The 56,701-nt window shown below is 68.3% G+C and carries 52 protein-coding genes (1 of these 52 cut by a window edge); 31 read left to right on the top strand and 21 right to left on the bottom strand.

Going from position 1 to position 56,701, the window contains the following annotated elements; all coding sequences use genetic code 11:
• Positions 1–545 (top strand): tRNA (guanosine(46)-N7)-methyltransferase TrmB (gene trmB / locus V6D00_09800; GenBank protein ID HEY9899462.1); only part of this gene is annotated, 545 nt, incomplete at its 5' end.
• Between the two features lie 151 nt (positions 546–696).
• Here the strand turns inward: trmB and V6D00_09805 are convergent.
• The 4 genes from V6D00_09805 to V6D00_09820 all read right to left on the bottom strand — a co-directional run bounded on the left by V6D00_09805 (position 697) and on the right by V6D00_09820 (position 5,328).
• Complete coding sequence (locus V6D00_09805; GenBank protein ID HEY9899463.1) at positions 697–1,275, bottom strand: hypothetical protein; 579 nt, start codon at positions 1,273–1,275, stop codon at positions 697–699.
• 89 nt (positions 1,276–1,364) lie between these two features.
• Positions 1,365–3,203, bottom strand: coding sequence for an AarF/UbiB family protein (locus V6D00_09810; protein ID HEY9899464.1), 1,839 nt, complete (start codon positions 3,201–3,203; stop codon positions 1,365–1,367).
• Between the two features lie 78 nt (positions 3,204–3,281).
• Positions 3,282–4,232 carry a carboxypeptidase-like regulatory domain-containing protein gene (locus tag V6D00_09815; GenBank protein HEY9899465.1) on the bottom strand — a complete coding sequence of 317 codons (951 nt, stop codon included), beginning with the start codon at positions 4,230–4,232 and terminating at the stop codon, positions 3,282–3,284.
• Positions 4,222–5,328, bottom strand: a complete 1,107-nt coding sequence (locus V6D00_09820; GenBank protein HEY9899466.1) for a S8 family serine peptidase — start codon at positions 5,326–5,328, stop codon at positions 4,222–4,224. Before V6D00_09820 ends, V6D00_09815 begins: the two co-directional genes overlap by 11 nt.
• 199 nt (positions 5,329–5,527) lie before the next feature.
• On the opposite strand from V6D00_09820, the gene V6D00_09825 reads away from it, so the two are divergent.
• The 6 genes from V6D00_09825 (at position 5,528) to V6D00_09850 (ending at position 11,885) form a co-directional block, all read left to right on the top strand.
• A complete protein-coding gene (locus tag V6D00_09825; GenBank protein HEY9899467.1) occupies positions 5,528–6,244 on the top strand; it encodes a YggS family pyridoxal phosphate-dependent enzyme in 717 nt (238 codons plus the stop codon).
• Positions 6,245–6,252: 8 nt separating this feature from the next.
• Positions 6,253–6,717, top strand: coding sequence for a cell division protein SepF (locus V6D00_09830; GenBank protein HEY9899468.1), 465 nt, complete (start codon positions 6,253–6,255; stop codon positions 6,715–6,717).
• A gap of 82 nt (positions 6,718–6,799) precedes the next feature.
• Complete coding sequence (gene proC, locus V6D00_09835) at positions 6,800–7,621, top strand: pyrroline-5-carboxylate reductase (GenBank protein ID HEY9899469.1); 822 nt, start codon at positions 6,800–6,802, stop codon at positions 7,619–7,621.
• Positions 7,622–7,623: 2 nt separating this feature from the next.
• Complete coding sequence (locus V6D00_09840) at positions 7,624–7,887, top strand: YggT family protein (protein ID HEY9899470.1); 264 nt, start codon at positions 7,624–7,626, stop codon at positions 7,885–7,887.
• Between the two features lie 1,070 nt (positions 7,888–8,957).
• The gene (gene rho / locus V6D00_09845) at positions 8,958–10,241 is read left to right on the top strand and encodes a transcription termination factor Rho (protein ID HEY9899471.1); all 1,284 of its coding nucleotides are present in this window, start codon (positions 8,958–8,960) and stop codon (positions 10,239–10,241) included.
• A 153-nt stretch (positions 10,242–10,394) separates the two neighbouring features.
• On the top strand, positions 10,395–11,885 hold the full coding sequence (locus tag V6D00_09850) for a peptidoglycan DD-metalloendopeptidase family protein (protein HEY9899472.1): 1,491 nt from the start codon (positions 10,395–10,397) through the stop codon (positions 11,883–11,885).
• Here the strand turns inward: V6D00_09850 and V6D00_09855 are convergent.
• Positions 11,878–14,220, bottom strand: a complete 2,343-nt coding sequence (locus V6D00_09855) for a PAS domain S-box protein (GenBank protein HEY9899473.1) — start codon at positions 14,218–14,220, stop codon at positions 11,878–11,880. The two genes, V6D00_09850 and V6D00_09855, sit on opposite strands and share 8 nt — an antisense overlap.
• A 136-nt stretch (positions 14,221–14,356) precedes the next feature.
• Positions 14,357–15,301, bottom strand: coding sequence for an arginase (rocF, locus tag V6D00_09860; GenBank protein HEY9899474.1), 945 nt, complete (start codon positions 15,299–15,301; stop codon positions 14,357–14,359).
• 232 nt (positions 15,302–15,533) lie between these two features.
• Between rocF and nadA the strand changes: the two genes are divergently transcribed.
• Positions 15,534–16,490 (top strand): quinolinate synthase NadA, encoded by a 957-nt coding sequence (gene nadA, locus V6D00_09865; protein HEY9899475.1) that lies wholly within the window; start codon positions 15,534–15,536, stop codon positions 16,488–16,490.
• A gap of 61 nt (positions 16,491–16,551) precedes the next feature.
• Here nadA and V6D00_09870 read toward each other — a convergent pair whose 3' ends face one another.
• Positions 16,552–17,046, bottom strand: a complete 495-nt coding sequence (locus V6D00_09870) for a low molecular weight protein-tyrosine-phosphatase (GenBank protein ID HEY9899476.1) — start codon at positions 17,044–17,046, stop codon at positions 16,552–16,554.
• Positions 17,047–17,097: 51 nt separating this feature from the next.
• On the opposite strand from V6D00_09870, the gene V6D00_09875 reads away from it, so the two are divergent.
• Entirely contained in the window at positions 17,098–17,511 is a 414-nt protein-coding gene (locus tag V6D00_09875; protein HEY9899477.1) for a globin, read from the top strand.
• Between the two features lie 86 nt (positions 17,512–17,597).
• On the opposite strand, the gene V6D00_09880 is transcribed toward V6D00_09875, so the two are convergent.
• Positions 17,598–18,419 carry an alpha/beta hydrolase-fold protein gene (locus tag V6D00_09880; GenBank protein ID HEY9899478.1) on the bottom strand — a complete coding sequence of 274 codons (822 nt, stop codon included), beginning with the start codon at positions 18,417–18,419 and terminating at the stop codon, positions 17,598–17,600.
• Positions 18,420–18,564: 145 nt separating this feature from the next.
• On the opposite strand from V6D00_09880, the gene V6D00_09885 reads away from it, so the two are divergent.
• The 10 genes from V6D00_09885 to V6D00_09930 all read left to right on the top strand — a co-directional run bounded on the left by V6D00_09885 (position 18,565) and on the right by V6D00_09930 (position 28,410).
• Positions 18,565–19,818 (top strand): NAD(P)/FAD-dependent oxidoreductase, encoded by a 1,254-nt coding sequence (locus V6D00_09885; protein ID HEY9899479.1) that lies wholly within the window; start codon positions 18,565–18,567, stop codon positions 19,816–19,818.
• A 277-nt stretch (positions 19,819–20,095) separates the two neighbouring features.
• Positions 20,096–20,269, top strand: a complete 174-nt coding sequence (locus V6D00_09890) for a Flp family type IVb pilin (protein ID HEY9899480.1) — start codon at positions 20,096–20,098, stop codon at positions 20,267–20,269.
• A 16-nt stretch (positions 20,270–20,285) separates the two neighbouring features.
• Complete coding sequence (locus tag V6D00_09895; protein HEY9899481.1) at positions 20,286–20,672, top strand: TadE/TadG family type IV pilus assembly protein; 387 nt, start codon at positions 20,286–20,288, stop codon at positions 20,670–20,672.
• A gap of 81 nt (positions 20,673–20,753) precedes the next feature.
• Entirely contained in the window at positions 20,754–21,599 is an 846-nt protein-coding gene (gene cpaB, locus V6D00_09900) for a Flp pilus assembly protein CpaB (protein HEY9899482.1), read from the top strand.
• 32 nt (positions 21,600–21,631) lie between these two features.
• Entirely contained in the window at positions 21,632–22,864 is a 1,233-nt protein-coding gene (locus tag V6D00_09905) for a pilus assembly protein N-terminal domain-containing protein (protein ID HEY9899483.1), read from the top strand.
• Between the two features lie 16 nt (positions 22,865–22,880).
• The gene (locus V6D00_09910; protein ID HEY9899484.1) at positions 22,881–23,870 is read left to right on the top strand and encodes a pilus assembly protein TadG-related protein; all 990 of its coding nucleotides are present in this window, start codon (positions 22,881–22,883) and stop codon (positions 23,868–23,870) included.
• A 23-nt stretch (positions 23,871–23,893) separates the two neighbouring features.
• On the top strand, positions 23,894–25,120 hold the full coding sequence (locus V6D00_09915; GenBank protein HEY9899485.1) for an AAA family ATPase: 1,227 nt from the start codon (positions 23,894–23,896) through the stop codon (positions 25,118–25,120).
• Positions 25,098–26,501, top strand: coding sequence for a CpaF family protein (locus V6D00_09920; GenBank protein ID HEY9899486.1), 1,404 nt, complete (start codon positions 25,098–25,100; stop codon positions 26,499–26,501). Before V6D00_09915 ends, V6D00_09920 begins: the two co-directional genes overlap by 23 nt.
• A 2-nt stretch (positions 26,502–26,503) precedes the next feature.
• Positions 26,504–27,439 carry a type II secretion system F family protein gene (locus V6D00_09925; GenBank protein HEY9899487.1) on the top strand — a complete coding sequence of 312 codons (936 nt, stop codon included), beginning with the start codon at positions 26,504–26,506 and terminating at the stop codon, positions 27,437–27,439.
• A gap of 32 nt (positions 27,440–27,471) precedes the next feature.
• Positions 27,472–28,410 (top strand): type II secretion system F family protein, encoded by a 939-nt coding sequence (locus tag V6D00_09930; protein ID HEY9899488.1) that lies wholly within the window; start codon positions 27,472–27,474, stop codon positions 28,408–28,410.
• 13 nt (positions 28,411–28,423) lie between these two features.
• Here V6D00_09930 and V6D00_09935 read toward each other — a convergent pair whose 3' ends face one another.
• Positions 28,424–29,284: a hypothetical protein gene (locus V6D00_09935; protein ID HEY9899489.1), complete on the bottom strand. Its 861-nt coding sequence runs from the start codon at positions 29,282–29,284 to the stop codon at positions 28,424–28,426.
• A gap of 159 nt (positions 29,285–29,443) precedes the next feature.
• Between V6D00_09935 and V6D00_09940 the strand changes: the two genes are divergently transcribed.
• Positions 29,444–31,939: a hypothetical protein gene (locus V6D00_09940; protein ID HEY9899490.1), complete on the top strand. Its 2,496-nt coding sequence runs from the start codon at positions 29,444–29,446 to the stop codon at positions 31,937–31,939.
• A 13-nt stretch (positions 31,940–31,952) separates the two neighbouring features.
• Here the strand turns inward: V6D00_09940 and V6D00_09945 are convergent, their stop codons facing one another.
• The 3 genes from V6D00_09945 to V6D00_09955 all read right to left on the bottom strand — a co-directional run bounded on the left by V6D00_09945 (position 31,953) and on the right by V6D00_09955 (position 35,764).
• Complete coding sequence (locus tag V6D00_09945; protein ID HEY9899491.1) at positions 31,953–32,543, bottom strand: hypothetical protein; 591 nt, start codon at positions 32,541–32,543, stop codon at positions 31,953–31,955.
• Positions 32,544–32,662: 119 nt separating this feature from the next.
• A complete protein-coding gene (locus V6D00_09950) occupies positions 32,663–34,009 on the bottom strand; it encodes a hypothetical protein (protein HEY9899492.1) in 1,347 nt (448 codons plus the stop codon).
• Positions 34,010–34,273: 264 nt separating this feature from the next.
• Positions 34,274–35,764 carry a hypothetical protein gene (locus V6D00_09955; GenBank protein HEY9899493.1) on the bottom strand — a complete coding sequence of 497 codons (1,491 nt, stop codon included), beginning with the start codon at positions 35,762–35,764 and terminating at the stop codon, positions 34,274–34,276.
• Positions 35,765–35,992: 228 nt separating this feature from the next.
• Here V6D00_09955 and V6D00_09960 point away from each other — a divergent pair, with 228 nt between their 5' ends.
• From V6D00_09960 to V6D00_09980, 5 genes are all read left to right on the top strand, one after another.
• The gene (locus V6D00_09960) at positions 35,993–37,237 is read left to right on the top strand and encodes a hypothetical protein (protein ID HEY9899494.1); all 1,245 of its coding nucleotides are present in this window, start codon (positions 35,993–35,995) and stop codon (positions 37,235–37,237) included.
• A 222-nt stretch (positions 37,238–37,459) separates the two neighbouring features.
• Positions 37,460–38,680, top strand: a complete 1,221-nt coding sequence (locus V6D00_09965) for a hypothetical protein (GenBank protein HEY9899495.1) — start codon at positions 37,460–37,462, stop codon at positions 38,678–38,680.
• A gap of 234 nt (positions 38,681–38,914) precedes the next feature.
• A complete protein-coding gene (locus V6D00_09970) occupies positions 38,915–40,150 on the top strand; it encodes a hypothetical protein (GenBank protein ID HEY9899496.1) in 1,236 nt (411 codons plus the stop codon).
• A gap of 75 nt (positions 40,151–40,225) precedes the next feature.
• Positions 40,226–41,485 carry a hypothetical protein gene (locus V6D00_09975; protein HEY9899497.1) on the top strand — a complete coding sequence of 420 codons (1,260 nt, stop codon included), beginning with the start codon at positions 40,226–40,228 and terminating at the stop codon, positions 41,483–41,485.
• Positions 41,486–41,539: 54 nt separating this feature from the next.
• Positions 41,540–43,027, top strand: coding sequence for a hypothetical protein (locus V6D00_09980; protein HEY9899498.1), 1,488 nt, complete (start codon positions 41,540–41,542; stop codon positions 43,025–43,027).
• Positions 43,028–43,073: 46 nt separating this feature from the next.
• On the opposite strand, the gene V6D00_09985 is transcribed toward V6D00_09980, so the two are convergent.
• Entirely contained in the window at positions 43,074–43,541 is a 468-nt protein-coding gene (locus tag V6D00_09985; protein HEY9899499.1) for a deaminase, read from the bottom strand.
• A 186-nt stretch (positions 43,542–43,727) separates the two neighbouring features.
• On the opposite strand from V6D00_09985, the gene V6D00_09990 reads away from it, so the two are divergent.
• Complete coding sequence (locus V6D00_09990) at positions 43,728–45,866, top strand: hypothetical protein (GenBank protein HEY9899500.1); 2,139 nt, start codon at positions 43,728–43,730, stop codon at positions 45,864–45,866.
• Positions 45,867–45,898: 32 nt separating this feature from the next.
• Here V6D00_09990 and V6D00_09995 read toward each other — a convergent pair whose 3' ends face one another.
• Both V6D00_09995 and V6D00_10000 read right to left on the bottom strand, forming a co-directional pair.
• On the bottom strand, positions 45,899–47,101 hold the full coding sequence (locus V6D00_09995; GenBank protein ID HEY9899501.1) for a hypothetical protein: 1,203 nt from the start codon (positions 47,099–47,101) through the stop codon (positions 45,899–45,901).
• Between the two features lie 5 nt (positions 47,102–47,106).
• Complete coding sequence (locus V6D00_10000; GenBank protein ID HEY9899502.1) at positions 47,107–48,231, bottom strand: hypothetical protein; 1,125 nt, start codon at positions 48,229–48,231, stop codon at positions 47,107–47,109.
• 240 nt (positions 48,232–48,471) lie between these two features.
• Between V6D00_10000 and V6D00_10005 the strand changes: the two genes are divergently transcribed.
• From V6D00_10005 to V6D00_10025, 5 genes are all read left to right on the top strand, one after another.
• On the top strand, positions 48,472–49,047 hold the full coding sequence (locus V6D00_10005; GenBank protein HEY9899503.1) for a hypothetical protein: 576 nt from the start codon (positions 48,472–48,474) through the stop codon (positions 49,045–49,047).
• Entirely contained in the window at positions 49,044–50,225 is a 1,182-nt protein-coding gene (locus V6D00_10010) for a hypothetical protein (protein ID HEY9899504.1), read from the top strand. The genes V6D00_10005 and V6D00_10010 overlap by 4 nt, the downstream gene beginning before the upstream one ends.
• Before the next feature lie 3 nt (positions 50,226–50,228).
• The gene (locus tag V6D00_10015; protein ID HEY9899505.1) at positions 50,229–51,113 is read left to right on the top strand and encodes a type II secretion system F family protein; all 885 of its coding nucleotides are present in this window, start codon (positions 50,229–50,231) and stop codon (positions 51,111–51,113) included.
• Between the two features lie 19 nt (positions 51,114–51,132).
• Positions 51,133–51,963: a type II secretion system F family protein gene (locus V6D00_10020; protein ID HEY9899506.1), complete on the top strand. Its 831-nt coding sequence runs from the start codon at positions 51,133–51,135 to the stop codon at positions 51,961–51,963.
• Positions 51,964–52,092: 129 nt separating this feature from the next.
• Positions 52,093–52,335, top strand: coding sequence for a hypothetical protein (locus V6D00_10025; GenBank protein ID HEY9899507.1), 243 nt, complete (start codon positions 52,093–52,095; stop codon positions 52,333–52,335).
• Positions 52,336–52,339: 4 nt separating this feature from the next.
• On the opposite strand, the gene V6D00_10030 is transcribed toward V6D00_10025, so the two are convergent.
• The 6 genes from V6D00_10030 to V6D00_10055 all read right to left on the bottom strand — a co-directional run.
• Entirely contained in the window at positions 52,340–52,777 is a 438-nt protein-coding gene (locus tag V6D00_10030) for a hypothetical protein (protein HEY9899508.1), read from the bottom strand.
• A 112-nt stretch (positions 52,778–52,889) separates the two neighbouring features.
• Entirely contained in the window at positions 52,890–53,918 is a 1,029-nt protein-coding gene (locus tag V6D00_10035) for an MCE family protein (GenBank protein ID HEY9899509.1), read from the bottom strand.
• A 16-nt stretch (positions 53,919–53,934) separates the two neighbouring features.
• Positions 53,935–54,738 carry an ABC transporter ATP-binding protein gene (locus tag V6D00_10040; protein ID HEY9899510.1) on the bottom strand — a complete coding sequence of 268 codons (804 nt, stop codon included), beginning with the start codon at positions 54,736–54,738 and terminating at the stop codon, positions 53,935–53,937.
• Between the two features lie 9 nt (positions 54,739–54,747).
• Positions 54,748–55,509, bottom strand: a complete 762-nt coding sequence (locus V6D00_10045; protein HEY9899511.1) for an ABC transporter permease — start codon at positions 55,507–55,509, stop codon at positions 54,748–54,750.
• The gene (locus V6D00_10050; protein ID HEY9899512.1) at positions 55,509–56,258 is read right to left on the bottom strand and encodes an ABC transporter permease; all 750 of its coding nucleotides are present in this window, start codon (positions 56,256–56,258) and stop codon (positions 55,509–55,511) included. Before V6D00_10050 ends, V6D00_10045 begins: the two co-directional genes overlap by 1 nt.
• 120 nt (positions 56,259–56,378) lie before the next feature.
• Positions 56,379–56,701: the 3' portion of a hypothetical protein gene (locus V6D00_10055; GenBank protein ID HEY9899513.1), read on the bottom strand. The gene runs 262 nt beyond the window's last position; the window shows 323 of its 585 coding nt (coding positions 263–585); the start codon falls outside the window, past its right edge; it ends in the stop codon at positions 56,379–56,381.

The following is a 56,701-nucleotide window of genomic DNA, read 5'->3' on the forward strand; positions in this document are numbered from 1 at the left end:
CCCGCGCGTGGTCCGACGTCTTCGGCCGCAAGGCCCCCCTTCACCTGGAGGTCGGCATGGGCTCGGGCCGCCACCTGGCCCACACGGCCCAGCGCGAGCCCGAGACCAACCACGTGGGGCTCGAGAGCAAGTACTACCGCGTCCTGAAGGGGACCTGGTGGGCCAACGAGCTCTCCATCGACAACACGCGCTACCTGCTGGGCGACGCCTACGAGATGGACCAGGCCTTCCGCGAGGCCGAGGTGGACTTCATCACCATGCTCTTCCCCGATCCCTGGCCCCGGGCCAAGGGCGATCGCTTCCGGCTGACCAACCCGACCCTTGTCGAGCGCTACAAGCGCTGGCTCAAGCCGGGCGGAACCTTCCACTTCCGCAGCGACCACGAGCTCATGTTCACCTACTCGCTTGAGCGCTTCCGCCGCGCCGGCTTCGCGATCGAGGTCAGCATCCCCGTCGAGCGGGTGCAGTCGGACTTCGAGATGCGCTTCCTGGCCAAGGGGCTGCCCATCTACGGCTTCGTCGCCCGTCGCCCCGCGGACGCCTGAGGACGAGCGCACCGGGGTCATCGACGCTGCAGGCCCCCTGACCTCGGGGGGCCTGCATGCCTGTACGCTCAAGAAAACAGGCAGAAGCCCGCATAATCGTCGCCCCTGGACCGGATCTCGGTCCAGGGGCGATCTTGTTTCATGAGAGGGCTCAGCTCACCGGACGCGGCACACCGCTCCAGAGCGATCGCTCCTCGAGATAGCCCCTGATCTGGTCCCAGTGGGAGATGCGCACGATCTTCTCGTCCAGCTCCCCGAACCGCACGTGACGGTTGTAGGGCTGCTCCATGAGGAAGGTGGTCACGCCGGCCTGGGCCAGGTCCTTGGCGTTGTGGGGGGCGTCGTCCACGAAGAAGTCGAAGGTCCCCATCTGGCTCTTGGGCCCCCGGGTGAACACGATGTCGTCGTAGCGGATCCCATGATGCGCGAGCCAGCGCAGGGTGGTGCGCTCGGCCTCGCCCTCGTGGCGGTGGGTCACGATCGTCACCTTGCCGGGCAGGTCGTTGATCAGGTGGCAACCGGGCATCGGCGGCAGGTCGAAGGCCGTCTCCATGCAGCGGGCGAAGACGGCGTCCATGTACGCGCGCTCCACGATGCCGGCAAAGTAGAAGTCGGTCACGTCCTCGTGCCGGATCACCTTGCCCGTCATCTCGGTCACCACGTCGAGCATGGCGGGCAGGTGGTGCGCGAGCACCCCGTCCACGTCGATCCCAAAATGCAGCTTGCCCATGGATCTCCTCCTTTGCCGCGCCATTCCCCGAGAGGGCCCGGAAGAGGTTCTATACCCGGCGTGATGTCCTTCTTACCGGGCGTAAGCGTCTACTTGATCTGCCCCGAGCGCAGGATGGAGAGCAGCAGCCAGAGGCCGAGCAGGCCGCCGCTCACGAACATGATGAAGCTGAGGGCGTGGAAGCCCCAGATCCGCGGGCCGCCCTGGACCGGCGAGAGCAGGGCCGCCCCGACGATGAAGGCCGCCGTAAGAAGGCTGAACGAGACCTTGTTGCCGATCACGGTCATGGTGCGCTCGAGGCGCTGGAGGTTACGGAACTCGTACTCGATCCGCAGCTGGCCCGAGTTGGCCGCCGCCAACAGGTCGTCGATCCGGCGCGGGGTGCGCAGCAGGATGTTCTTCCAGTCGAGGCCGACGCGCATCAGCTCCTGGCCGTTGAAGATGCTCGTGAACTGGCGCTGCATCAGGCTGATGATGAAGGGCTCCGCCACGTTGATGAGCATGTAGTCCTTGTCGAGCTGGCGGCAGATGCCCTCGGTCGTGACAAGCACGCGCGCGATCATGAGGAAGGAGGTCGGCATCCGCACCCGGTACTGGAGCATGAGCTCCATGACCTTGTTCAGGAGCAGGCCGATCTGAACCTCGCTGACGGGCCGGCCCAGAAACTCCCGCATGATGTGGTCCATCTCGATGGTCAGGCGGTGCTTGTCGATGAGCTGCTGGGGATGGCCGTACTCGAGGATCCGGTCGGTGGCCCGCGCCGCGTCGAACTGGAGCATGGCGAGCAGGAAGTCGATCAGGATCTCGCGCGAGCGAGGGTCCAGCCGCCCCACCATGCCGAAGTCGATCAGGATCAGCTTGGGAAGGCCGTCGCCGCCGTCCTTGAACTGGAACATGACGTTGCCCGGGTGCGGGTCGCCGTGGAAGAAGCCGTCGACGAAGATCTGGCGCAGGAAAGCGACCGTCAGGGCCTGGTTGAGCTTCTGGCGCTGCTCGAGGGTGAGCTGGACCGGGGCGCTCTCGCCGTTGCGCTTGGGGAAGAGAGTCGAGATCTTCTGGCCGGTGACGAACTCGAGGGTCATCATCCGGCGCGAGGTGTACTGCCAGAACACCTCAGGCACCTTGATCAGGGCGCCGTAGTCCCGCTTGAGGTTGCTGCCGATGATCTCGGTGTTGGAGCCCTCGAGGGTGAAGTCGGTCTCGTTGCGGATGATGGCCGAGAACTCCTCGGCCAGGCCCACCACGTTGTTCCAGCGACCCCAGTTGGTCCGCGCCTGCAGCAGGCGCGCGAAGTCGATCAAGACCGCGCTGTCCGACTCGATGGTGTTCTCGATGCCCGGCCGCAGCAGCTTGACGATCACCTGCTTGAGCTCGCCCGACTCGGTGCGGATCTTGGCCTTGTAGACCTGGCCCAACGAGCCTGCGGCCAGGGGGATGGTGTCGAACTCGGGGAAGACGTCGTAGACCGAGCGCGCCATGGGCTGGCCCGTCCCGTGGCGCAGGGTGTTGCACTCGCTCAGGAGCACCTGCTCCATCTCGTGCCAGGGAGCTGGGGTCACCTGCTCCTGGAGCTTGGCGAGCTCGTCGATGTAGGACTGGGGCAGCAGGTCGGCGCGGGTCGACATGACCTGGCCGAGCTTGACGAAGGTGGGGCCCAGCTCCTCGAGGATCTGACGCAGGACCGCGGGCAGGGGCAGCGCCAGATCGGCGTCCACCTCGGTCGACTCGGCCTCCTGGCGCAGGAACGACGAGACCGCGAGCTTCTGCTTGAGGCCCGCGGGCAAGAAGTCAGCCAGGCTCAGGCGAAAGATGAGGGCGTCCCAGCCGTATTTAAGGAGGGTCGCGGCGATCTCGACGCGCCGCTGATGCGGGCTGGCAGGCGAGGCGCTCGCGCGATCGCGGCCCGAGAGGTTATCTGCGATGGACATGCAACGGCCTTCGTCTCGACGTGACAGACGATTTTCAGCATATCAGTCTTTGATCGGGGCGTCCATGCGGCACGGCGCCTAGTACGCGAGCAGATTGACCGCAAACGCCTGGTTGTCCAGCACCTGGTGGTGGGCGATGCCGTCCGAGCCGGCCTCGTCGGTGAAGAGGCTGGTGTCCGAGAAGGCCACCAGAGAGCCGCGCCCCAGGGGGCCGGCCGCCGCAAGGACCTGCGCCCCGGTGCTCCACGCCTGGATCCGCACGCCGTCCGTTCCGGTGCGCAAGAGGGCGCGAGCGGGCTCCTTGACGTCCAGGGCCCCCGCGGTGAAGAGGCGGATCCCCTGCTTGAGGCCCGTGGCCAGGCTCGCGCTGTCGAAGCGATGGATCGTCAACCACTCGTTCGGCGTCCCCTCCCCCGCCCCGTAGACCCGCACCGCCGCGGGCACGAAGGAGATCCCGGCCTGGGAGGCGAGCGCGTTGCAGGCGGCGAAATCGACCCCGTCGTACCCGCCCCACTCCCCGAGCACCACCAGCTTGGCCCCTTGCCCGGCGAGGCGAAGGTAGCCCCGGTAGGCCTCCTGGGTGAACCACGCGGGCGTGGGCAGGACGTACACCTGCCGGCCCTCGGGCACGTCGCCCTGGCGCACGCGCTGGATGGAGAACCCCTGGCCCTGGAGGTGGGCGATCACCCCGTCCATGGCAGGGCTCTGCCAGCGCTCGTCCCAGACGACCGTGACGGGCTCGTCGCTCGGGGTGAGGACGACGGTCCCGCCAGCGCCCCGGTCCACCTGGCGCGCCTGGTACCGGACCTTGCGGGCCGTCACGGCGCCGCTCGCGTCGGAAAGGGTGAAGGTGCCGTCCTCGGCGCTGAGGGTCGCCGCGCGGTCCGAGGCGATCGCAACCCCTGAAAGCGGCTTGCCGCTCGGGTCCACCACCTTGCCGCTGAAGGCCGAGAAGCCCTGGATCCAGCCGCAGCCGGAAAGGGCGAGCACGGCCCCGAGGGCCCAGAGGAGCGCGCGCTCAATTGGCATCGTGCGCCCCCTTCTCGAGCACTCCCCCCACCGCGAGGCGGCCCACGCCGAAGTAGCCGTCGGGCCCCAGCGGGCCCAGGTCCTGGGTCCAGGTCTGGAGCCTGGCGCGGACCTGGCGCGCAGAGAGGGTCGGGTCGTGGGCAAAGAGCAGGGCCGCCGCCCCGGTGACGTGCGGGGCGGCCATGGAGGTGCCGACCATGGTCCCGTGGGGGTGCGGGGAGCGCAGGCGCTTGGAATAGTCGCTCGCCGTCAGGTAGGTGGGCCAGGTCGAGGAGATCGAGGCGTCGGAGTCCCCTCCGGGCGCCGAGATCCCCACGGAGAGGCCCCGGTTGGAGTAATCGGCGATGCCGTCCTTGCGCGTGGTGGCCGAGACGGCGAGCGCCGTGGGGAGAGCCGCCGGGTAGTCCACGTCGCGGGTGCGGTTGCCCGCCGCCACCACCACCAACACGTCGCGGCTCGCGGCGTAGTCGAGGGCATCCTCGAGGGTGCGACTGGAGGTCTTTCCCCCGATCGACAGGTTGATGACCCTGACCCGGCGCTGGGGATCGGCGGGATCGCGCCAGTCCACGGCCCGGCGGATGGCGCTCGAGATGGTGCCGTCGTCGCCCACCCCCGAGTTGCCGATGGCCTTGAGGGCGAGGATGGCGATCGGGTTGTTGGCGCCGACGGTCGAATGGACGATCCCGGCCACGTGGGTGCCGTGGCCGTTGCCGTCTCGGCCGGCGTAGTCCACGTTCATGCCGTCCTTGCGGTACCGGTCGCCCCCCACCAGATCGATCATGGGAAGCAGCGCCCCCTTGAGCTCGGGGTGAGCCGGGTCGACCCCCGTGTCGATGACGGCCGCCACCACCTGCCGCGCTCCGGCAAGCTCTCGCACCGGCTCGGGGCTGACCCCGATCTGACGAAGGTTCCACGCCTCGGCGCCCCCCTCGCCCTCGCCGGCAAGGACCACGTAGTCCGCCTGGATCGAGAAGAGGGCGGCCGGGGCCCCGGCCGAGCCGGGAAACGCGCAGCCGGCGATCCCGTGGATCGACGCGAGCCAGAGGGCGCACGCGAGCAGGCGCTCTCGATTGGGGCGAGGGGTCTTGGTGGCCATGGCGGTCCTCCCGGTCCCACCCTACGCGCCCCGGGAAAAGCAAGCATCGGCCAGCATGGCCAAGATCCTCCGCTGTCCTCACCCGATCGTGAGGATAAGGTGATCCAGCGCACCGCCCCCCGTTACGAGGGAGCGTTATTGTAATCACGTTCGAGAGGTGCTATATTCGTGGCCGTTGATACCTTGTTGACTTGTTGCCGTGCATCAGCCTGATCTGGCCCGAGCCCTCTCGATCGTTCGAGACGCCCTCGAGCACGCCGCCACCGAGGCGGATCGCCCGCTCGACTCGCTGCGGCTCGTGGCCGTCACCAAGACGGTTCCGGCCGAGCGCCTGCGCGAGGCCTACGGCCTCGGGGTGCGCGTGGTCGGGGAGAACCGGGTCCAGGAGGCGCTCGAGAAGCAAGCGCAACTCTCGGACCTGGCGCTCGAGTGGCACCTGATCGGCCACCTGCAGACCAACAAGGTCAAGCAGGCGGTCGGAAGATTTTCGTTGATCCACTCGGTCGACAGCCTCCGGCTGCTCGAGGCGATCGACGCACAGGCGCGGGCCCTGGGCATCCGGCAGGACATCCTCCTGCAGGTGAACGTGGCGCGCGAAGGGACCAAGTCGGGTTTTTCGCCCGAGGAGGTCCCGGCGGCCCTGGAAGAGGCGCTTGCGCTTCGAGGGGTTGCGGTGCGGGGCTTCATGGCCATCGCACCGCGCGCGGCGGATCCCGAAGCGGTCCGACCGGTTTTCAGGCGGCTGCGCGACCTGCGCGATGCCTGTCAGGCCCTAGCGGGGGACCGGGCGGATCTGGTTGAACTTTCGATGGGGATGTCGGCGGACTTCCGAACAGCCGTCGCCGAGGGGGCGACGCTGGTCCGAATCGGCACCGGGATATTTGGTCAGCGACCTGGAAACCCAGGGGCATTTTAGGAGGGCACATGAGCGCCGAGATCTGGAGCAAGGTCAAGAACTTCGTCGGACTTGATCAGGAGTTCGAAGAAGTCATGGACGAAGAGGAGGCCACGGTGGATCCCAAGGTCACCAAGCAGCCCAAGGGCGGCAACCTGGTGGGCCTGCCCTCGGCGAGCCAGAGCGAGCTCGTCGTGCTCGAACCCCACTCGTTCGACGACGCCCTCGGCATCATCGAGAACCTCCGCTCGCGCCGCGCCGTCATCCTCAACCTCCAGGGCCTGACCGACATCCAGTCGCAGCGCCTGGTGGACTTCGTCTCCGGCGCCTGCCATGCCCTCGACGGTCACCAGGAGCGCATCGGGGAGGCGATCTTCCTCTTCACTCCCTCGAACGTCAAGATCAACGCCCTGACCAACGAGACCCAGTGGATGGTCTCGCAGACGCAGCCCCAGCAGACCCCCTCCAAGGACCTGTTCTGGCGCGTCCGCTAGCCCCGTTTTCTCGTCGTGGTTGCCGCCGGTCCGCCTGATAGGCGGGCGGGCGGCAACCGCGCTTTCACGTGAGGAAGCGCCCTTGAACACGTCCTCCACCCCGAGCCTCGCGGTCATCGGCGGCGGCACCATGGCCGAGGCCCTCGTCAAGGGGCTCCTCGGCAAGGGACTGCACGCCCCCGCGTCGATCCTGGTCAGCGACCCGCTCGAGGCGCGCCGCGACTACCTGCATGCGACCTACGGGGTGGCGACCACCGCCCGCAACGCCGAGTGCCTGCAGGCTCCTGCGATCGTGCTTGCCGTCAAGCCCGCCTCGGTCCAGGAGGTGCTCGGCGAGGTCGGCCCCTCCTGGCGCCCCGGGGCGCTCGCCATCTCCATCGTGGCGGGCTTCACCCTCGATCGGCTACACGAGCACCTCGGCCAGGCGCCCATCGTGCGGGCGATGCCCAACACCCCCTGCGTCATCGGCCAGGGAATCACCGCGATCGCGGGCAACGACCGGGCCGACGCGAATCACCTCGAGGTGGCCCGGGCCATCTTCGGGGCGGTCGGCGAGGTGCTCGAGCTGCCCGAGTCCTACTTCGACGCGGTCACGGGCCTCTCGGGCAGCGGCCCCGCCTACGTCACCCTGATCGTCGAGGCCCTGATCGACGCGGGGGTCCAGCAAGGCCTGCCGCGGCGCATCGCCCGCGAACTGGTTTGCCAAACGGTCGTCGGCTCCGCTATGCTGGTGCAGCAATCGGGCAAGCATCCCGCCGAGCTCAAGGATCAGGTCGTCACCCCCGCGGGTACCACCGCGGCCGGCCTCCAGGTCCTCGAGGAGGCGGCGGTCCGCGCGACGCTGTGCCTGGCGGTCAAGGCGGCCACGCAGCGCTCCAAAGAGCTCGGGAAAGCGAGTCACTAGCCATGTACCTCTTGGTCCAGGTCCTCTCCAACCTCTTCTCGATCTGGCAGATCCTGCTGTTCATCTGGGTGATCCTCTCGTGGATCCCGCAGGTGCCGCGCAACCACCCGGCCGTGGAGCTCATCAGCAGGGTGATCGAGCCGACGCTCGCCCCCTTCCGGCGCCTGATGCCCATGGGGGGGATCGACATCTCGCCGATCATCGCCTACTTCGTCTACAGCATCGCGCTGCGCGCCCTCATCTCCCTGCTGGGCAGCATCGGCTGAGAACGGCCGGCAAGAACATCCCCTCAAAGCCTCGCGGCGCCCCCTCTCGCTCGAGAGCGGGGCGCCGCGAGGCTTTGAGGGGGAAGGGATCGCCCAGGTGGCTTGAGACGAACCCTCGCTTGAGCATTATCGTTGACGAAGGCCAGGGGTGGTGCTATGATTCCCCTGTGATTGAGGTCACAACCCCCACAACAATTCCATTGACGCTTCCAACTCCCTCTGAAAGCGAGTGACTCTGTTTGGAAACCTCGGCTAAGCGCACAACTGCGCCCGATTCCGTTGGCCCTGCGGAAACCTCGGTTGCTTCCATGATCGAAGACGCGCCGGCCACGTCCCGCCGTCGTCCGACCCGCGCCGCGCAAGCCCGCGCCGCCGCAGCAGCCGCCCAGACCGCCACCGCGGAGCCCGTTGCGACCCCCGCCGCTTCCGCCGAAGCCGAAGCCGCCCCCGTCACGGCCCGCACCCGCCCCGCTCGCGAGCCCCGTACCCGCACCGCCCGATCGCGCGCCGCCACGGCCCCCGAAGCCTCGATCGAGGTCGCCCCCAGCGCCCCTCAGCCCGAGGCCGCCATCGAGGCCGTCGTCGAACCCGCCCGCGCAGCCGCCGTCGCGTCGACCGAGACCGCCCCCGCGGTGCGCGAGCCCCGCCACGAGCGCCACGAGCGTCGTGACCGCCGCGATCGCCAGCCCCGCGAGCAGGGGGAGCGCCAGGAGCGCCAGCCCCGCGAGCAAGGCGAGCGTCACGAGCGCCAGCCCCGCGAGCAGGGCGAGCGTCACGAGCGCCAGCCCCGCGAGCAAGGCGAGCGTCAGGAGCGCCAGCCCCGCGAGCAAGGCGAGCGTCACGAGCGCCAGCCCCGCGAGCAGGGGCAGGATCGCCAGGCCTTCCGCGAGCGCGACCAGCGCCAGCGCGAGCAGCGCCACCGGGATCAGCGCGACCAGCAGCGCGGCCAGCGCGACCAGCAGCGCCGGGGCCCCCAGCAGGGCTTCATGCGCGAGGACAGCCGCGGAAACCGCGCCACCGAGCGCGAGATCCGCGAGATGCGCGAGGCCCGCGAGTTCCAGGAGGCCTTGATGGCCGAGCGGGGCCAGGAGCAGGGCGCCCTTCCCGAGGTCGACGTCGCCGCCCTCGACACCATGGACATGGCGGACCTGTTCGAGCTCGCTCGCCAGTTCAACATCTTCAACTATCGCCGCCTGCGCCGGCACGAGCTGATCTACCGGATCATGCAGACGCAGACCGACAAGACGGGCACCATCCACGCCAGGGGCGTGCTCGAGATCCAGCCCGAGGGGTACGGCTACCTGCGGGTCTCCCAGTACCTGCCCTCGCCGGACGACATCTTCGTCTCCCAGACCCAGATCCGCCGCTTCGACCTGTGGGCCGGCGACGTGATCGAGGCCCAGGTCCGCGCTCCCAAGGAGGGCGAGAAGTACTTCGCCCTGGTCAAGGTCGAGACCGTCAACGAGCAACCGGGGGACTCCAACTACCACCGGATCCCCTTCGAGAACCTGACGCCCATCTACCCCTGCGAGCGCCTCAAGCTCGAGACCACCGGGACCAACCTGTCCATGCGCCTCATGGACCTGTTCAACCCGCTCGGCAAGGGCCAGCGCGCCCTGATCGTCTCGCCGCCCAAGGCCGGTAAGACCACCCTGCTCAAGCAGGTCGCCAACTCCATCTCCGAGAACCACCCCGAGGTCCACCTCATCGCCCTGCTGGTCGACGAGCGCCCCGAGGAGGTCACGGACATGCAGCGCTCGATCAACGGCGAGGTCGTGGCCTCGACCTTCGACGAGCTGCCCGAGAACCACATCCGCGTCGCCGAGCTCGTCATGGAGAAGGCCAAGCGTCAGGTGGAGCAGGGCAAGGACGTGGTCATCCTGCTCGACTCGATCACCCGCCTGGCCCGCGCCTACAACTCGGCGATGCCGCCCTCGGGCCGCACCCTGTCGGGGGGTCTCGACCCCAACGCCATGCACAAGCCCAAGCGCTTCTTCGGCGCGGCGCGCAAGCTGGAGCGCTCGGGAAGCCTGACCATCATCGCCACCGCGCTGGTCGACACCGGCTCGCGCATGGACGAGGTCATCTACGAAGAGTTCAAGGGGACCGGCAACTCGGAGCTCACGCTCGACCGCAGGCTCGCCGATCGCCGGATCTTCCCGGCCATCGACATCAAGCGCAGCAGCACCCGAAAGGAAGAGCTCCTGCTCACGCCCGAGGAGCTGCGAAAGCAGCGCATCCTGCGCAAGACGATGGACGCCGGGGACACCGCCGAGGTCACGGAGTTCCTGGCGGACCGGCTCAGCCGCACCAAGTCCAACGCGGAGTTCCTGATGGCCATCAGCGACTCCTAGCCAGAGCCCCCGGCATCGCCGGGGGCTTAACTTTTGGATACAAAGCAGCCTGGAGCATGTAACAAAACGATTCCTTCGAGCCGCCGGCAGCGGCCAAAACGCGAAAAATACCTGGTTTTGTTAGATGCTCTTTACATTCAAGAGGGGGTTCCCGTGCCGCAGCCAACGACGCAAGAACGTAACCAAGCCGAATCGCCCGAGATCTCGGCTTTCCGCTACACCGCGTCGTCAGAGAGCGAGCCCCTCACCCCGCTCAATCTCAACGGCCTGCGCTTCGCTACCACCCGCAAGACCCTCTCGGACAGGCTCCTGAGCGGCATCCGCTTCCTGGTGAGCGTGCCCCCCAGGCCCGTCGCGGAGCCCGAGCCCAGCGAGGCGCACAGCGGGGATCTAGGGGTCTTCCGCTACCAGATCCCCCTGGCCGAGTACCGGGATCGCCGCCGGGCGAGCGCTGCGATTGGCCGCCGCGTCGCCCTGGTGGGGGGCCTCGCCGTCTCCATCCCCCTGCTCGCCCTCATGGCCTGGAAGAACCTTCCCGCCCAGCACACCCCCGCGCCCCCGAAGGCCGCGATCGCCCCGGTGAGCGCAAGCATCCTCGGTCCCGAGCAGCCGCAGGCCGCGCAGGCCCCGGCCGGCACGCCCGAGAAGCCCGCCCGGGCGAACGTCGTGCCGGGCCCGGCGCGTGCTCAGGCGGCCTCCGTCCCCTCCGTCCCCATGGTCCTCGCGCCGACCACGACCTATCGCGTCGCCGCCGGCGACACGATCTCGGAGATCGCGAAGGCCCACCACATCACGCGCCGCGCGCTGCGCGACATCAACGGCCTCGGCAAGGAAAGCCACCTCAAGGTCGGCCAGGCGCTGCTCATCCCCTCGGCGCTCGACGCGGCCAAGCCTCAGGCCTCGGTCCTTTCGACCCAGGGCGAGCTGGCCCGGCACGAGGCCGGCGGCGCTCGCGCCGAGACGAAGGCCCCGGAGCAGCGCGCGGACCGAGCGCAGGCCGACGCCTCCGCGGACAAGCCTAGGAAGAAGCGCACTCGCCGCACCAGCCACGTCATCCAGGAGGGCGACACCCTCTCGGGGATCGCGGACAAGTACGATCTGCGGGTCTCGGACATCGTCGAGGCCAACGACATCGACTTCCACACCCGCCTCAAGATCGGCCGCAAGATCGTCATCCCGCCGACCCCCCAGGTGGAGGACGAGGGCCGCAGCTACCGTCAGCGCGACAAGCGCAAGGTGGCGAGCCGCGGCCTGCTGGGCGATCTCGGCCGCGCGATCGGCAAGCGCTATCTCTGGCCGACCGCCGGCCGCCTGTCGAGCGGCTTCGGCTACCGCGGCGACCACTTCCACTCCGGGCTGGACATCACCAACCACGTGGGCGCTCCCATCCAGGCCTCGAAGGCCGGTGTGGTCGTCTCGGCGGGCTGGGACGGCGCCTACGGCAAGACCGTGGACGTGCGCCACCCCAACGGGGTCGTCACCCGCTACGCCCACTGCTCCAAGATCATGGTGAACCCGGGCGATCGCGTCGAGCGCGGGGAGACCATCGCCCTGGTGGGCGAGACCGGCCGCGCCACCGGCCCGCACGTCCACTACGAGGTCCGGATCAACGGCCGTCCGGTGGACCCCAAGAAGTTCATTTGACCGAAGCCGCAAGGGGCGGCGCCGCAGGCGCCTGATCGGCGCTCAGGGGAAGCGTGAACCAGAACGTGCTCCCCTCCCCCACCTTGCTCAGGACGCCGATCGCGCCGCGATGGGCCTCGACGATGGCCTTTCCGATGCTGAGGCCGAGCCCGGCTCCCCCCTTGACGTTGCCCGCCTCCAGCTGGCCGAAGGGCCTGAACAGCTTGGGCAGGTCGTTCGCCGGGATCCCCCGCCCGCGGTCGATCACCTCGCAGCGCAGGCGATCCCCGTCGACCGAGGCGCGCAGGGTGATGTGCGCGCCGCGGGGACTGAACTTGATGGCGTTCTGCAGCAGGTTCAGGACGACGCGCTCGATCCGCCGGCAGTCCATGGGGACCAACAAGGAGGCGGGCACGACCTCGAGATCGAGCACCAGCTGGCCCTCCTCGGCCTGCGGCCTGAGGCTGCTCGCGACCTCTTGCAGCAGAGCGCCGAAATCCACCGGGGCGAGGTTGAGGCGGAAGGCCCCGGCCTCGATGGTCGCGAAGTCGAGGAGATCGTCGACCAGCTGCTCGAGTCGCCGGGTTCCCCGCTGGATCTGGGCCAGGTACTCGCCCTGCGCCGGGTTGAGCGCACCGGCGAGCCCGTCCTCCAGGAACTCGGCGAACCCCTTGATGGTGGACAGGGGGGTGCGCAGGTCGTGCGAGACGGCGTTGACGAAGCTGAGCTTGAGCCGCTCGGCCTCGATCCGCTCGGTCAGATCCGTCAGCGTCCCGATGTAGCCGACAGGCTCCTTGGCTTCCGGATCGAGCGGGGTCGCGTTACCGTAGACCCAGACGAAGGAGCCGTCCGGGCGCAGGAAGCGGTACTCGCTCGAGAACTCCGCGCCCGCCGCCACTGCCGCCGCCCACTCGGCGAGGACCCGAGCGCGATCGAGCGGGTGCAGGGCGTCGCGCCATCCCGCCCCCAGCGCCTGGGCTTCGGAGATGCCCGTCAAGAAGCACCAGCGCTCGTTGACGAAGACGCACGCCCCGCCCGCGTCGGTCATGAAGATCCCCACCGGCACCCGCATGGCCACCGTCCGAAAGCGATGCTCGCTTTCTCTCAAGCGATCCTCCATCCGCTTGTGTTCCCGAAAGTCCCGAGCGACGCCGATCAGGCCGATGACCTCGCCCCGGGCGTCGCGCAGGGGGGCTGCGCTGTAGTCGATAGGAAGCAGGCTCCCGTCGCGCCGCTGCAGGGCGGCCTGGAGGGTGGCGTACCCCGCGTCGTAGACCTCCACGATCGCCGCGGCCACCCGGGGACGGTCCGCCTCCCTGAAGAAGCTCAGAGCCTGCCTGTTCTCGATCTCGGCGTCCGGGTAGGCGGATGTCTCCGCGAACTTGCGGTTCCAGCGGACCAGGCGGCCTGTGCGGTCGAGGATGACGACCATGTCCGGGATCTCCTGGAGGATGGTCTCGATGGTGGCGAGCGACTCCTTCAGGCCTCGTTCCGCCTGCTTCCGTCGCTCCTCGACCACCGCCAGCACGAGGGCGGTGAGCGACAGCACGACCACGTAGACCGCGAACAGCATCAGGGCCTCCTGGATCCCCCGACCCGCGAAGGGCCCCTGGCCCATGAGCGCCCCTGTCAGCGCGAAGGCGAAGACGAGGACGGTGGTCGAGACCGCCCCGCGAAGGCCGTGCGAGAGACTCAACCAGAGCACGAAGGGCAGCGGGAGGAAGGCGAGGGGCAAGGCGCGGGGGTTGAAGAAGACGAGGACCAGAACCAGCCCCAGCGGCAGGAAGCGAAGCAGAAGCGACCCCACGTACCTCGCGTCCACGCGCCCCCCCCACCAGGCGAGCAGGAAAGGGGTGGCGACGAGCACGCCGGTGACGTCCCCGAGCCACCACGTCAACCAGGTCCAGCCGTAGGCGGACCAAGGCGTCAGGCCCGCCGCACTCAGGACCGCGATCCCCACCGTCGCATTCAGGAGGCACGTCCCGAAGGCGAGCGGGCCGCCGAAGAGCAGGACGCTCCGGACGTCGTTGAAGATCCCGCCGAAGCGGCGCAGCCACCAGGCCCCCAGGAGCGCCTGGAGGGTCGCTCCCGAGGCGATCGCAGCCCCGATCAACACGGCAGGGACGAGCCCGCTGCCGGCGAGAACCCCGACGTTGAGCGCGAGCGAACCCAGCCAGACGCCCGGCCAGAGACTGGCCCCGCCGGCGTAGAGCGCCGCCAGGGCGATGCCGGCCGGCAACCACAGGAACGTCACGTTGCCAGGGGGGATCGCGACGAGCTGACCGAGCCTCCCGAAGGCGTAGAAGGCGATCGCGACCGCCACGATGCTGCGCAGGCAACCGAAGGTCGGCCTCATCCGCCTCTCCTCTTTGACACGCTTCGCCGGGGGTCATTCTACGCCGGGAACGCAAAGGAGACAGCAACAAGCGAAGCCATGCCCGAAAGGAATCAGGGGCATGGCTCCGCGAGCGGCGGGGGATTCAGGTGAATTGCTAACGGCCGAGCGCTGCGGCGATGAGGTCCACGGCGAGCCTGGCGCTCTGGTTGCTCGCGTCGAGCAGCGGATCGACCTCGACCATGTCCAGGGATCGCACCAGGCCGGTGCGCGCGAGCTGGGCGAGGGCGAGGCGCGCCTCGCGGGCGGTCATCCCGTGCCGGGCGGGGCTCCCCACCCCGGGGGCCTCCTTCGGGTCCACGACGTCCATGTCGAAGCTGACGTGGATGCCGGCGGTGCCGTCCGAGGCGATCGCGATCGCCTCGTCCATCACCGCCTGGATCCCGCGCGCCTCGATCTCGGTCATGCGAAAGACCCTGACGCCCGCCTCGGCGATGAGCCGCTCCTCGGCCTCGTCCAGGTCCCGGGCGCCGATCAGGACGGCGTTGGCCGCCGGCACCTTGGGCGAGAAACCGCCCAGCCGGGTCAGCTCCGGTGTGCCGTGGCCCAGCGCGACGGCGAAGGGCATCCCGTGGATGTGGCCGCTGACGGTGGTGTCGGCGGTGTTGAAGTCACCGTGGGCGTCGAACCAGAGAAGGCCCAGGCGCTCTGCGCGCTCGGCGTGGACCGAGCTGACCCCGGCGATCGTGCCGATGGCGACCGAGTGGTCGCCGCCGAGAAAGACGCTGAAGGCACCTTCTCGGATCGCCTCGCGGGCGCCGTGGTAGGCGGCCTCGGCGGCCTCAGCGACCGCGGGCAGGTTCCGCAGGAGGTCCGAGTGGGGCACCGGGGAGTCGGGGACCGGGACGTCGCCCAGGTCCTTCACCGCGACGCCGAGCCTCTCGAGGCGCCTGACGAGGCCGGCGTAGCGGATGGCCCGGGTGGCGAGGCCCGAGCCGCGGCGCGGCGCCCCGAGGTCGAAGGGAATTCCGACGATGGCGGCCGCGAGCGCGGCCTGGGAAGCAAGACGGTTTTCAAGCTGCGGTGACTGGTGGCCAGTCATAAAATCCTCTCCAAGATCCTCATCATCGAGGCTTTGCTGGAATCATTCTAACCGCCATTGTACACCGAGCCCCCATGCCCTGTCTCGCCCGCCGCGCGCGATCCGCGCAGGGGGATGCGCCCGGACAGGCGCCGAGCGACCAAAAGCGCGGCTAAATGAGGTAGAATTCAAGATCGTAGCAATCGGGATCAAAGATCGGCGCGAACGCCGGCCCCCAGGAGAATCAAACGCCATGCAGACGACCACCGCCCCCATCGATCCGAGGCTCGACCTCTTCGAGGCCATCGACGCCCTCAAGCGCGAGCGCAACGCCATCATCCTGGCCCACTACTATCAGGAGGCCGACATCCAGGACGTCGCCGACTTCCTGGGCGACAGCCTCGCGCTCGCCCAGGCCGCCGAGAAGACCGACGCGGCGGTGATCGTGTTCGCGGGCGTCCACTTCATGGCCGAGACCGCCAAGATCCTCAACCCGAACAAGACGGTCCTCTTGCCCGATCTCGCCGCGGGGTGCAGCCTCGCCGAGAGCTGCCCGGCCGAGGGCCTCCAGGCGCTCAAGGACCGCCACCCCGACCACGTGGTCGTCTCGTACATCAACTGCACCGCCGAGGTCAAGGCGATCAGCGACTACATCGTGACCTCGAGCAACGCCCTCAAGATCATCCGCTCCATCCCCGAGGACCAGGGGATCATCTTCGCCCCCGACCGCAACCTGGGCCGCTACCTCGTCAAGGAGACCGGCCGCGACATGATCCTCTGGCAGGGCAGCTGCATCGTCCACGAGACCTTCTCGGCCCGCAAGATCCACGCCCTCAAGCTGGAGCACCCGGGCTCGTTGATCCTGGCGCACCCCGAGTGCGAGGACCCCGTCCTCGCCATCTCGGACGTGGTGGGCTCGACCAGCGCCCTGCTCAACTACGTCAAGGACCACCCCGACGGCACCTACATCGTCGCCACCGAGCCGGGCATCATCCACCAGATGCAGAAGGCCTCTCCCCAGGCCACCCTGGTCCCGGCCCCTCCCGAGGAGGGCACCTGCGCCTGCAACGAGTGCCCCCACATGAAGCTCAACACCCTGGAGAAGCTCTACCTCTGCCTGCGCGACATGCAGCCCGAGATCACCATGGACGAGGCCCTGCGCGTCCAGGCCCTCAAGCCCATCAAGAAGATGCTCGAGCTCAGCAAGTAGGCTTGTTCAAGGCAGGCGCCCCCGCCGTTGCGGGGGCGCCTGCCTTTTGCTGTGGGCGGGGCTAGAGGGACGTGAGGCGCAGGCCCTTCTCGGCGGCGATGTGCGCGAGCAAGCCCTTGCAGGCCTCTTCGACCAGGTCGTAGACGTGGTCGAAGCCCTCGGGGCCCCCGAAGTACGGATCCGGCACGTCGGAGAGGCCGCGCGCCGGGGCGAAGTCCATCATCCTCACGACCTGCGCGCGGGTCTTGCGCAGCGGATCCAGGTCGCGGATGTCGGTGAAGTTCCGGGTGTCCATGGCGACCACGTAGTCGTGGTCGTCCAGGTCCTCGATCTGGATCTGGCGGGCGCGCTGCAGCGAGATGTCGAGGCCGCGATCGCGCGCCACCCGCAAGGAGCCCTCGTGCGGCGGCTTTCCCACGTGCCAGTTGCCCGTCCCCGCCGAGTCGATTTCAAAGCGCTCGGAAAGACCGGCCTGGGTCACCAGGTGGCGGAAGATCCCCTCGCCCAGGGGCGAGCGGCAGATGTTCCCGAGACAGACGAAGATGACGTTGATCATGGCGACCTCCGCCCCCCAATATAGCAGGGCCGCATCTGGTAAACTGGGCCTATGATCACGAACCTGTACGAAGCCATCGGCGGCGACGAGACGATCCGGCGGCTGGTGAACGCCTTCTACCCGCGCGTGGCGGCCGATCCGGACCTTTCGCCCATCTTCCCGGAGGACCTCACCGAGACCGTCGAGAAGCAGCGCCTCTTCCTGACGCAGTTCCTCGGGGGGCCGCCCCTCTACACCCAGACCCACGGCAACCCGCGCATGCGCGCGCGCCACCTGCCCTTCGAGATCACCCCGACCCGGCGCGAGGCGTGGCTGCGAACCATGGCGGCTGCCATGGACGAGATCGGCCTGGCAGGAGAGCCGCGCGAGGAGTTCTTCGAGCGCCTGAGGCTCACGGCCCACCACATGGAGAACTCCCCCGAGCCCACCTCCCCGCCCCCCGGTGGGGTGGGCTCGGGGGGATAAAATCACGCTCCTTGCCATCTTGGTGAGGGGCTCGGAGCGATCGAGATCCCCCCACCCCTAGCCCCGCCCCACCGGGGGGCGGGGGATCAGATCAAATCCCCCCACAGGAAGCGCATGGCCGCCGGGAAGCGCGTGGCCCAGCAGGCCTCGCTGTGGGTCCCCTTGGGATCCACCAGCCAGTAGTAGTCGTGGCGGTCCTTCCAGCCCTGCTCGCGCAGGAAGGCGTCGAGGCGCTTGGCCTGGTTGGTGATGGGCCGGCTGCGCTCGACGCGGCCGACCTCGCGCCCCCCCACGTCCAGGTAGAGCCGCGCGCCCTCGGGCTTGGCCTGATCCTTGAGGTAGTCGAAGATCGCCGCGCGGGCGAAGTGCAGCGAGGGCGAGAAGGCCGCCGCCCGACCGAAGACCTCGGGCGCATGGTACAGCGCGTAGAGCGAGGTGAGCCCGCCCATCGAGGATCCCGCGACGGCGGTGAACTCGCGCTGGGGCCTCGTGCGAAGGGTGCGATCCACCATGGGCTTGACCACGTCGGTGACGAAGGACAGGAAGTCCGCCCCCTCGCCGCTGGACTTGAAGCGCGCGTCGGGCCACGGGCTCTGCTCGCTCAGGCGATGCTCGCCCCCGTTGTCGATGCCCACCACGATCATCGGCGGCAGCTCGCCAGCGGCCGTCAGCAGATCGAGCGAGGCCCCGACCCGCCACGCCCCCATGAAGGCGCGCTGGTGCTCGAAGAGGTTCTGGCCGTCCCACATGTACATGACGGGATAGCGGGTCAGACGCGAGCGCTCGTAGCCCAAAGGGAGATAGACGTCCACCCGGCGCGATCGCCCGAGCTTGGGAATGCTCAGCTCGCCGAGGGTGAAGAGGCGCTCGCTGGCCGGGAGGGTCGACAGTTGGATGGCGTATTGCATAGGCCCGCCTCCTTCGATGTGGTGCTGCGAATGCGATGGAACGGCCTCGTATTATAGCGGGACGATCGTCGCTGCTCATGTGCGAATTGCACGAAGCGGCTATGATGGAGGCCGAAACGCAGGAGCCATGCAGAGAGGGGCGCACGTGGAACGGATCGTGGTGGTAGGGGGCGGCGCGGCGGGGATGATGGCCGCGATCGCCGCGGCGCAGGCCGGCGCGCGGGTGCTCTTGCTCGAGAAGACGGACCGGCTCGGCTTCAAGATCCAGATCTCGGGCGGCGGGCGATGCAACGTCACCAACGACCTGGACGACCCGCGCGAGCTGGTCAAGATGTACCCGGGCAACGGCCGCTTCCTCTCGGACGCCTTTCGCCGCTTCGGCAAGCACGACGTGCTCGCCCTGCTCGAGCGCCGGGGGGTCCGCACCAAGGTCGAGCCTCCCTACGACAAGGTCTTCCCCGTCAGCGACCGATCCCGCGACGTGATCCTCGCCCTGACGGCCGAGATGAAGCAGCTCGGCGTCGAGGTCCGCTTCGCGACGCCCGTCGCGGGCCTTTCGGTCGAGGACGGCCGGGTCAAGGGGGTCCGCACCGCGGACGATCAGCTGATCGAGGCGGGTGCCGTGATCGTCTGCGTCGGGGGCCGCTCGCTACCCCGCTCGGGATCGACCGGCGACGGCTACAAGCTGGCCGAAGCCGTCGGCCACCGGGTGGCCGACCTCTACCCCTCCCTGGTGCCCCTGCGGGTGAGCGGCACCAAGGAGCTCGCGGGCGTCTCGCTCAAGGACGTGGAGGGCACCGTCCTGGTGGACGGCAAGGTGGCCGACCGGCGCTGGCGCGGCGACATGCTCTTCACCCACTTCGGGCTCTCGGGCCCCGTCGTCCTGCAGCTGAGCCGGAGTGCCGCTGAGGGCCTGCACCGGGGCAGGGCCGTCGAGCTGCGCATCAACCTCAAGCCGGAAATGAGCGCGAGCGAGCTCGAGGCCGAGCTGCTCGCGCGCATCGAGGCCGCCCCTCGATCCCTGGTCGCCTCGCTGCTCAAGGACGACATGGCCCGCTCGGTGGTGGAGCCCTTCCTCGAAGCGAGCGGGGTGGACGGCGCCAAGAAGGTCGCCGAGCTCTCGCGCGGCGACCGAGCGCGCCTGGTCGAGACCCTCAGGGGCTGGCGCTTCCCGGTCACCGGCTGGCACTCGTTCGAGGTGGCCGAGGTGACCGCCGGCGGGGTGGACACCAAGGAGGTGGACCCCAGGACCTTCCAGTCCAAGCTGGTTTCGGGCCTGTACTGGGCCGGCGAGGTCCTGGACGTGGACGGCTACGTGGGGGGCTTCAACTTCCAGGCCGCATGGTCGAGCGGCCATGCCGCCGGCACCGCCGCCGCGGCGTCGATTCTCGGCAAGTAAGCAACAAACGGCCCTTTCGGGCGTCATCGGAACACAACATTTCTCGCCCGGCGCCCTGCGCCGGGCGATTTCGCTTATCGGGACCGATCCCAAAAACCCAGTGCCGGCGCCGCTCTTGGGCCCCTCGCTCGCCCGCTGAGCGATCGAGGGTTAATTCATGCGGGCGTAACTCGACTTTTACTTCGCCGTAAATGCCCGAGCCGTATGATTTCAGCATCGAAGGGGGGCGAGCGTCCCCACCCCGCACCACCACTTGGCTTGAGAAAGGAACAACCAAATGAACCAGATGATGCGCGTGCTCAAGGAAGAAGAAGGCCAGGCCCTGACCGAGTACGGCCTCATCCTGGGCCTCATCGCGGTTGTGACCGTCGGCGCCCTCACCATGATGGGCACCAACGTCAACAAGATGCTCTCGTCGATCGCCAACACCCTCAGCGCGACCGGCAAGTAGAACGGGGGGGCGGAGAATGCGTAACCGGAACGAATCCGGGCAGGCGTTGGTCGAAACGGCGCTCGTCCTGCCCGTCATCCTGGCGATGATGCTCGGGATCTTCGGCTTCGGGCACCTCTTCAACGCCCAGCTCGTCATCACCAACGCCAGCCGAGAGGGCGCCCGGATCGGCGCCCTCGGGCGACCGGACACCAACATCAAGGCGGCCGTCGCCAAGTACCTGAGCGGCGCCGGCCTCAACGATCCCGGGACGGTGGTCACCATCTCCAAGGAGACGGTGGCCGACGGCCGCGACGTGAGCGTCAACGTGAGCTATCCCTTCAAGACGGCGCTGAACCTTCCGGGAGTCCCCAACCCCATCAACCTCAAGTCGACGGCCGTCATGCGCGTGGAGCAGGATTAGAGTGCCGAACGAAACGACTCCACGACCCGCCGCAAGGCGGCGGACACAGACAAATCAATCACGTTTTGTGAGGTGCTCTTAATGAAAAAGGCACAAAGGCTGCTGGTCGCGGTGGGCCTCGGGCTCGTCACCAGCGGCGGGATATTCGCCTACGTCTCGGGGCAAAACGAGCGCGCCAACGCCGGCGAGCCCCAGGGGCCGGTGCTGATCGTCAAGGCCCCCATCCCCCTGAGCGCCAAGATTTCCCCCGAGATGGTCGCGGTCGAGACCCGCCCCTCCAAGTTCATCCCCGAGGGGGCCCTCACGAGCCCCGAGGCGGCCGTCGGCCGCCTGGCGAGGATCGAGCTGAGCGCGGGCGAGGCCCTCGTGGAGAGCAAGCTCTTCGCGCCGGGCGAGGAGGCCCGCGCCGTCCTGCCCGTCCCCCCCGGCATGCGCGCCATCACCGTCGCGGTCGACGAGGTGGTGGGCGTGGCGGGCTTCGTCCAGCCCGGCATGAGCGTCGACGTGGTCAGCACCCTCGACGTGGAGGGGCAGACCGTCACCAAGTTCCTCCTGCAGCGCGTCAAGGTCCTCGCCTGCGCCCAGGAAGCCAAGCGAGAGGGCGACCCGGAGGCCAAGGTGGTCTCCTCGGCGACCCTCGCCGTCTCCCCGTCGGATGCCGAGAAGCTCATCCTCGCGGCCGACCGCGGCAAGATCCGCCTGGCGATGCGGGACCAGAACGAGAAGGGCGACGCCAAGACCGCGGGGGCCACCCCCGAGTCGCTGATCGGCGTCAAGCGCCCCGAGCCCGCCCCGGTCAAGGTGGCCGCCAAGCCCCGGCCTCAGGCCCCCCGGATCGTGAAGGTCATCGTGCCGGCCAAGACCCCCGCCGAGAAGCCCTCGATCATGATCATCCGGGGCACCTCGACCGAGTACGTCAACCGCTGAGCCCCAGCTATTAAAGGAAGCGAGTTCCCCCGATGAAGTCTCTGCGTTGGATTCTGGCCGCGTCGCTGGTCGTGGCGCCCGCAACCGCAGCCCTCGCCCTGGCGGACGAAACGCTGCCGGTCTCGGTCGGCAAGTCGGAGGTCGTCTCGGTCGGCGGCGAGGTCACCAAGGTGTCGGTCACCGACCCGCAGATCGCCGACGTGGCGGTCCTCTCGAAGAAGGACGTGCTGATCAACGGCAAGAAGCCCGGCACCACCAACCTGATCGTCTGGACCAAGAGCAAGCGCCTGACCTACGACGTGGTGGTGCGGGTGGACGCCGGCCTGCTCAAGGCCACCATCCGCAAGGCCACCGGGGCCAAGGACCTGCAGGTCGAGGTCGTCAACGACGCGGTGCTGCTCTACGGCAAGGTGGACCGCACCAGCCAGATCCAGATGGCCGAGAAGCTCGCCTCGGGCTTCGCCCCGCGCGTCGTCAACCTGCTCTCGGCCGACGCGGTTCAGCAGGTACAGGTGGACGTGGAGGTGGTCGAGCTCTCCAAGAACGGCGCAGGGGAGCTGGGCGTCAAGTGGGGCCAGATGAAGCGAACCTCGAGCGGCGAGGACGTCTTCGACCCCGACGTGGCCAACGTGATCCAGGGTGACGCGCGCAACCCCCGCAACGGCCAGGCCTTCTCGAACCTGGTCTCGGGCGGCGGCACCGCCTTCGGCCTCTACGAGCGCATCAACGCCAAGCTCAACCTGATGGTGCAGAACGGCTCGGCCAGGATCCTCGCCAAGCCCAACCTGGTCGCCGTCAGCGGCGGCAAGGCCGAGTTCCTCGCCGGCGGCGAGATCCCGGTGCCCACCGCCCAGCAACAGGGGCAGATCTCGTACGAGTGGAAGCCCTACGGCATCAAGCTCTCCATCGAGCCGACCGTGCTCGAGGACGGCCGCATCTCGATGAAGGTCGCCCCAGAGGTCAGCCAGCTCGACTACAACAACGCCGTGCGCCTCGCCAACTTCGTGGTGCCCGCCGTGACCAGCCGGCGCGCCGAGACCCAGCTGGTGCTCGGCCAGGGCCAGGGCCTCGCCATCGGCGGCCTCTTGCAGAACAGCGAGTCCAAGGTCGTCGAGCAAGTTCCCATCCTTGGCAGCATCCCCATCCTCGGCGAGCTCTTCAAGTCCACCAAGTACCAGAAGAACGAGACGGAGCTTGCGATCCTCGTGACCCCCAGGCTGGTGAGCCCCGAGTCTAAACCCCAGACGACCACCCCCACGAAGTAGAGAGGAGGCCCCCCTCATGGTCACCCGGCGCAAGCAACTTCCTGGAAAAGACCGCTCGCACGAGCGAGGCGCGACCCTCGTCACCACCGCCATCTTCGCCACCGGTCTGGTGGTCGTGGCCGGGCTGGTGGCCGACACCGGGGCCATGATGTACGAGCGAACCCGCATGCAGGTGGCATGCGACGCTGCGGCGCTGGCCGGGGCCAAGGGCCTCCTCAACGGACGCACCTACGCCGTCCAGCAGGCCAAGGCGGTCGCCGCCAAGAACGGCTACCAGCTCGCGGACGCCGGCATCACCATCCACCAGGGCAGCCGCATGTCGGTGGCCATGCAAAACCCGAGCAAGTCGGTGGTGGCCCGGGTCGTCGAGGCGATGCAGGGCAGCGGCGACCCCGGTGCGGCCAAGGACCTCTCGGTGGGCGCCAAGGCCACCGCGGACCTCCACTGCGTCGAGCAGACCGCAGGGCCTCGCCCCTTCGGCATCCCCGAGTGCGACTTCGTGCCCGGCGCCGAGTACGTCCTCAAGCAGGGCCCGAGCAACCAGATCAAGGGCAACTTCCAGGCGCTCGGCATCGACGGCACCGGCGCGACCATCTACCGCCAGTCGATCCTCAACGGGGTCCGGCGCACCCTGAGGGTCGAGGACATGGTCCAGACCGAGCCCGGCAACATGGCGGGCCCGACCGTGACGGCCATCAACCAGCTCCTTGGCAACGACCAGACCAGCTATGCCGCCGCGGTCAAGGGCGCCCGCACCCCGCGCGTCATCACCGTGCCCCTCCTGTACTGGGACCAGTACCTCTCCTCGATGGGGCGCAGCAACGTGGTCGTCAAGGGTTTCGCCCGCTTCTACATCACCTACACGACCAGCCGCAGCGAGGTCTACGGCCGGTTCATCGACAGGATCGACACCAACGCGGCGAAGGGAACCGCCCTGGAGTACGCGGTGCGCCTCTCGGACGACTCGAGCGCCGCTCCTCCTCCCGTGAACCCCACCACCTTGTGATCCCCGTCTAGCAAGGAGCGATCATGGCCCCCCTTCGTACCCTGCTGCTCGGCATCGACGCCCAGCGCGATCCGCTACGCCCCGCCCTCAAGGACCCGCAGCTCGCCGATCTCGTCGGCGAGGCCCCGACCCTCGCCGAGGGGGTCGGGGCGGCGATCGCGCTGAAACCGGACCTGGTGGTGATCGCCTACATGGGCGACCTGGAGGCGACCATCCGCGGGGTCGACGGGATCCTGGCGGCCAATCCGCTCGCCACCACGATCCTGGTGGGCGCCGTGCTCGACGCGCGCGAGCTGGGTCTCGCGATGCAGGCGGGCATCCGGGAGGTCGTCCCCGACCCCGGAGGCCTCGCCGAGGCCGTCCAGCGCGCCCACGTCTTCCTCTCTCGCCTCAGAGGCGCCCGCACCGCGAGCGAGAGCGCCCGCGCCAGGGTCGGCAAGATCATCGTCGTCCACTCGCCCAAGGGCGGCGCCGGCAAGTCCACGCTTGCGGCCAACCTCTCGCTGACGCTCGCCATGGAGGCCGCCGACGAGGTGGCGCTGGTGGATCTCGCCCCCCAGTTCGGCGAGGTGGACCTGCTCTTCAACCTCAAGCCCCAGGCCCACTTCTCGGACATCGCGCGGCTCGGAGGCCGCGCCGAGCCCGAGACGATCGCCCAGGCCCTGATGAGCCACGCGAGCGGGCTCAAGGTGCTCGCGAGCGCCCCCACCCCCGAGGACGGAGAGCTGATCGACCGCGCGGCGGTCGACGGGGTGCTCGGCAGGCTCAAGGAGCGCTTCGCCTTCACGGTGGTGGACACCGCCCCGGTCCTCTCCGAGCCCATCGTGCGGGCGCTCGAGCTCGCCGACCGGATCGTCGTGCCCTTCTTCCCCGATCTGGCCAGCCTGCGCCACGTGCAGCAGAGCCTCAAGCTGTGGCTCGATCTGGGCATCGACCTGGACAAGGTGGAGCTGGTCGGTTGGAGCCAGAAGAGCGAGGTGGACGCCGAGGCGATCGCCCGCGTCCTGCGCCGGCAGCTTGCCAGCCAGTTGCCCTACGTGCCCGACGAGGCGCTCTGCGCCGTCAACGCAGGCACCCCCATGGTGGCGCTCGCGCCGAAGGGGGCCTTCGCCAAGGCCATGAAGGTCTTCGCCGCGCGCTACCTGGACAGGCCGCAGACGGCCCTGGTCGAGGTAAAGCCCGCAAGCAAGCTGAGCGAGCTCTTCGCCCGTATCCGGAGGATGATCGATGTTCCTGCGCAACCGACTTAACCCCACGGACGCCCCGGCCGCCCTTGAGGCCCCGGCGAGCGCCCCCAAGCCGCTCGCGGCGCCCAAGAGCGTCGAGATCGCCGTGCGACCTGTGGATCCCCTCGCCGACCTCAAGAGCCGGGTGCACCGCATGCTCGTCGAGAACATGCGCCAGCAGGCCCTCGACGAGACCTCGAGCCCCGAGCGGATCAAGGAGGCCATCCGCGAGCTGCTGGAGACGGCCCTGGCCTCGCCCGAGGGGGCCGGCGCGCACCGCCTCCTGGCCCGCAGCGAGCGCGATCGCCTCGTCGAGGAGATCTTCAACGACATGCTGGGGCTGGGGCCCCTGGAGCCCCTGCTGGGCGACGACTCCATCTCGGAGATCATGGTCAACAACCCGCGCAGGGTCTACGTGGAGCGCAGCGGCCGCATCACCAAGATCGACGTGGCCTTCTCGGACGACGCCCACCTGCTGCGCGTGATCGACCGCATCGTCTCGAAGGTGGGCCGCCGCATCGACGAGAGCTCGCCCATGTGCGACGCGCGCCTGCCGGACGGCTCTCGCGTCAACGCCATCATCCCGCCTCTGGCCATCGACGGCCCCTGCCTGACCATCCGCAAGTTCCGCAAGGACCCCCTCAAGGTCGACGCCCTGATCGACTACGGCAGCCTCACCCCCGCCATGGCCGAGTTCCTCAAGGGCTGCGTCGAGGCCCGCCTCAACGTCCTCATCTCGGGCGGGACCGGCTCGGGCAAGACGACGCTTCTCAACGTGCTCTCGGCCTTCATCCCCTACCACGAGCGCCTGATCACCATCGAGGACGCCGCCGAGCTCCAGCTCCAGCAGGACCACGTGATCCGGCTGGAGACCCGCCCGGCGAACGTGGAGGGGGCAGGCAGGGTGGACCAGTCGGAGCTGGTGAAGAACTCCTTGCGCATGCGCCCCGACCGGATCATCCTGGGCGAGGTCCGCGGCGGCGAGGCCCTCTCGATGCTGCAGGCCATGAACACCGGCCACGAGGGGTCCCTGGCCACCATCCACGCCAACTCGGCCCGCGACGCCCTCTCGCGCCTCGAGACCATGGTCCTGATGGCAGGGATGGACCTGCCCCTGCGCGCCATCCGCGAGCAGATCGCGAGCGCCATCAACCTGATCGTCCAGATCGGCCGCGCCAGCGACGGCAGCCGCCGGGTGCTCGGGATCTCGGAGCTGGTCGGCATGGAGGGCGACACCCTCCAGATGCAGGAGATCTACCAGTTCGCCCGCACCGGGGTGGACGAGGAGGGCCGCGTCGTCGGCGGCCACCGGCCCACGGGCATCCGCCCCAAGTGCGCCGACGCGCTCAAGCTCAAGGGCATCCCCCTGCCCGTGGAGCTCTTTCAGACGGGGAGCTGGAGCTAGCCATGATCATCTTCCTGCTCATCTTCAGCGGCGTGACCGTCGCGGCCTTCGCCTTCTCGGGGGCGCTAGCGCCGGCAGGCGAGGGGGTCGGCGCCCGCGTCGCCGAGCTCGAGGGGGCGCGCGCTCAAAGGCAGCGCGGCGGCATCCTGCGTCACCTGGGAGCGCTCGTCGAGCCCATGGTCAAGGGGCTCTCGATCACGCGGAAGCTGGACCGGCAGCTCTACCAGGTGGGCTGGGCCTGGACCCCCAGCGAGTTCCTGAGCGCCTGCGGCCTGCTCGCGCTGGCCACCGGCGCCATCGCGGGGGTCGTCTTCGGGCAGCCGCTCGCCGCTTTGGCCGCCGGTGCCGTCGGCGCGGGGGTGCCCTTCCTCCAGCTCGCGCAGAAGCGCGGCAAGGTCATGAAGGCGCTCAACGAGCAGCTGCCGGACGCCCTGATGCTGGTCATCAACGGCCTGCGGGCGGGCAACTCGTTCATCCAGGCGCTGCAGATCGTCTCCAAGCAGATGTCGGGCCCCATCGCCCAGGAGTTCGCCACCACCGTCTCCGAGATCAACTGGGGCCTGAGCGTCGAGACGGCCCTGTCGAACCTGGCCGAGCGCATCGGCACGGTCGACATCGAGCTGACGGTGGCCGCCATGATCGTCCAGCGCGAGACGGGCGGCAACCTGAGCGAGATCCTCAACAACATCCACGACACCGTCCGCGATCGCATCAAGATCTCGGGCGAGGTCCAGGCCATGACCGCCCAGGGCCGCATGTCGGGCATCGTCCTGACCTGCCTGCCCGCGGGCATCGCGGCCCTGTTCTACCTGATCAGCCCCGGCTACATCAGCTCGCTGTTCACCGACCCGCGCGGCCACATGCTCATCGGGGGGGCGATCGTCTCGCAGCTCCTGGGCGTGTACTTCATCCGCAAGATCGTCGACATAAAGTATTAACTTTACGTCAAGTACTGAAGAGGGACTTTCCCATGGCTCAACCCGTCTGGACCGCCGCCGTCTCCTTTCTCGCCGTCACCGCGGCGACGCTGGTCGGCCTCTCCCTGGCCACCCCGCGCGAGCGCGCCACCCTGCGCCGGATCGACGCGATCGCGGACGCTCCCGGCGCCCCGGGGCTGCCCCGCGCGCAGCTGCTCGATCAGCCGTTCTTCAAGCGGGCGGTGCTGCCCGGCCTCGGCGCCTTCGCCGAGCTCGGATCGCGATTGACCCCCAAGAGCCAGCGCGAGCGCCTGGTCCAGCGTCTCCAGCAGGCGGGCCTCTACGGCCCCTACGCCATCCAGGCGCTCCTGGCCTTCAAGGCCTTCTTCCTGGCGGTGGCGGCGATCGCCTTCTGGCTCTTGAGCGGCTTCAACTCGGGGGCGGCGATGATGGCGGGGGCCATCATCGCCCTGGTGGGGGCCATGGGGCCGGACCAGTGGATCACCGGCCGGATCAAGCAGCGCAAGGACGCGCTGGTGCGCTCGCTGCCCGACACCCTCGACCTGGTCACCTCCAGCGTGGAGGCGGGGTTGAGCTTCGACGGCTCGGTGCTGCGGATCGTCGGCAGGCAATCCCAGCACGGTCACGAGATCCGCGAGGAGCTCGGGCGCTACATGACCGACGTGCGGATGGGCCGCACCCGTCCCGAGGCCCTCAACGACCTCTCGCGCCGCTGCGGGGTGAACGACCTGGAAGGGGTCGTCGCCGCCCTGATCCAGGCCGACCACCTGGGCGTGGGCGTCGGCCAGGTGCTGCGCACCCAGAGCCTCCACCTGCGCAACAAGCGCCGGCAGCGCGCCCAGGAGACCGCCATGAAGGCGCCCATCAAGATGCTCTTCCCCCTGGTGTTCTTCATCTTCCCGGCCATGTTCATCGTCACCCTGGGGCCGGCCATCCTGCGCATCATGGACACCTTCAAGAACATGCACTGAGGCATGCGCCCCCTCAGTCGAGGGGGGGAAGGTTAGGGGCGCCGTTCATCGCTCCGTAGGGCGAAAAATCGGACTCCCTCCTTGGCCAGGTCAGGTTCGGGTCGAGGTTGACTCCGACCGCGAAGAGTTCCTTCATCTTGGCCACCAGGTTTTCCCGGGTGATCGCCATGGAGTAGGACTGGCCCGAGGCATCGTACTTGCCCCTCTTGGCCAGCACCTCGCCCATCAGGGTGGAAACGGGGAACGGGATTCCCAGATCGATCGACTCGATGATCCGCGCCAGGCGGCTCACCTCCGCGAACGTGGAGGCGGTGATGGGTCGCGACCGCTTGTAAGCGTTGTACTGGTAATGGCCCTTGGCGTAGATGAGCTCCATGGTCTTGCGCTTGTCATCGTACCCCCCTTGCCAAACTGCCCCAAAGTGCTTGTCGATCAGCTCGAACTCGACCGGTTGCGTGTCAATCGTGATCGGAGAAGTGCCGTTTGGGATGGTGATGCCGTAAATGGCCTTCGGGTTATTCCGGTTGGCGGAAAGGGCCTGGTGAAGGGCCCGGATCGCCGCCAGGCCTTGATCGCTGGTCATCTCGCCTCGATGGACCCGCTGGATGAGGCGGTCCAGGGCCTCGAAGGAGGTCTCGACCTTGAAGAGCTCCTTGTAGACCTTCAAGAGCTCCTCGCGCCAAGGGTCGTAGCGATAGGTGTACTCCTCGTACTCAACCCAGTAGCCCTTCTGGCCCTGGTTCACGGCCGGGATCTGGCGGCGCTCGCTCTCGATGCGCTTGCTCACGGGGGCCGCGGCCAGCGCGGGGAAGGATCCTGCCAGCGTAAGGCCCGCAAGGGCCGCGATCAGCCGGATGTCTCGACGATGACGCATGGATGCCTCCTTTGCTGCATGGCGAGGAAGGATCGGACATACATGTCATTCCCTGTTTTTGATATTTTTATGTTTATTGATATTTAAGTCAACAAACCCCGTGGGCAAGCCATCCACAAATCCGCCCCACGCCTGCTTTTCCTTGCTATGATGGTTGCCATGGAAAGCCTCACGTCCCCCTCTACCGGCCAGTCCATCCTGCTGAGCGCCGGGCCGCGCGCCGGCAAGACGACGCTGCTCAGACGCTGGCGCGACGGCGCGACGGGGCCCGCCCAGTACCTCAAGATCACGGCCGAGGACCGGGTCTCGGGGTTCCTGGTCCGGCGTTTCCTCTCGGCCTGGCCCGAGATCGGCGCCCGGTACCGGGGCCTGCGCGAGGCGCTGCCCGAGACCACCTGGGGCGGTCTGCTGGGGCTTGCGATCGCCGAGACCCACCCCGACTTCTCGCTCTTCCTGGACGACTTTCACCTCGCGGAGGCCATGCCGGACGCGGCCGACTGGACGGCGCTCATCCGGCACTTTCCCGAGGGCGGTACCCTCGTGGTGGCCTCTCGCCACCTGTTGCCCGAGTTCGGGCGCCCGTCCTGCGAGCGGGTGGGCGCCGACGACCCGCGCTGGCACGAGGCCCCCGATCGATCCGACCTGATGTCGCTGCCGCCGGGAACATGCAACCGTCTGCTCGCGCTGCATGCGATCGGGGAAGGGACGCCCTGCGTCGAGGATGACGAGCTCGTCCGTCGCAACCTCGCCGTCAGGGAAGAGAGCGGGATGGTGCGCCTGCGCGAGGCCTGGCGGCCGATCGCCCGGGAGGCGCTCGCCTTCTGCGACGTGGCACCCGAGGTCTGGCGCTCGCTCGAGGGCGAGCTACGGGCCTTCCGGCTGCGCCACTGCGGCAGCCGCCACGAGGAAAACCTCCCGGACATCCTGGAGCGAATCCCGAGCGCCGTGCGCCGCGAGCGATCCGCGCTGATGGCCCTCGAGGGCCTGCTGTGCCAGCGCGCGCACCGCTTCGAGCAGGCCCGGGCCTGCCACCAGCGGGCCCTGGCCCTCGCCGAGACCCTCGAGGAGCGCCAGGAAGCCCTCCTCGGCCTGATGGACGCCGCCGCCCGCCTCAGGGACGAGGAAGCCTTCGCGGCCCTCCACGCCACGCTCCGGCGCGAGGCCCCCCCGGACGACCATGCCCTCGAGGCCCGGATGCTGTACAGCCTGGGGCGGTTCCACTGGTTCGGCGGCTGCGCGAACGAGGCGGCCGAGGCCATGAAGGCCATCCTGACCTGCCCGACCGAGGGCAACCGGCAAACCATCCATGCCCACGCGCAGGCCCTCGCCCACCTGGCGATCCACCAGCTCGAGTTCCAGCACGTCGCGCGCGCGCCCGGGTACGCCGAGCGCTACATCCACCTCTGCGAGGCCTACGGCTTCGACCGGAATCTGCTCCACGCCTACGGCCTCCCGCTGCTCGACATGATGCTGGACGAGGCGAACCCTCCTTCCCTCGGTAAGATCGTGGCCATGCCCCTCAAGGCCTTCCAGACCGCCCAGCCCGACGCCCTGTGCAGCTACCTGCTCATGTTCGGCATCCGCTCCCTCTCCACCGGGCGATACCATGCCGCCAAGCGCAACTTCGAGCTGGTCCTCACCTTCGCCGACTCGCGTCGCCGGGACGAGGCGCCCCTCGTCGCGCGCTACTGGCTCATGCTGGCCCACGGGGCGCTGAAGGAGACCGATCGGGTCCGCGATCACTACGAGGCCCTGTGCGCCGCACGGGGCCGAACCCACTTCATGGAGAACGTCCAGCTCGCCTGGATCAGGTCCCGGATCGGCGCGCTCGAGCTGGACGAGGCGGCGCGCCTGCTTGCGACGTTCCCATGGACCATCCCGGACAACCAGCGCCGAGCCGCCCTCTACCGGCACTGGATCGCTCACCGGCGCGGGCTCCCGGATGCCGCCGAGGCCGCCCTGGCGGTGGTGCAGAGCGAGGGCGGGGCCTTTCTCTGGCACAACGAGGCCCACCTGCTCCAGGAGCTCGGCCTGCGCGCCACCTCGCCCCTTTTCCACCTCTCGACCTTCGGGGAGACCACCTTCGGGCGCGCGGGGGCCGGCGATCTCCGCTGGCCGCGCAAGAAGGCGCTCTCGCTGCTGGCCCACCTGGCCCTCGCGCCGGACGGCATCGAACAACCCGACCTGATCGAGCGGCTGTACGAGGGATCCAGCACCTACGACCCCGCCTCGGCGCTCAACAAGCTGACCTACGACCTGCGCAAGGTCCTCGGCTCCGTCGAGGCCGACACCCTGCTGAGCATCAATCGCCGGACCTATCGCCTGGACTGGGATCGGGTCGCCCACTGCGACCTCCACGCCTTCGACGCCCTCGGCGCGAAAGGGGCGGCGCTCGAGGCCAGCGACCTCCACGAGCTGGCGGGCATCTTCTACTGGATGGCCCTCCAGGAGGCTCCCGGCGCCCTCTTCGAGGACCTGGATGACCCCGCCTTCGACGCGCCGCGCCGGGAATACGACGCGCGCCGCTCGCGCATGAATACCTTCGTGGAGGCCTACGTGTCGCCGCTGATCCCCCAGGCTCTCCTGGTCAACGCGCTCACCTTCGTCAACGGCCTATTCGCGGCCCTGGCTCCCGTGAGCACCTTGGCCGCGTGAGGCGAGCGATCGATCAGTGGTCGCAGCGCCTCGGCATCTTGGCCGACCAGGTCAGGGTGATCGCCGGCCCTGAGACCTGACCCATGCGCGTGGTCGCAAGGTAGCTCCCCGTCAGCGACAGGCGGTGGTTCTCCCCCAGGTCGAGCCCCAGGCTGACTCGCGGCTCGCCCGCGAAGAAGGCCCCGAAGTTCGAGAAGGCGAGCGTCGGGCTGGCGGTGACGATGCAGCCTCCGCCCAGGAGAACGCCGAGCCCGAGGCTGAAAGATCCCATGCCGAACTCCTTGCCGAACAAGAAGCCCCCCAGGGTCGTGGCATCCACGTTGCTCTGATCGCCGAGGTTCATGCCGCGGGCCATGGCGAAGCCGCCGCTCCAGCCGTCGTCGTTCACCTTTCGCATCTCGAGGCCCAGCATGGTGTAGACGCTGCCGTTCCCCCCCTGGTTGGCGAAGGCTCGAGCCGAGAGGCCCCACTGCTTCGTGAAAGGCTGCATCCGACAGGCCTCGCCGCCTCCTCCGCCGCCCATGTGATCGTGGGCGAGCGCGGGCAAGGCCGTCACCCCCAGCACCATCGTGCCGATCGCCAGGACTGAAGCATGCTTGATCATCTTGGCCTCCTTCGTGCGAGGGTTCCCTCCCCCAGGTTCTAGCGCGCCCCCACCCCGTGAAACAAGCGCCAAGCGGCCCCCGGAGCATGAGCTCCGGGGGCCGCTTGGCGTAGGGATGACTAGCGCTGCTTCGGGGAAGCCTTCCTGGCAGGCTCGATGGCGAACCAGACGTCCTCCGCGTACCGGCGTTCGCCGTTCTGGATGAAGTGGCTGACGATGAGGGTCTCACCGTCCTGGTTCTGAACCGCTTTGGGCTTGAGGCCGATCTCGGTGATGCCGAGGGAGGCCAGGGTTCGCAGCTCCTGCGGCTGCACGAGCGCATCGCGGTTGCCGTCGATCCAAACCTTGAGATCCTTGAGCTCGTCGCCCTTGGCGGTCTCGCGCTCGAAGGCCTCGGCCGGGATCCCCCCGAGGCCGGCGCTCGCTGACTGGATGCCCACGGTGTGGCGCACCAGCTTCTCGTAGCCGTGTTCGTAGCCGATCGCATCGCCGAACAGCTTGCGGCCGTCGATCGCGCCGCTGGCCTGGGCGGCCTTGGTCACCTCGCCGTTGCGGTCGTAGACGAGGAAGCCATCCCCGTCGCCGTTGAGCCACTCGAAGCGTTCGCGCGTGCCCACGGCACGCAGGTCGAAGAGGACCGATCCGGCCTCGACGAACGTGTTCTTGGCATTGCGGACCACGGCCGAGCTCTTGCCCGTGACGCCGATCCTGCCGTCGTGGTTCAGATCGAGCACGATGGGCGAGGAGGTATCGACCCCCAGGGCGTAGACCTTCTTGAGCTGGGCCCAGATGGCGTCCTTGGTCGCCGGAATCGTGTAGGCGTGCGACGTCCCCAGGGCGAGGTGGTTACCCGTGATCGTCGCGACGGGGAAGGGATAGCCCTTGGAGGCCAGGTCGTAGAGGTTCGCCAGGCGGCTGACCTCGATGAAGGACGAGGTCGTGTTCGGGAGGGGGTTGCCCGGGAACATCACGGAGTCGGGCGGCGAGTAGATGGCCTTGTCGAGGCGATCGGCCAGCCACTTGCGCTTGTCGTTGCCGCCGTCGTCGTTCCAGACGGGGCCGAGGTACTTGTCGATCATCTTGGAGTCGATGTACTTGGGGCGCGAGGTGTAGCCGGGCGACTGATACCAGTTGTTGTCGTCGAGCAAGTCCTTCATCTTCTCCAGGTCGGCCTTGACCTGGGCGATGGTCAGCTCACCCTTGTTGAGCTTGTCGATGATGGCCGAGAAGTCGCCCGGCATGCCGCCGAAGAGGTCCTTGTAGAGGTTCTGGAACTGCTCGGCGAGCTCCACGTAGGTGTAGGTGTACTCGACGTACTCGTGCACGGCACCCTTCATCCCGTCCCGGACCTCGGGGGTCCTCGTGGTCGGGCCGGTCATGGTCTTGGTGGCGGCAGATACGGGGCCGGCCAGCAGGGTGACGCTCAGGGCCAGAGACAGGGCGGATACCAACCTGTTGAGTCTCATACGGTCTCCTTTGTCATGGAAGTTACCAACAAGCAATAGTTAGTAGAATTATTCCCGGCATCGCGGGGAATGGGCAGCCCGTTATGTTTTGGATATGTTTCAGGAGCACCAAATCTTCTTTAAGTCCATCCCCTGATCATCGCAAGGCACATCACCGGCGATGGGGCGTCCCCGGAGGGCGGCGTCACCTACCGCACCGAGATCTTCACGTCCCGGGCCCCGGCACCTGAGTGCCGGGGCCCGGGAGCGAGGAGCTGGCGAGAGCTACTTCTTTTCCTTCTCGTCCGTGTCGACGGCGAACCAGACGTCCTCGGCGAGCTTTCGCTTGCCGTCCTGGAGGTAGCTGGACTGGATGAGGGTCTCGCCCATGGCGTTCTTGACCTTCTTGGGGAAGACCTCGACCTCGGTGATGCCCAGCGAGGAGAGGGTCAACAGCTCGCCTGGCTGCACCTTGGCGTCGCGGTTGCGGTCCACCCATGCCTTGAGGCCCTCCAGCGAGGAGCCGCGAAGCGCCGTCTGGAAGACGGGCTTTTCCTTGCCGGCCGAGGCGAAGCGATTGTGCTCCATCAGGATCATGGCGAGCTTGATGTAGCCGTTCTCGAAGCCGCCCGCGTTGCCGAAGAGGAGCTTGCCGGTGATGACCCCGTCGCCCTGAGCCGCCTTGGTGACCTCGCCCTTGCGGTCGTCGACCAACAGGGCGTCGTTCTCCTGGTTCATCCACTCGGTCCGGATCTGCCGGCCGTCGGCCAGGAGGTCGAACAGCACCGAGCCCTCGCGGATGAAGGTGTTGAGGTCGTGGCGGACCTGGGCCGTCGAGCGGCCGGTGGTGCCGATGTGGTTGTTGCCGCTGAGGTCCAGGGCGATGGGAGAGGCCGTCGAGGCGGCCGTCTTGTAGATCGCCTGGGCCGCCGCACGCAGCTGGGCCGAGGTGACGTCCTTCATGTCGATCTTGTAGGCCTGCCCCCAGACCTCGGAGTACCACTCGTAGATGGCTCGCTGCGTCTGGTCGGCGTTGGACCCCGCCTTGACCAGGCTCAGGATGTCGGACCAGCTCCCGCCGGCGGCGTTGCGATCGCGATCGGTGAGGGGTGCGAAGTAGGGCGAGGTGTAGCTCGCCATGTTGGGGTTCATGTAGTGGGTGAAGACGCCCTGGATGTCGAAGCGGCCGCTCGGCAGGATGCCCATGTCCATCAGCTCGGAGAGACGCAGCAGGCGCGAGGCCTGGCCCATAATGGAGAGGCCGTCGCCACCTTGGCCCTCAACGTTCTGGGCGGGCACCCCGGCGTTGATCCAGGCCTGATAAAGCGTGGCCTTGTCCGCAGTCCCGGAAACCCCGTCAATCCAGCCGCCAGAGAGGCCGAATGCCGCTCGCAGCTTATCCGGCTCGATGTCGCGCGAGTGCCACTCCTTGGCCCAGTCGGGGTTGCTGGCAAGCAAGCCCTTGGACTCGCGCAGCATGGCGGTGACCTGGTCGAAGGTCAGCTGGCCGCCCTGGATCTTGGGGATCAGAGCGCTGAAAGCCTCGTTGCTCCAGTCGCCGCCGAGCTCCTTGGTGTAGAGATCCTTGAGGCGGTCGGCGATGCTCTCGTAGGTGTACTCGACGTACTCGTGCCAGCTGCCCTTGACCCCGTCGCGCGTCTCCGGGGTCTTCGTGGCCGGGCCCGTCATGACCTTGGTGGCAGCCGAGGCGGGGCCGGCAAGCACGGCGACGCTCAGGGCCAGGGAGAGGGCGGGAACCAACCGGTTGAGATGCATAGGGGGATCTCCTTTTCTTCGAAGGAAGTTACCAGCAAGTGAGACTTACCCGAGTCATTCCCTGAAATCGGGCGTTATTCGAGCCATTTTGTTTCGGAATTATTTCGAAACCGCCAAATCTTCTTAAAGTCCATCCACGAACCGTCGCTCGCTGGGTACATTGCCGAGCAGGGGGAGTCTCTCGACATCCTCATCGACCCACCTGCGCCGCATCGAAAAGGAGCAGCTATGAAGACCACATGGCTTACCCGGGCCCTCACCCTCGGGCTCACCGCTGGCATTCTCACCGCCCCCACCCTCGCCCTGGCGGCGACCAAGACCATGAACGGCCCCACGACCAAGAGCCCCGAGGCCCGGGACGGGGTCAAGGGCAACGTCTTCGAGTACGTCGAGTACACCTACGAGGACGTGGCCTCGCGGGTCAACGCCCTCGCCGCCGGCTCGGGCCTCACGGCCGCCGATATCCAGGCCGTCACCCTGCTCGTCTCCCAGAACCCCGGCATGACCGACGCGCAGATCCAGGCCGAGATCAACCGGATCAAGGCGAGCAAGAGCGTCGATGGCATCATCAGCCAGTTCGTCTCCCAGTACCTCGGCCAGATGAGGAGCGTCAGCACCTACAGCCAGGCGGGTGCGCTCTCCTTCATGCTCGCCCAGAAACTCGTGGCCACGGGCGCCTTCTCGGGAGGCAACATGTACTTCGATGGCGGGTGGTGGTACGGTTCCGCTCACAACTGGGCCACCACCACCGGCAGGGGCTGGCCGCTCGAGGCTGCCATGATCCACAGCCCCGAATTCGCCGCCGCCGGCACGAGCCTCAACGCGCAGGCCCTCCTCAAGGCATGGGACATTGTCACCGCCTACACCGGCACGAGCCTCGGAGACCCGCTGGTCCTCGACCTGAACGGCAACGGCACGATCGAGGTCACCGGCAAGAGCGCCGCCAAGTTCCGCAACAAGGACAACATGACCTTCGTCCCCCAGGGGGCGGTCATGTTCGACCTCTACGGCACCGGCAAGCCGGTGCTCTCCGAGTGGGTCAAGGGCGGCGACGGCATCCTGGTCGACAACCGCAAGGGCAAGGCCCTCGACCTGGTCAAGCAGGGCAAGCCCCTCTCCATCGCGAACCTGTTCGGCGACGACGGCGGCAACTTCAGCGGCTTCGTCAAGCTCGCCCGCGAGTTCGACCCCAACGCCAAGCTGGCCTCGACCACCGGCGGGATCTCGGCCAACCTGGGCACCCTCAAGGGCAAGACCCTCGACGACATGCTCGTCTGGATCGACGACGGCGACGGCAAGGCGACCGCCAAGGAGCTTCACAAGCTCTCGGCGCTCGGCATCACCGAGATCAAGCTGCCCGCGCACTTCGTCCAGAACGAGGCGAACGAGTACCTGGAGCGCGCGACCTTCACCCGCAAGGGCAAGGAGTTCGGCATCCAGGAGGTCTGGTTCGCTACCGAAAAGAGCAAGTAGGCCCGTCGCTCGCTCTTGCCCGCCCCGGTTCCACCGGGGCGGGCGTTTTTTTCGGCCGAAGCCCGGTTTGTGGATGAACTGTCCAGGTAAGGAGCGAAGCAGGCAGGGAACGGTTGGCGTAGGCAGCTTTCGAAGCCGCCTGCGCCGCCGCTCCGGACGTTCCGGGGGAACGGAATGGCTGTAGGCGGGCGTTGGAAAGGACGTACCATGCAAAACAGATGGATGACGCGCGCACTCACCCTCAGCCTGACGGTTGGTATCCTCACGGCCCCCACCCTCGCCCTGGCGGCGACCAAGACCATGACCGGCCCCACCACCAAGAGCCCCGAGACCCGTGACGGGATCAAGGGCAGCGTTCACGAGTTCGTCGAGTACACCTACCAGAGCATCGCCGACCGGATCGCGAACCTCCCCGGCGCCTCCCAGCTCTCGCCCGCGGACCTCCAGGCCCTGGCCGATCGCTTCAAGGGCCAGAACCCGACCGACGCGCAGTTGCAGGCGGCCATCAACGACATCCTCGCCCAGAAGGCGCTCGCCGCGCTTTCCGGTCGCCTCGACGCGGTCTGGAGCGCCATGGGGGGCGGCGGCTGGGGCGTCAGCAAGGCAGCGGTGCTCGAGTTCCTGAAGAGCAACCCGAACGCCACCGACCAGCAGATCCGCAACGTCATCACCACCATGCGCGACTGGGAGTACAGCTACGACAACCGCACCTCGTGGCCGCCCGGCTACCAGTCGACCCTGGCCAACGACCTGGCCCCCAGGCTCGCCTCCGCCCTCGGCATAAGCACCAACCAGGCGGCTTACAACGCGGCCTACTCGGTCTTCGCCAACCGGGGCTTCAACTACAACGACCCGCTGGTGCTCGATCTCAACGACAACGGCAAGATCGACGTCACGGGCAAGAGCTCGGCCAAGTACCGCAGCAAGGAGAACATGGCCTTCGTCCCCGACGGCGCGGTCAAGTTCGACATCCGCGGCGCCGGCACGCCGATCCTCACCGAGTGGGTCAAGGGCGGGGACGGCATCCTGGTCGACAACCGCAAGAACGCGGCCCGCGAGCTGCTCAAGCAGGGCAAGAGCTTCACCGTCGCCAACCTGTTCGGCGACGACGGAGGCAACTTCAGCGGGTTCCAGAAGCTCGCCCGCGTCATCGACCGCGAGGCCCAGTTCGCGAGCGGCGACGGCCCGAGCCGCCTCAAGGGCCAGAGCCTGATCTCGGGAGCCGAGCTGGACGATCTGCTCGTCTGGGTCGACAACGGCGACGGCGTGGCCAAGGACGGCGAGCTCTTCACCCTCCAGTCGCTCGGCATCACCGAGCTCAAGCTGCCCGCGCGCGTCGTCCAGAACGAGGCGAGCGAGTACCTGGAGCAGGCGACCTTCACCCGCAAGGGCAAGCAGGCGCTCATGCAGGAAGTCTGGTTCGCCGGCGACGACCAGAAGTAGCCCTCGCCCTCGCCCCTCCCGCCGGCCCATCCGCCCCCGGGAGGGGCGATTGTTTTGGATTTGTTAGAAGTCCACGAAATCTTTGGTAAGTCTCGCCGAAACCCTAGGTTGATGGGTACATTGGGAGGGGCAACACGCCCCGACGCACTTTGATAAAGAGGGATCTGTTCCCTTGTCATAAACAGGTGTTTTGGCACAACACGTAGGCGAGTCACCCTCGCAAAAGGAGCACCTATGAAGACAAAATGGTTGAACCGAGCCCTCACGCTCGGACTTTCCGTTGGTATTCTCACCGCCCCCACCCTCGCGCAGGCAGCGCAGCAGAAGGTCGTTAACGGCCCCACCACCTTCGAGCGCGGCGTCCAGAACGGACAGTCGGGCACCTTCGTCAAGTACATCGAGTACACCTACGAGAGCCTCGCCGACCGCCTCGCGGTCCTCGGCGCGGGCTCGGGCCTGAGCGCGGCGGACTTCGACGCGATCGCGGCCGGCTTCGGCACCACCGCCAACGTCTCGGACGCCGAGCTGCTCGCCAAGATCAACCAGGTCAAGGCCAGCCGCGACGTCAATGCGGTCACCGCCGCCTGGTACTCCCAGTACGCCAGCCAAATCCGGGGCGTCAGCACCTACAGCCAGGCGGGCGCCGTAGCCCTCGCGCTGGCCAAGGCCCTGGTCGCCACCGGCCAGTTCGGCGCCCCGATGATCAACGTCAACGACGGCGCCGCCTACCAGGCCTGGGGCGCCGCCCAGCGCGGCTGGCCCCTCCAGGCCGCGGCCATCCACGGCCCCGAGTACGTCGGCAACACCGGCAACATCAGCCAGGCGGCCCTGCTCAAGGCCTGGGACACGGTCATGTCCTACACCGGGACGAGCCTCGGCGACCCGCTGGTCCTCGACCTGAACGGCAACGGCAAGATCGAGGTCACCGGCAAGAGCGCCGCCAAGTTCCGCGCCAAGACCAACATGGCCTTCGTCCCCCAGGGCGCGGTCAAGTTCGACCTCTACGGCACCGGCAAGCCGGTGCTCTCCGAGTGGGTCAAGGGCGGCGACGGCATCCTGGTCGACAACCGCAAGGGCAAGGCCCTCGGCCTGGTCAACAAGGGCAAGCCCCTCACCATCGCGAACCTGTTCGGCGACGACGGCGGCCACTTCAGCGGCTTCATGAAGCTCGCCCGCGAGTTCGATCCCAACGCCAAGCTGGCCTCGGCCACCGGCGGGATCTCGGCCAACCTGGGCATCCTCAAGGGCAAGACCCTCGACGACATGCTCGTCTGGATCGACAACGGCGACGGCAAGGCGACCGCCAAGGAGCTTCACAAGCTCTCGGCCCTCGGCATCACCGAGATCAGGCTGCCCGCGCGCTTCGTCCAGAACGAGGCGGGCGAGTACCTGGAGCGCGCGACCTTCACCCGCAAGGGCCAGGAGTTCGGCATCCAGGAGGTCTGGTTCGCCACCGAAAAGAACAAGTAGCCGCACTATTCGGCTGTTCCACCCTCGGCCTGCCCCCCTGCTGCGGGGGCAGGCAATGGAACGAAGGAGCTAGAGATGAATCAGAAATGGCTGTTGAGAGTCGTCGCCGGGAGCACCCTGGCCTCGACCTTGCTGGTAGCGCCCCTCTCGGCACTCGCGGCGGTCCCCGACCGCGTCGAATTCAACCAGACCATGACCCGCACCACCGAAGGCGGCCGCACCGGCTACCGCGTCGACATCACCGACCGGGTCTTCCGCTGGGTGCCCCACACCTCCGAGCGAGTCAGCGCGATCGGCTCGGGCTCGGGCCTGTCGGCGGCTGACCTGGATGCGATCACCGCCTGGTTCAAGAGCCAGGGCATCGACCCCACCGACGACCAGATCCGCGCCAAGATCGCAGAGGTCAAGCAGCAGAAGTCGATCGACGGCATCCTCGCCAACTGGCAGAACACCACCGGCACCTCGCGCATCAGCACCTACAGCCAGGCGGGCGCCACCGCGCTGGCCCTGGCCGAGGCCCTGATGAAGACCGGCCAGTTCGGCGCCCCGAACGTCAACGTCGGCAACCACGACGAGTTCATGAACTACGCCTACAACGTCGCCAACCGCGGCTGGCCCATGCAAGCGGCGGCCATCCACAGCAACGAGTACGCCGGCGGCAACCGCACCGTCAGCCAGGCCGCCTTCAACCGGGCCTGGGACCTGGTCATGAGCAACGCAGCCGCCCATGGCTGGAGCCTCAGTGACCCGCTGGTGCTGGACCTGAACGGCAACGGCAAGATCGACGTCACCGGCAAGAGCGCCGCCAAGTTCCGCTCCAAGGACAACCAGACCTTCGTGGCCAACGGCTCGGTCATGTTCGACCTCAAGGGCACCGGCAAGGAGATCCGCACCGAGTGGATCGGCAAGGGCGACGGCATCCTGGTCGACAACCGCAAGGGCAAGGCCCTCGGCCTGGTCAACAAGGGCAAGAACCTCACCATCGCGAACCTGTTCGGCGACGACGGCGGCCACTTCAGCGGCTTCGTCAAGCTCGCCCGCGAGTTCGACCCCAACGCCAAGCTGGCCTCGGCCACCGGCGCGGTCCCGGCGGACCTGGGCGTCCTCAAGGGGAAGGCCCTCGACGACATGCTCGTCTGGATCGACGACGGCGACGGCAAGGCGACCGCCAAGGAGCTTCACAAGCTCTCGGCCCTCGGCATCACCGAGGTCAAGCTGCCCGCGCGCTTCGTCCAGAACGAGGCGGGCGAGTACCTCGAGCGCGCGACCTTCACGCGGAACGGCAAGGAATTCGGCGTCCAGGAAGTCTGGTTCGCCACCGAGGAAAACAAGTAGCCTTGCCGCCGGCCTCGCCGGAGCGCAGCTGAAGATTGAGAGGAGTCCATCATCATGAGAATGAATAAGCTCTACAAGGCGATGTTCGCGCTCGCGGCCACCGGCACCCTGTTGCCGGTCGCCCCGGCGCTCGCCGCCGCCCCCGATCCCGGCCCCGGCTGGGTTCTCACGAGCCAGAAGACCGTTCGCAACTGGGTGCCCGAGGCCGGCGCCGGCTGGGTGCTGGTCGGCCAGCGCCCGGTGACCGAGTTCGTCCCCGATCCCGTCTCGTCCCCCCTGCCCGCGGGAGCCAACGGCGCCGGCCACTGGGAGATGCTCTCGTTCCGGGACCGCAACTACTTCGTGGCCGACTCGGCCATCACCCGCAAGCTGGTAGCGTCCAACACCGCCGAGCAGTACGTCAGCGCGGGCACCCAGCGCTTCGACGCCGAGCGCCAGGTGGTCTCGAAGACTCCCCGCGAGGTCCGCACCGACCTCAAGAACCCCTCGAAGGAGACCCTCAACAACGGCATCTACGAGGTCTTCAAGCTGGTCAAGATCGACACCTGGAACGATGTCCAGTACCAGAGCCCCGTCTTCAACATGAAGCAGAAGCAGTACCAGATCAGCAACTTCTACCAGTTCCAGTGGTCGGACGGCATCTACGGAACCCTGATGAGCGAGGCGGACCCCAAGGTCGACGTCGGCCCCTGGACCAACACCGGCGCCACCGAGCGGAACGGCCTGGCCCGCTACGACCTCTGGGATCAGCTGGTCAAGGAGAACTCCGCCACCGTCTCGAAGGACCTCTTGCTCGCCCGCGTTCCCCTCTCGCTGGCCTCCAACGAGGCGGCCAAGGCCAAGAGCGCGACCTTCCTCTCGGATAGCGGCAGTGGCGGCAGCGCCACCTCGGTGGCCGGCTCGCAGAAGCGCGCCGCCTTCAAGGCGGACGAGGCCGTCGTCTCGGAGATCAAGCAACCCACCTCCGCAGGCACCAGCGGCCACGATCTCAACCTGCCCGGCTCGAGCAACGCCAACGCGCTGCCCAAGGCCACCCCGGCCCCGGCCATCCCGGAGCCGACCCCGATCCGCGTCGTCGTCCCGACCCCGACCCCTGTCATCCTCGCGACCCCTGCCCCTGTCGTCGCCAACGACAACAACAAGGACAAGGACAAGGACAAGGACAAGGACAAGGACAAGGACAAGTTCTCGATGGAGGACTGGATCGGCACCTGGAAGAGCAAGGGCCAGACCGGCAACCCCTACGACTACCAGGTCGTCGTCCAGAAGTACAACAGCAAGAACATCAAGTACACCTTCGACAGCTGGTTCAGGGCGGACGCCTTCGACAACCTGCCCCCGACGGACTTCTCGACGAACGGCGCCTTCGCCGACGACAAGAAGACCGCGTACCAGGACTCCGAGGGTACGGTCAACTGCAACCTGAAGCTGATCCGCGAAAACGGGCAGCTCAAGATGACCGGCACGGTCACGCTGCGCCAGATTGACTGGTGGGGCAGGGTGACCAAGTCCAAGACCTACAACGTCAACCTGACCAAGTAACACCGCATAAAGCAAGAGGGGCACCCGGATGGGTGCCCCTCTTGCTTTATGCGGACGGCGGCGCGAAGTGGATCGCCTCGATCCCCGCGCGCGCCAGGTAGGCCAGACCCCGCTTGTCGCGGTAAGCGGCCTCGCCGTAGTAGACCTTGCGGATGCCGCCCTTGTTGACGATGCGCTTGGCGCACATCAGGCAGGGCTCGATGGTCACGAACAGGACCTTTGGCCCTTCGTAGTTGCAGAAGAGCAGGGCGTTCTCCTCGGCGTGGAGGTGCTCGCAGGCTCCGGGGACCTTGCCCTCGTGGGCGCAGCCGTTGTCGCCCATCCCGACGCCGCCGCCGTTGTAGCCGTGGCCGACGGTGCGGCGCAGGTCGTCGGTGGTGACCACCGCCCCGACCCGGGCGCGCGAGCAGGTGGAATGCTCGGCCCACATGAAGGCGAGGCGCATGTAGGTGGCTTCGGGAGTCGGGCGCCCGTCGGGCCGGGTCCAGGCTGCTGGCTTGCTTGAATTCGTCATGTCTCGATTCTAGCACCCTCACGTTGCTCACGGATGTCGAGGCCCCGAGAGGGGTATAAGCAGGTAAGCTAGCCCCGTCACCGCTGCCGCCCCACCGAGGTCCAAATGGCGCCCGTCCGGCTTCGCCTCATCTCGAGGCATTTTACGACCGATGGCCGCCTAGAGCGGCCTAACGGAACTGTTTTGTTGGGCGCTCTTGCCTCCCTCTGCGCGCTCATCGTGACGGGCTGCGGGCTGGAGCTCATCTCGACGGTGGGGCGGCTCGGCTCGAGCGGCGCCGCGGGCGCCCTGCCCAGCTGGCCCGTGGAGATGAAGGTCGGCCTCGGCGAGGCGAGCCTCGCGGTTTCGAAGCTGGCCGAGTCGTCCGCGGACCTGCCCCTGACCGAGGAGGCGGACCACACCTACTCCCTGCGCCCGGATCCCAAGGAGATCCCCGCCTTCCGGATCGCGGAATCGCTGACGGTGCCGGCCACCTCCTCGGTGCTCCCCGACACCTCGGCCCCCATGCCCTCGCTCGATCCCGGCCCCCTGGCGGGGCCCGGGCTGAGCCTGGCGAGCCTCAACCTGCCGATCGCCTACGGGCCGGAGGAGCCCGACCTGGCCCTGCCCGTGGACCAGGCCTTCACCCCGAAGGACCAGAGCGAGGCGGTGAGCCTGGGCGACCTGCGGGGCGGCAAGCTCGACGCGGGCTCGAGCGTCACCCTCGCGGTCACGAGCGACCTCGGCGGAGCCGACCGGGACAAGGTCGAGCTCGCGCTGCACGACCTCACGATCGCAAGCGAGGGGGTCGTCCTCAACCGGACATGGCGCGCCGCCAACCCGAGCGCGTCCCTGGGCCACGGCGCCACCATCGTCGTGCAGCTCGACGAGGGAAAGGTGATCAGGAACTCCCTGACGATCTCCTTCGGGTCGAGAGGAACCCTCAGGGCGGGCCTGCGCATCCGGGAGCTGGACGATTCCCAGCACCTCGCGACCACCCTTCGCTCCACTCTCAAGATCAAGGAGATCTCGCTGCCGGCCCAGGCGCTCCCCAGCTCGACCCAGAGCATCGGGGCCCTGAGGGTCCCGGAGAGCCCGGAGCTTCACTCCATCTCGGACGTCACGATCGCGAGCGGCTCGCTCGCCCTGACGGTGACCAACGGCTTCGGCCTGAACGCGCGCCTGAACCTCGACATGACGGGCATCAAGGACGCGCAGGGGCTCCCCCTGGCCTTCACGGCCGAGATCCCGGCGGGCCCGCCCTCGCAGAGCCGGCACGTCATCCCCCTCGCCGGCGCGAGCCTGACGGGTGAGCCTCTTTCCGTGAGCGTGTCGGGCTTCACCTACGACACGGAGGCCGGCGTGGATCGCCTGCCTGTCGGCCTCGGGCCCCTCCCGGGAGGGATGGCGCCGTTCAGCGCCGCACCGACCATGGGGGCGCGGGTCGAGGTGAGCGAGCTTGTGATCGACAGCGTCAAGGCGGTCGTCAAGAAGACCCTCACCGTGGCCACCTCCTCCACCCCCGTCGCGCTGCCGGAAGGGTTCACGCGCGCGGGGATCGCCCTGAAGCGCGTCAGCCTCGCGCTCAGCCTCGACAACCGCAGCCACCTCTCGGGGGCCATCACTCCCACCATCAGCGCCGTGCTCAAGGACGGCTCCACCCGCGCGCTCGACTACCGGGGCGATCGCTCCTTTGCCCCTTCCGAGACGCGCGGCATCACCCGCACCACGGTCCTCGACATCAACGAGGGCAACTCCAACCTGGCGGATCTCCTGAACGCCGGGGTCACTTCCTTGATCTCCGGGGCCGAGGTCGCCATCGACACCCGGGGGGTGGCGGTCCCCCTGACCCGCGACGACCAGGTCTCGGGCAAGGTTTCGATCGCCGTTCCCCTGAGCCTGGTCTTCAAGGAGATGGGACCGGGCAAGGCGAATCCCGCCTACGACATCACGCCCGCCACCCCCCTGACCCTGGACGCGGGAACCAAGGAGCGCCTCGCCCAGGGCCAGATCGAGCGGCTTGCGATCGCCGCCGAGGTGGACAACGGCCTGCGCATCCCGCTCGACATCAACTTGCTGTTCAGCAAACAAGATGACCCCTTCAACGACCCGGCCCCGCTGGTCCGCACCCTGTCGCTGGGGGACGGCACCGCGACGGCGCGCTCGCTCATCGACTTCTCGACCGCCGACATCCCCTTCTTCAAGGACGCCAGGACGGTGGGGCTGAGGCTGACCTCGCCGGGCACCAACGGCCAGCCGGTTGCGATGAAGAGCACCGACGCGCTGCGCGTGCGCCTGGTCGCCATGATCAAGGCGCGGGTCTCCGCCAAGGCCTTCGGGCAGTAGGCGCCAAAGAGCACCCGACAAAACCAGGCATGTTACGGCACGTTGAAGCGCCTCACCACGTGGTTGTCCCGCTCGGCCACGAAGAGGCCCTCGGAGGGCGTGTAGGCCAGGCCGAAGGGGGTGCGCATGGCGGCAAGGAAAGGGCTGTACCCGTCTCCCGAGTAGCCTGTCTCGCCCGTGCCCGCAAGAGTGGCGATGGTGCCGTCGGCCTTGATGGCCCGGACCCGGTGGTTGCCGCTGTCGGCGATGAAGACGCTGCCCTGGTTGTTCGCCGCGACCCCGCTCGGGAAGCTCAGCCAGGCCTCCTCGGAGGGGCCGCCGTCGCCGCCGAAGCCCGGGAGTCCGACCCCGGCGAGAGTGGTGACGATGCCGTCCGGGGCGATCTTGCGGATGCGGTGGTTGCCCATGTCGGCCACGTAGATGTTGTCCTGGGCGTCGATCGCGATGTCGCTCGGCTTGTTGAAGCGGGCCTGGAGGCGAGGCCCGTTGTCGCCCCCGAAGGCGGCCTGGCCGGTGCCCGCGTAGACCGAGACCTGCCAGCTGTGGTTGCCGTCCAGCTTGAGGATACGGTTGGCGTCCATCTCCGCCACGAAGAGGTTGCCCTGCGAGTCGATGGCCATGCCGGCGGGCCCGTCGAGCCGGGCGTCCAGGCCGGGGATGGCCTCGGCGCCGGTGACCAGCGGCTCTCTGCCGCGCCCCACGATGGTGATGAGGAAGTTGTTGATGTCGATGCAGCGGATCGCGCCGTTGCCCCGGTCCGAGAAGAAGATCAGGCCCGTGGCGTCGTCCGAGACGATCTTGTAGGGCGCGTCGAGCTGCAGGTCGCTCAGGTTGCGCCCGTCCCCGTTGAAGCCGGGCTCGCCCGTCCCCACGAAGGTGAAGAGCTGCCCGTCGTAGGTGAGCTTGCGGATGCGGTTGTTACCCGAATCCGCGATGAGCAGGTCTCCGCGGTTGATGGCGAGGCCCGTGGGGGCGTGGAGCATGGAATCGGCCGGCACCTGGGGGTTCTCGGAGAAACCCGCCTCGCCCGTGCCGACCACGGTCTGGATGGCAAGGTCCCGATCGCCCGCGAGCGGGGTCGGCGTGGGGGCCGGGGTCGCGCCCGGCCGCAGGGTGGGGGAAGCGACGAGGGGTTGCCTGGCGAGCGGCCGCGCCGGGCTCGCGGGGCCGCTCGCCGAGCAGGCCGCGAGGGCGAAGGCGAGAAGAGGCAGCAGGCGTCTTGTGTCGCCGAGCACGGGGCTCACCTCAGGATGCGAATGCGCGCGTTGTCGATGTCCGCGACGACGATGGCGCCGTCGGGAGAAAGCGCGATGTCTCCCGGGCGCCGGAACTGGACGGCCCCCGTGCCGTCGGCGAAGCCGGGCCAGTTGTTGCCCGCCACGGTGCGGATGCGGCCGTCCTGGCCGATCTCGCGGACCGAGTGGTTGTAGGTGTCGGCGACGAGCACCCGGCCCGACGCGTCGGCCGCGAGGCCCATGGGGAAGTTGAGGCGCGAGTGGGCCGCGTCGCCGTCGGTGTAGCCCAGGATCCCGTTGCCCGCGATGGTCTTGACCGTCCGATCCGGGGCGATCCTCCTGATGCGCAGGTTCCCGAAGTCGGCCACGTAGAGGTTGCCCGCCCCGTCGAAGGCGAGCTTGCGCGGCAGGTTGAAGTAGGCCCGGGTGCCCGGGCCGTCGGCGAAGCCCCGGCCCTCGTTGCCCGCGTAGCGCGTCACGACGCCCTGGGGGGTCACCCTGTCGATCCAGTAGGTGCTGGACAGGTAGAGGTTGGAGGAGGCGTCGATCGCGATGCCGAAGAGCTCGACGGGATCGTAGGGGCTGCCGTCGGGGTTCCTGAGCGAGAGGGTCGAGACCTGGCCGGCGGGCGAGACCCTGCGCACGGCGTCGAAGTCGGCGACGTACAGGTCGCCGTTCGGGGCGATCGCGGCGTCCTTGGGGCCCATGAACTGGGCCTGCCTTCCCAGCCCGTCGGCACGCCCCGGCTGATCGCTCAGGCCCCCCGCCAGGGTCGAGACCTGGCCGCCGGGGGTGATCTTGCGGATCCGGTAGGCGTAGGGCTCCGTCACGTAGAGGGTGCCGTCCGAGGCCACGCACAGCCCTTCCGGGGCCGCGAAGGTGGCGCCGGCGCCCGCCCCGTCCTCTCCCCCCTGCACCCCGGTGCCGGCGAGGGTCGAGGCCACGACGTTGGCGCGGGCCTGCTCGATGGAGGGCGCGGCCGAGACCTCGCCGGGGGTGTACTCGGCGGTCACCTCGTGGGGGATGTCGTCGGGCCCGGGGCCGGTGGTGCCCGCGGGGCCCCCGCCGCCGCAAGCGGCCAGGGCAAGGGCCATGCTGCCGGCCAGGGCCGTGCGGATCCAGGTCTTCATGCCGTCCCTCCTGAAGTCGAGCGCTCAAGGGTCGCTCCGGATCGTACGGCGCGCGGATGGCCCGCAGGTGACCCGACGGTTACGGCGGGATGAAGAAAGCCTCGCTCGTATTTTTCTTTGACTCCGGGCGTCGGAAAAAAGGGCTCAAGCCTTCGTTCATTCGAACGTAACGCAAGGGCCACCTCGGCGCAAGACAGGGGGGGTATGGTGCCGGGGATACAGGAGGTTCCGGCCATGGGCATGACCCCTTTCAGATTCGCGATCGCTGTTTGCTGCGGCTTGGCCGCATCGAGCGTGCTGTACGTCTCGCAGAAGGCGGACGGCAGCACCCTCGCCGAGGTCGCACCCGCAAGCATCCAGACATCCAGCCCCAGCGCGGGCGTCGCGGCGGCCCCACCCCATCCGGCCCTCGCGGCGAGCGCCTCGCTCGCCAGCACCCCCCCGCTCACCGCGAGCGTCTCGGCGGTGCCAAAGCCTGCTCCTCAGCCCCCGGCGACCCGCTCGGCCGCCGTCAGGCCGCTGCCTGCCGCGAGCGCGAGCCACCCCGCTCCCCCCAATCCCACCGCCGCCGCGAAGCCCCCCCTCGGCCCGAAGGCCGTACCCGCAAAGGCACCGACCGCCGCACTCGCCCCACCCGAGGCCACCACCCGGCAAGCGGCGAAGCACGCGCCTGGCAAGCAAGCCGAGCCGGTGCCCAAGCGCATCATCATCCGTCACTCGCAGCCCGGGGACGTGGTCTTCACCATGCAAGGCGAGGAGCTCCAGGTCGAGTTCCGCCAGGCCCCGTCGCCCAAACGCCAAGGAGGCCGCTCATGACCAAGCCCCTGCGCACGCTGCTCATCGCCGACGACGGCACCCGGGACCGCCACCGGACGGACATCCGCGGCCTCGAGGGCTGCGACCTGATCGGCGAGGTCCACGAGGGCGAGGCGGGGATCCACTTCGCCTCGCTGTGCCAGCCCGACCTGGTCCTGGTCGGAATGAGCGACCAGACCCTCGACACCGCGCGCAGGCTCCAGGCGGTCGCGCCCTGGGCCCGGCTGGTGGCCCTCGGCACCCCCGAGGACGAGGGGGGCCGGCTCGCCCTGATGCAGGCCGGGGTGAGCGACTTCGTGAGCACGAGCGAGCGCGCCTCGCTCATCCAGCTCCTCGAGCGGCTCGCCGCCCCCGACACCGTCCCCGATGGGCTGAACGACGGTGCGACCCCGGGCAAGATCATCACCTGCTACGGCCCCAAGGGGGGCGCGGGCCGCTCGACCCTCGCGGTCAACCTCGCGATCGCCCTCTTCCGCACCACCGGCCGCGAGACCCTCCTGGTGGACGGCGCCCTCCACCACGGCGACCTGGACCTCTTCCTCAACCTCCAGCCCCAGCAGGGGATCGCCTCGGTGCTCGCGGGCAGCCGCCTCGAGGGGGCGCTCTGCCCCCATCCGAGCGGCATCAAGCTGCTGGGGTGGACCAAGGGCGATCACGACCAATCCCCCGACAAGCTGCGCAGCCTCCTGCACCTGCTGCGCCAGCGCGACGCCTGGGTGGTGGTGGATACCCACCCGGCCCTGCGCGAGGTCAACCGCACCATCCTCGAGCTGAGCGATCGCGTCTACCTGCCCATGTTCCTCGACATCGCGCACATCCGCAGCATCCAGCGGGATCTGGCCCTGTGGCGCGAGGAGCGCCTCGACACCGCCCGCTTCGAGCTGGTCGCCTGGGGCGAGAAGAGCGACGTGAGCCGCCAGGAAGCCGGCAAGATCCTGCGGCGCGGCATCGACCTTGCGCTCCACGCCGACCCCGTGAGCGCCCGCAGCGCCATCAACCAGGGCGTCCCCGTGCTCCAGGCCGATCCGCGCGGCGCGCTGGCCCGGGACCTGGATCGCATGATCACCGCCTTCACCGAGCCGCAGACGCGGGCGCTGGTCCAGCTCAAGCCCGCCAACCCCTTCGAGCAGTTCGTCGCCTGGTTCAAGAAGGGCCCCGCCACCGGTTTCGGGGCCTAGCCCATGCGGTACCTCCTCGCCTTCTTCGGCGCCACGATCCTCTCGCTCATCGCTCTCTGGTTCGTGCCCCACCGCGGCGCGCTCCTGGTCCGCTCGCGGCTGGGGGCCCTCGAGGCGACGGGGCCGGGCCTGGTCCCCCTCGACTCGCCCCAGACCCGCAAGGTGCAGGAGCGGCGGCGCGCCAAGGCGAAGCGCAAAGAGCGCCTGCGCATGCGCACCCGCTACCTGCGCCTCGGCGTGCCGGTGCTCGCCCTCGTCGGCGCCCTGGGCGTCTCGGCCTGGGCATGGGGCTCGCTGCGTGCGTTCGCCGCTGGCGCCCTGGTCTTGGCCTGGATGCTGGGAGCCGGCTGGCTCAGGCGCCGGATGCGCCTGAGCCAGGTCGCGCGCCAGATGCCCGCCGCCCTCTGGATCATGGCGACCCACCTGCGCGACACCAACTCCTTCTTCGGGGCCATCGAGGCCGTCTCGCAGCAGGCCCCGCGCGGCATCGCCCGGGAGTTCGCCGGGATCCACGCGGCGATCGCGAGCGGCGAGACCGAAGAGCGGGCCTTCTCCCGCTTCGCCCGGCGCAACCCGGTGCCCGAGGCCGAGATGGTCGCCTCGAGCCTCTCGGTCCCCCAGGAGCGCGGGCAGCGCCTCGCCGTGGCGCTCTTCAACGTCCACGAGGTGCTGGCGAACCGCCACCGGACCCGGCTGGCGGCCGGGCGAGTCGAGCGATCGGTGCGCCTGTTGGCCTGGGTCCTGGTGGTGCCGGTGGCGGTGGTCGCCCTCGAGCCCCTGGCGCGGCCCGATGGGTTCACCCTCCTGAAGGTCGTGATCCTCGGCCTGTTCTGCGCGGGGACTCTCGCCATCAACCGCGTGTGCGTCGGCCTCGGGCAGGGCGGGTAAGACCATGGAGGTGCAAGCCATGCTGGCCATCGTGCTCACGGTCCTCTCGCTGGCAGGAGGCGGCGCGGCGCTCGCCTTCGAGCGCGCCCTGCGTCGCCGGCGCGTGGTCGCCAGGCGCCTGGGGCTCCTGGAGGAAGACGCCGATCTCGCCGGGCGCACCGGGCGCCTGACGCTCATCGTCGGCTGGCTCTCGGAGACCTTCGAGCCACGCAAGATCTGGCGCGGCATGGCGCGGACCGCGCGCCGCTCGCTGGGGGTCACCCTCCTGATGGCCGCCCTGGCCGCCACCCTCGGGATCGGCTACGGCTGGTGGCTCACGGACCGCTCAGGCACCACCTGGGGCGTGGTCGGCGGCGCCTCGCTGGCGCTTCTGGGCTGGTACCTCCTGGGCGGCTACCTGGAGGGGCGCAGCCAGCGCCGCAAGGAGTCCATCGCCTGGTCGGTGCCCGCCCTCCTTGACCGGATCGCGTGCCTGGTGGAGGTCGGCGTCGGCTTCGAGTCGGCCCTGGGCACCGTGGTGCGCGACAAGGGCCCGGGCCATCGCATCCTCAAGACCGAGCTGTTCCGTTACCTGCAGGAGACCCGCCTCGGCCACAGCCGACAAGAGGCGCTGGTGGCGCTCGCCCAGCGCTGCGACGTGAGCGAGCTTCACCGGATGGTCGGGGCCGTGCTCGCCTCGCGCGACGATGCGGCCGCCCTGCGCGCGCAGCTTCGCGAGTGCGCCCTCGCGCTCCAGGCCGAGTGGCTCGAGAAGAAGCGCGCGCGCGCCAGGCGCGCCATCACCCTCATGCTCGGGATCATCGTGACGTGCTTCGGCCCGCTGATGGCGATCGCCCTGGGAGCCAGGTGAGCCTTCCGGGGGGATGGGCCCGGAGATAGAATAGCCGGCACTTCGAACGCACCTCGAATCAAGGCGCGAAGCGCACCAGGCCCTTGGCGCGGCCGCTCCGGCAAACGTCATGCCAGTATTGGGGGTAGCATGCAAATCGATCGCGTGATCATCGAGCGGGAGGACCGAACGAGCTTCTGCGGGGTGCTGAGCTACCTCCACGCGGACAGGCACCAGATGCTCACGTGGAGCTTCGAGCGCACGCCCGACAACAAGGTCGTCCTGCTGCTGTTCCCGTCGAGCTCCAGCGGCCACTACCCCGAGGTCCAGACCCACTACCGCGAGCTGGCCGACGCCATCCTCGACGCCATCCTGCACGCCGCCTCGAGGTGACGCCCTACTTCCCTTCCTGGGCCGAGAGCGCGCGGTAGATCTGCGCCTCGGTGCAGGCCCCCAGATCGATCAGCACCGGGGCGAGGCGATCGCCCGTGCGCTCCTGGGTCTCGAGCGCCGTCCCGATCTGCTCGATGGACACCAGCCCGAGCTTCATCAGGGTGTCGCACAGCTTGACGTCCTGGTACTGGTCCTCGAGCGTGCCCTTCAGCTGCGGGAAGGAGATGAAGCCCAGGCCGAGCAGGATCTCGCCGATCCTGAGGTAGGGGCTCGTCGCCTGGAGGCTGAGGGCCTCGTCGAGCTGGCGGGCGTCGATGATCCGCCGGGCGATGAGCAGGGCGCCGAAGTGAAGGGTCTCGATCGGCAAGCGCCGCCGCAGCGGCGACACCGGCACGACGGCATGCTCGGTGGCCGGGACGGATGGGCTCGACGGGTTGTTCACGGGGCCTCCTCGACGCAGGGTCCGAATACGATCAGATCGCTGGCTATTATACGGCAAGTGGCGGCGCTTTTGGCGCCGCCACTCACATTCGAGGCGTGATCCCGGTCAATTGCTAGAAGAGGCGCGCCTTGACCTTGAGCGAGCCGTCCTTCTCGACGAGCTCGCGGCCCTTCGTCTGGTCCAGGATCGGATCGAGCTTGCCCAGGGTCGCGTCGAGGCGAGTGACGAGCTTGTCCAGGGTGTCCAGGGTCCTGGGCAGGCGGCTGAGCGAGGGCTCTAGGCCGTCCAGGGTCTTGGGAAGGCGGCTGAGGGTCGGGTCCAGCGCGACCAGGGTCTGGTCGGCGTGGTTCACGAGCGCCGGGCCCTTCTTGCCGAGGGCGGTCACGGTGGGGGCCAGCTCGGCGCTCGCGCGGTCCAGGCGGGCCAGGAGATCGGGACCGCGCTTGCCCAGCGCCTTGGTGGCGGGCTCCAGGTCGCTCGTCATGCGATCGAGGCGGTTGATGAGGCTCGGCGCGGCGTCGGCCGTCCGGTCCAGGCTGTCAATCATGTGGGCGAGCTTGTCCTCGTTCCGGGTCAGGATCCGGTCGAGGGTGGCGAGGGTGGTGCCCGCGGTGTCGAGGGTCTTGCCCATGGCCTCGCCGCGGCCGCCGACGGCGGTCGCCAGGCCGTGGACGAGAGAGGAGACGTCCTTGGGGTCCACGTCCTTGAGGACCGGGCCCACGTACTTCATGAGCTCGTCCACCTCGACCGGCACGTCGGTCTGCGAGATGGCGTCGCCGTCCGCGAGCAAAGGCGCGCTCTCGGACTGGGGCAGAAGCTCGACGTACTTCTCGCCCAGGAGGCTCTTCATGCGGATGGCCGCCTTCACGTCCCGGCGGATGTCGGCGTCGGTCTTGAGGCGCAGCTTCACGAGGGCCTTGTCGTGGGCGACCGAGAGGGACTCGACCGAGCCCACGTTCACCCCGGCGATCATGACCGCGCCGTCCTTGACGAGGCCCGCGGCGTTGTCGAACTTGGCCGTGACCATGATCGCCTTGCCGAGCTTGAGCCCGCCCACCGCCACCGACATGTAGGCCAAGAGGGCGAGGGCCGCGAGGATGAAGGCCCCGAGGGCGACGTCGTTCCAGAGCTTGCGTTCCATTTGACTCCTACCTAAACTACACGACTTGGATGGGGCCGTCCGCGCTGCGGTCGAAGAACTGCCTCAGGATGGGGTTTTCCGACTCCTTGAGGGTGTCGGCCGCGCCGTAGGCGATGAGCTTGCTCTTGTAGAGCATGGCGATCCGATCGGCGATCTGGAAGGTGCCGGGGATGTCGTGGCTGATCACGATGAAGGTAAGGCCCAGCTCGTGCTGCATGCGCAGGATCAGCTTATCGATCGCATCCGACATGACCGGGTCCAGGCCCGAGTTGGGCTCGTCGAACAGCACGATCTCGGGCTCGAGGGCGATCGCCCGGGCGATGCCCACCCGCTTGCGCATGCCGCCCGAGAGCTCCGCCGGGAACTTGTGCTCGACGCCGGGCAGGCCCACCTGGGCGAGCTTTGCAGCGACGATCGAACGGATCTCCTTCTCGCTCTTCCTGGTGTGCTGGCGCAGGGGGAAGGCCACGTTGTCGCCCACGTTCATGGAGTCGAAGAGGGCCCCGTCCTGGAAGAGCATCCCGAACTTCTTGCGGACCTCGTAAAGGTCCTTCTCCTTGAGGCGGGTCAGGTCCTGGCCGTCCACCAGGATCCCGCCCTGGTCCGGCCTGAGCAGGCCGACCAGGAGCTTGATGAAGACCGACTTGCCCGTGCCCGAGGGGCCGATGATGACGGTCGTCTTGCCGCGCTCGATGCGCAGGGAGACGTCATCCAGCACCTTCTGCTTGCCGAAGGCCTTGTGGACGTTGCGGAACTCGACGATGCTGTCTTGCGGCAGCGGCCCGGATCCCGTGATGGCGCTTGGATGTTCGATGGCCATGGCCCTTCCTTACCCGAACAAGGCTTCCGACAGGAAGTAGTTGACGATGACGATCAGGGTGGCGACGACCACCACCGTCCGGTTGATGGCGCGGCTGACCCCCTGAGGCCCGGGCGCCGAGGTGAAGCCGTAGTAGCAGGCCACCAGGCAGGTCAGGGTGGCGAAGATGACCCCCTTGAGCATGGCGCACCACAGGTCCGTCACGGTCAGGTAGCGCGTGAGGTCCGCGACGAAGGTGCCGCTGTTGACGCCAAGCTGGAAGACGGCGACCCCGTAGCCCGCCGCGATCGCCGCGATCGAGGCGAAGGCGATCAGGCACGGCGCGACCAGGATGAAGGCGATGAAGCGCGGGACCATCAGGAACCAGAAGGGGTTGACCGACATGACCTCGAGGGCGTCGATCTGCTCGCGGATGCGCATGGTGGCGATGGTCGCCGTCATGTCGGTGCCGGGCTTGGCCGCCATCATGGCCCCCACGATGATGGGTGCGAACTCGCGCAGGGACATCAGGCCGGAGTAGGCCCCCACCATGTCCTGGCCGCCGAAGCGCTGGAAGGCGTAGTAGCCGACCAGCACGATGTTGGATCCGACGAAGGCGCAGATGGCCATGATGACCGGGAAGCTCTCGAGGCCGATCTTCACCATCTGCTCGATGACAAGCGAGGGGCTGGGCGCCCGCCGGACTCCCGCCTTGAGCACCTGGCCCAGGAAGCGCACGATGGCCCCGACCTCGGCCAGGACCCCCACCCCCCTGGAAAGCAGGCTAGCCATCAGCCGATCACCTTGAGCAGGAACGTGGTGATGAAGTAGTTGGAGATGGCGATGGCGACGATCGCATGCACCACCGTCTTGTTGGAGGCCTTGCCCACGCCCTGGGCGCCGCCCGTGACGTTGTAGCCGTAGTAGCATGCGATAAGCCCGATCAGCGCGCCGAAGACCACGCTCTTGAGCAGACCGCCCAGCACGACGTTCATGTGGACGAACTCGAGCAGGTTGCCGACGAAGACCCCCTTGGTGACGCCCTTGAGGCCGACGGCCACCATGTAGCCGCCCAGCATTCCCGCCAATGAGCCGAAGAGGCTGATGACCGGGCAAGCGACGACCAGGGCGATCAGGCGCGGGACGACGACGAACTTGACGGGGGGAACGGCCATCACGCCGAGGGCGTCGATCTCCTCCTTGACGCGCATGGTGCCGATCTCGCCGGCGATCGCCGTCCCCGCCTGGGCCGCGATCATGATGGCGCCGAGGCTCGGGGCCATCTCGCGCAGGATCGACTCGGCCAAGAGGCTGGAGAGGACGTGGTCGGCCCCGAAGATCCGGATGACGGCGAGACCCTGGAGCGCCCCGATCATCCCGACGGCCGTCATGATGGCCAGCACCGGGATCAGGCACTGAAAGGCGACCGCGTGCAGGGCACGGCGGGTTTCAGCGAAGAAGAAGGGGGGCGTGGCGATCGCGACGGCAATCTCGCCGAGAAAGCGGCCCATCCCGCCGAGGACGGCCAAGAAGTTGCGCATGGGCCCATCCTACCATCATCGCGTGGGCCGCAACAAGGGCCCGTTACGCGTGCAGCAAGGCCCGGGCGGTTGCCCGGGCCTTGCTGAAGAGCGGTTGGGTTGGAGAGGAGCGAAGCGGGTCTAGTAGTAGCCGTTGCCGGTGCCGGTACCGGTACCGTTGCCGTAGCCGGTGCCCGCGTTCTGGTCGGCGATGACCGAGACCGTGAAGTCGTCGACCGTCTCCTTCGGGGTCAGATTGACGGTGGTCGTCTGGCCGGCTGCGACGTTGAAGGGGATCTCCTGGGTCTCCTTCTGCTCGCCCTTCCAGGAGAGCGAGACCGTGAGCTTGCCCGACGCGGCGGTGGTGCCGGGGTTCTGGACGGTGATGGTCGCAGTCTTGATCTTCTTCGAGAGCCAGAGGAAGCCGCCGGCGACCATCTGCTTGTTGCCGGGGGTGGCGATGA

The sequence above is a fragment of the Pantanalinema sp. genome, assembly GCA_036704125.1.
In the GTDB taxonomy this organism is placed as follows: Bacteria; Cyanobacteriota; Sericytochromatia; order S15B-MN24; family UBA4093; genus JAGIBK01.

Coding starts and splice junctions, on each gene's coding strand:
- V6D00_10035 (HEY9899509.1), bottom strand. CDS start 53,918: ATGGAACGCAAGCTCTGGAACGACGTCGCCCTCGGGGCCTTCATCCTC.
- nadA (HEY9899475.1), top strand. CDS start 15,534: ATGCAGACGACCACCGCCCCCATCGATCCGAGGCTCGACCTCTTCGAG.
- V6D00_10005 (HEY9899503.1), top strand. CDS start 48,472: ATGACCCCTTTCAGATTCGCGATCGCTGTTTGCTGCGGCTTGGCCGCA.
- V6D00_09980 (HEY9899498.1), top strand. CDS start 41,540: ATGAGAATGAATAAGCTCTACAAGGCGATGTTCGCGCTCGCGGCCACC.
- V6D00_09945 (HEY9899491.1), bottom strand. CDS start 32,543: ATGATCAAGCATGCTTCAGTCCTGGCGATCGGCACGATGGTGCTGGGG.
- V6D00_09930 (HEY9899488.1), top strand. CDS start 27,472: ATGGCTCAACCCGTCTGGACCGCCGCCGTCTCCTTTCTCGCCGTCACC.
- V6D00_09950 (HEY9899492.1), bottom strand. CDS start 34,009: ATGAGACTCAACAGGTTGGTATCCGCCCTGTCTCTGGCCCTGAGCGTC.
- V6D00_09970 (HEY9899496.1), top strand. CDS start 38,915: ATGAAGACAAAATGGTTGAACCGAGCCCTCACGCTCGGACTTTCCGTT.
- V6D00_09920 (HEY9899486.1), top strand. CDS start 25,098: ATGTTCCTGCGCAACCGACTTAACCCCACGGACGCCCCGGCCGCCCTT.
- V6D00_10010 (HEY9899504.1), top strand. CDS start 49,044: ATGACCAAGCCCCTGCGCACGCTGCTCATCGCCGACGACGGCACCCGG.
- V6D00_10025 (HEY9899507.1), top strand. CDS start 52,093: ATGCAAATCGATCGCGTGATCATCGAGCGGGAGGACCGAACGAGCTTC.
- V6D00_09955 (HEY9899493.1), bottom strand. CDS start 35,764: ATGCATCTCAACCGGTTGGTTCCCGCCCTCTCCCTGGCCCTGAGCGTC.
- V6D00_09875 (HEY9899477.1), top strand. CDS start 17,098: ATGATCACGAACCTGTACGAAGCCATCGGCGGCGACGAGACGATCCGG.
- V6D00_09935 (HEY9899489.1), bottom strand. CDS start 29,284: ATGCGTCATCGTCGAGACATCCGGCTGATCGCGGCCCTTGCGGGCCTT.
- rho (HEY9899471.1), top strand. CDS start 8,958: ATGGCCGAGCGGGGCCAGGAGCAGGGCGCCCTTCCCGAGGTCGACGTC.
- V6D00_09965 (HEY9899495.1), top strand. CDS start 37,460: ATGACGCGCGCACTCACCCTCAGCCTGACGGTTGGTATCCTCACGGCC.
- V6D00_10045 (HEY9899511.1), bottom strand. CDS start 55,509: ATGGCTAGCCTGCTTTCCAGGGGGGTGGGGGTCCTGGCCGAGGTCGGG.
- V6D00_09975 (HEY9899497.1), top strand. CDS start 40,226: ATGAATCAGAAATGGCTGTTGAGAGTCGTCGCCGGGAGCACCCTGGCC.
- V6D00_09805 (HEY9899463.1), bottom strand. CDS start 1,275: ATGGGCAAGCTGCATTTTGGGATCGACGTGGACGGGGTGCTCGCGCAC.
- cpaB (HEY9899482.1), top strand. CDS start 20,754: ATGAAAAAGGCACAAAGGCTGCTGGTCGCGGTGGGCCTCGGGCTCGTC.
- V6D00_09960 (HEY9899494.1), top strand. CDS start 35,993: ATGAAGACCACATGGCTTACCCGGGCCCTCACCCTCGGGCTCACCGCT.
- V6D00_10015 (HEY9899505.1), top strand. CDS start 50,229: ATGCGGTACCTCCTCGCCTTCTTCGGCGCCACGATCCTCTCGCTCATC.
- V6D00_09840 (HEY9899470.1), top strand. CDS start 7,624: ATGTACCTCTTGGTCCAGGTCCTCTCCAACCTCTTCTCGATCTGGCAG.
- V6D00_09940 (HEY9899490.1), top strand. CDS start 29,444: ATGGAAAGCCTCACGTCCCCCTCTACCGGCCAGTCCATCCTGCTGAGC.
- rocF (HEY9899474.1), bottom strand. CDS start 15,301: ATGACTGGCCACCAGTCACCGCAGCTTGAAAACCGTCTTGCTTCCCAG.
- V6D00_10000 (HEY9899502.1), bottom strand. CDS start 48,231: ATGAAGACCTGGATCCGCACGGCCCTGGCCGGCAGCATGGCCCTTGCC.
- V6D00_09925 (HEY9899487.1), top strand. CDS start 26,504: ATGATCATCTTCCTGCTCATCTTCAGCGGCGTGACCGTCGCGGCCTTC.
- V6D00_09985 (HEY9899499.1), bottom strand. CDS start 43,541: ATGACGAATTCAAGCAAGCCAGCAGCCTGGACCCGGCCCGACGGGCGC.
- V6D00_09895 (HEY9899481.1), top strand. CDS start 20,286: ATGCGTAACCGGAACGAATCCGGGCAGGCGTTGGTCGAAACGGCGCTC.
- V6D00_09905 (HEY9899483.1), top strand. CDS start 21,632: ATGAAGTCTCTGCGTTGGATTCTGGCCGCGTCGCTGGTCGTGGCGCCC.
- V6D00_10040 (HEY9899510.1), bottom strand. CDS start 54,738: ATGGCCATCGAACATCCAAGCGCCATCACGGGATCCGGGCCGCTGCCG.
- V6D00_10020 (HEY9899506.1), top strand. CDS start 51,133: ATGCTGGCCATCGTGCTCACGGTCCTCTCGCTGGCAGGAGGCGGCGCG.
- V6D00_09880 (HEY9899478.1), bottom strand. CDS start 18,419: ATGCAATACGCCATCCAACTGTCGACCCTCCCGGCCAGCGAGCGCCTC.
- V6D00_09810 (HEY9899464.1), bottom strand. CDS start 3,203: ATGTCCATCGCAGATAACCTCTCGGGCCGCGATCGCGCGAGCGCCTCG.
- V6D00_09830 (HEY9899468.1), top strand. CDS start 6,253: ATGAGCGCCGAGATCTGGAGCAAGGTCAAGAACTTCGTCGGACTTGAT.
- V6D00_10050 (HEY9899512.1), bottom strand. CDS start 56,258: ATGCGCAACTTCTTGGCCGTCCTCGGCGGGATGGGCCGCTTTCTCGGC.
- V6D00_09820 (HEY9899466.1), bottom strand. CDS start 5,328: ATGGCCACCAAGACCCCTCGCCCCAATCGAGAGCGCCTGCTCGCGTGC.
- V6D00_09870 (HEY9899476.1), bottom strand. CDS start 17,046: ATGATCAACGTCATCTTCGTCTGTCTCGGGAACATCTGCCGCTCGCCC.
- V6D00_09915 (HEY9899485.1), top strand. CDS start 23,894: ATGGCCCCCCTTCGTACCCTGCTGCTCGGCATCGACGCCCAGCGCGAT.
- V6D00_09815 (HEY9899465.1), bottom strand. CDS start 4,232: ATGCCAATTGAGCGCGCGCTCCTCTGGGCCCTCGGGGCCGTGCTCGCC.
- V6D00_09910 (HEY9899484.1), top strand. CDS start 22,881: ATGGTCACCCGGCGCAAGCAACTTCCTGGAAAAGACCGCTCGCACGAG.
- V6D00_09890 (HEY9899480.1), top strand. CDS start 20,096: ATGAACCAGATGATGCGCGTGCTCAAGGAAGAAGAAGGCCAGGCCCTG.
- V6D00_09855 (HEY9899473.1), bottom strand. CDS start 14,220: ATGAGGCCGACCTTCGGTTGCCTGCGCAGCATCGTGGCGGTCGCGATC.